Source organism: Streptomyces sp. ISL-66 (assembly GCF_018614135.1).
Classification (GTDB): domain Bacteria; phylum Actinomycetota; class Actinomycetes; order Streptomycetales; family Streptomycetaceae; genus Streptomyces.
Genome location: NZ_JAGGOW010000052.1, coordinates 1 through 40,521 on the forward strand (window position 1 = coordinate 1; position 40,521 = coordinate 40,521).

General features: G+C 71.0%; 36 protein-coding genes, 2 tRNA genes and 1 riboswitch. Of the genes, 16 read left to right on the forward strand and 22 right to left on the reverse strand.

The features are described from left to right. Positions 1 to 206 precede the first annotated feature (206 nt). The 4 genes from J7E97_RS11255 to J7E97_RS11270 form a co-directional block, all read right to left on the reverse strand. Entirely contained in the window at positions 207 to 1,715 is a 1,509-nt protein-coding gene (locus J7E97_RS11255; protein ID WP_215025249.1) for a glycoside hydrolase family 3 protein, read from the reverse strand. Positions 1,716 to 1,721: 6 nt separating this feature from the next. Further along, positions 1,722 to 2,558, reverse strand: a complete 837-nt coding sequence (locus J7E97_RS11260) for a carbohydrate ABC transporter permease (protein ID WP_215025339.1) — start codon at positions 2,556 to 2,558, stop codon at positions 1,722 to 1,724. 47 nt (positions 2,559 to 2,605) lie between these two features. Further along, complete coding sequence (locus J7E97_RS11265; protein ID WP_215025252.1) at positions 2,606 to 3,628, reverse strand: carbohydrate ABC transporter permease; 1,023 nt, start codon at positions 3,626 to 3,628, stop codon at positions 2,606 to 2,608. A gap of 182 nt (positions 3,629 to 3,810) precedes the next feature. Then, the gene (locus J7E97_RS11270) at positions 3,811 to 5,097 is read right to left on the reverse strand and encodes an extracellular solute-binding protein (RefSeq protein WP_215025255.1); all 1,287 of its coding nucleotides are present in this window, start codon (positions 5,095 to 5,097) and stop codon (positions 3,811 to 3,813) included. 295 nt (positions 5,098 to 5,392) lie between these two features. Here J7E97_RS11270 and J7E97_RS11275 point away from each other — a divergent pair, with 295 nt between their 5' ends. The 6 genes from J7E97_RS11275 (at position 5,393) to J7E97_RS11300 (ending at position 13,394) form a co-directional block, all read left to right on the forward strand. Then, entirely contained in the window at positions 5,393 to 6,157 is a 765-nt protein-coding gene (locus tag J7E97_RS11275; RefSeq protein ID WP_215025258.1) for a GntR family transcriptional regulator, read from the forward strand. A gap of 230 nt (positions 6,158 to 6,387) precedes the next feature. Continuing rightward, positions 6,388 to 8,550 carry a carbon starvation CstA family protein gene (locus tag J7E97_RS11280; protein WP_215025261.1) on the forward strand — a complete coding sequence of 721 codons (2,163 nt, stop codon included), beginning with the start codon at positions 6,388 to 6,390 and terminating at the stop codon, positions 8,548 to 8,550. After that, positions 8,547 to 8,744 (forward strand): YbdD/YjiX family protein, encoded by a 198-nt coding sequence (locus J7E97_RS11285; RefSeq protein ID WP_215025265.1) that lies wholly within the window; start codon positions 8,547 to 8,549, stop codon positions 8,742 to 8,744. The genes J7E97_RS11280 and J7E97_RS11285 overlap by 4 nt, the downstream gene beginning before the upstream one ends. Positions 8,745 to 9,143: 399 nt before the next feature. Then, on the forward strand, positions 9,144 to 9,641 hold the full coding sequence (locus tag J7E97_RS11290; protein WP_215025268.1) for a GNAT family N-acetyltransferase: 498 nt from the start codon (positions 9,144 to 9,146) through the stop codon (positions 9,639 to 9,641). Positions 9,642 to 9,697: 56 nt separating this feature from the next. Next, a riboswitch (cobalamin riboswitch) is annotated at positions 9,698 to 9,810 on the forward strand. A 141-nt stretch (positions 9,811 to 9,951) separates the two neighbouring features. Then, positions 9,952 to 12,363: a ribonucleoside-diphosphate reductase subunit alpha gene (locus J7E97_RS11295; RefSeq protein WP_215025271.1), complete on the forward strand. Its 2,412-nt coding sequence runs from the start codon at positions 9,952 to 9,954 to the stop codon at positions 12,361 to 12,363. Continuing rightward, positions 12,363 to 13,394 (forward strand): ribonucleotide-diphosphate reductase subunit beta, encoded by a 1,032-nt coding sequence (locus J7E97_RS11300; protein ID WP_215025274.1) that lies wholly within the window; start codon positions 12,363 to 12,365, stop codon positions 13,392 to 13,394. The genes J7E97_RS11295 and J7E97_RS11300 overlap by 1 nt, the downstream gene beginning before the upstream one ends. A gap of 16 nt (positions 13,395 to 13,410) precedes the next feature. On the opposite strand, the gene J7E97_RS11305 is transcribed toward J7E97_RS11300, so the two are convergent. Next, positions 13,411 to 13,638 carry a hypothetical protein gene (locus tag J7E97_RS11305; protein WP_215025277.1) on the reverse strand — a complete coding sequence of 76 codons (228 nt, stop codon included), beginning with the start codon at positions 13,636 to 13,638 and terminating at the stop codon, positions 13,411 to 13,413. An 81-nt stretch (positions 13,639 to 13,719) separates the two neighbouring features. Here J7E97_RS11305 and J7E97_RS11310 point away from each other — a divergent pair, with 81 nt between their 5' ends. Together J7E97_RS11310 and J7E97_RS11315 are read left to right on the forward strand one after the other, a co-directional pair. Then, a complete protein-coding gene (locus J7E97_RS11310; RefSeq protein WP_215025279.1) occupies positions 13,720 to 14,688 on the forward strand; it encodes a helix-turn-helix domain-containing protein in 969 nt (322 codons plus the stop codon). Positions 14,689 to 14,793: 105 nt separating this feature from the next. Then, entirely contained in the window at positions 14,794 to 16,257 is a 1,464-nt protein-coding gene (locus J7E97_RS11315) for a hypothetical protein (protein ID WP_215025282.1), read from the forward strand. A 76-nt stretch (positions 16,258 to 16,333) separates the two neighbouring features. On the opposite strand, the gene def is transcribed toward J7E97_RS11315, so the two are convergent. The 8 genes from def to J7E97_RS11355 form a co-directional block, all read right to left on the reverse strand. Then, complete coding sequence (def, locus tag J7E97_RS11320; RefSeq protein ID WP_215025284.1) at positions 16,334 to 16,969, reverse strand: peptide deformylase; 636 nt, start codon at positions 16,967 to 16,969, stop codon at positions 16,334 to 16,336. A 101-nt stretch (positions 16,970 to 17,070) separates the two neighbouring features. Continuing rightward, positions 17,071 to 18,066, reverse strand: coding sequence for a hypothetical protein (locus J7E97_RS11325; protein ID WP_215025287.1), 996 nt, complete (start codon positions 18,064 to 18,066; stop codon positions 17,071 to 17,073). A gap of 126 nt (positions 18,067 to 18,192) precedes the next feature. Further along, a complete protein-coding gene (locus J7E97_RS11330; RefSeq protein ID WP_215025341.1) occupies positions 18,193 to 19,410 on the reverse strand; it encodes an HD-GYP domain-containing protein in 1,218 nt (405 codons plus the stop codon). A gap of 38 nt (positions 19,411 to 19,448) precedes the next feature. Then, on the reverse strand, positions 19,449 to 21,092 hold the full coding sequence (locus J7E97_RS11335; protein ID WP_251054274.1) for an HD-GYP domain-containing protein: 1,644 nt from the start codon (positions 21,090 to 21,092) through the stop codon (positions 19,449 to 19,451). A gap of 195 nt (positions 21,093 to 21,287) precedes the next feature. After that, positions 21,288 to 21,617 carry a mycothiol system anti-sigma-R factor gene (gene rsrA, locus J7E97_RS11340; RefSeq protein WP_215025292.1) on the reverse strand — a complete coding sequence of 110 codons (330 nt, stop codon included), beginning with the start codon at positions 21,615 to 21,617 and terminating at the stop codon, positions 21,288 to 21,290. After that, the gene (locus tag J7E97_RS11345) at positions 21,617 to 22,258 is read right to left on the reverse strand and encodes a sigma-70 family RNA polymerase sigma factor (protein WP_215025343.1); all 642 of its coding nucleotides are present in this window, start codon (positions 22,256 to 22,258) and stop codon (positions 21,617 to 21,619) included. Before J7E97_RS11345 ends, rsrA begins: the two co-directional genes overlap by 1 nt. A 266-nt stretch (positions 22,259 to 22,524) precedes the next feature. After that, a complete protein-coding gene (locus J7E97_RS11350; RefSeq protein WP_215025295.1) occupies positions 22,525 to 23,184 on the reverse strand; it encodes an alpha/beta family hydrolase in 660 nt (219 codons plus the stop codon). 170 nt (positions 23,185 to 23,354) lie between these two features. Next, complete coding sequence (locus tag J7E97_RS11355) at positions 23,355 to 24,170, reverse strand: SOS response-associated peptidase (RefSeq protein ID WP_215025298.1); 816 nt, start codon at positions 24,168 to 24,170, stop codon at positions 23,355 to 23,357. Positions 24,171 to 24,223: 53 nt separating this feature from the next. On the opposite strand from J7E97_RS11355, the gene J7E97_RS11360 reads away from it, so the two are divergent. From J7E97_RS11360 to J7E97_RS11375, 4 genes are all read left to right on the forward strand, one after another. Then, the gene (locus J7E97_RS11360; protein WP_215025302.1) at positions 24,224 to 24,937 is read left to right on the forward strand and encodes a M50 family metallopeptidase; all 714 of its coding nucleotides are present in this window, start codon (positions 24,224 to 24,226) and stop codon (positions 24,935 to 24,937) included. A gap of 78 nt (positions 24,938 to 25,015) precedes the next feature. Beyond that, complete coding sequence (gene aroA / locus J7E97_RS11365; protein WP_215025305.1) at positions 25,016 to 26,377, forward strand: 3-phosphoshikimate 1-carboxyvinyltransferase; 1,362 nt, start codon at positions 25,016 to 25,018, stop codon at positions 26,375 to 26,377. A gap of 8 nt (positions 26,378 to 26,385) precedes the next feature. Continuing rightward, positions 26,386 to 27,396 carry a ribosome small subunit-dependent GTPase A gene (gene rsgA / locus J7E97_RS11370; protein WP_215025308.1) on the forward strand — a complete coding sequence of 337 codons (1,011 nt, stop codon included), beginning with the start codon at positions 26,386 to 26,388 and terminating at the stop codon, positions 27,394 to 27,396. Positions 27,397 to 27,516: 120 nt separating this feature from the next. Further along, entirely contained in the window at positions 27,517 to 27,840 is a 324-nt protein-coding gene (locus J7E97_RS11375) for a multidrug efflux SMR transporter (RefSeq protein ID WP_215025311.1), read from the forward strand. Here the strand turns inward: J7E97_RS11375 and J7E97_RS11380 are convergent. Further along, entirely contained in the window at positions 27,806 to 28,420 is a 615-nt protein-coding gene (locus J7E97_RS11380; protein ID WP_215025313.1) for a TetR/AcrR family transcriptional regulator, read from the reverse strand. The genes J7E97_RS11375 and J7E97_RS11380 overlap by 35 nt on opposite strands. Positions 28,421 to 28,602: 182 nt before the next feature. Between J7E97_RS11380 and hisN the strand changes: the two genes are divergently transcribed. Next, on the forward strand, positions 28,603 to 29,415 hold the full coding sequence (gene hisN / locus J7E97_RS11385) for a histidinol-phosphatase (protein ID WP_215025316.1): 813 nt from the start codon (positions 28,603 to 28,605) through the stop codon (positions 29,413 to 29,415). Positions 29,416 to 29,579: 164 nt separating this feature from the next. After that, on the forward strand, positions 29,580 to 29,981 hold the full coding sequence (locus J7E97_RS11390) for a cyclic nucleotide-binding/CBS domain-containing protein (RefSeq protein WP_215025345.1): 402 nt from the start codon (positions 29,580 to 29,582) through the stop codon (positions 29,979 to 29,981). A 130-nt stretch (positions 29,982 to 30,111) separates the two neighbouring features. On the opposite strand, the gene J7E97_RS11395 is transcribed toward J7E97_RS11390, so the two are convergent. Continuing rightward, positions 30,112 to 31,581, reverse strand: coding sequence for a catalase (locus tag J7E97_RS11395; RefSeq protein WP_308346458.1), 1,470 nt, complete (start codon positions 31,579 to 31,581; stop codon positions 30,112 to 30,114). A gap of 131 nt (positions 31,582 to 31,712) precedes the next feature. On the opposite strand from J7E97_RS11395, the gene J7E97_RS11400 reads away from it, so the two are divergent. Beyond that, complete coding sequence (locus J7E97_RS11400; RefSeq protein ID WP_215025322.1) at positions 31,713 to 32,132, forward strand: Fur family transcriptional regulator; 420 nt, start codon at positions 31,713 to 31,715, stop codon at positions 32,130 to 32,132. A 138-nt stretch (positions 32,133 to 32,270) separates the two neighbouring features. Here J7E97_RS11400 and J7E97_RS11405 read toward each other — a convergent pair. The 4 genes from J7E97_RS11405 to J7E97_RS11420 all read right to left on the reverse strand — a co-directional run bounded on the left by J7E97_RS11405 (position 32,271) and on the right by J7E97_RS11420 (position 37,584). After that, a tRNA-Met gene (locus J7E97_RS11405) sits at positions 32,271 to 32,344 on the reverse strand. Between the two features lie 57 nt (positions 32,345 to 32,401). After that, on the reverse strand, positions 32,402 to 34,330 hold the full coding sequence (locus J7E97_RS11410; protein ID WP_215025324.1) for a tetratricopeptide repeat protein: 1,929 nt from the start codon (positions 34,328 to 34,330) through the stop codon (positions 32,402 to 32,404). A gap of 214 nt (positions 34,331 to 34,544) precedes the next feature. Beyond that, positions 34,545 to 34,618: transfer RNA gene (locus tag J7E97_RS11415), tRNA-Met, on the reverse strand. Positions 34,619 to 34,680: 62 nt separating this feature from the next. Continuing rightward, on the reverse strand, positions 34,681 to 37,584 hold the full coding sequence (locus tag J7E97_RS11420) for a UPF0182 family protein (protein ID WP_374224131.1): 2,904 nt from the start codon (positions 37,582 to 37,584) through the stop codon (positions 34,681 to 34,683). 126 nt (positions 37,585 to 37,710) lie between these two features. On the opposite strand from J7E97_RS11420, the gene J7E97_RS11425 reads away from it, so the two are divergent. Further along, positions 37,711 to 38,283, forward strand: coding sequence for a PPA1309 family protein (locus J7E97_RS11425; RefSeq protein ID WP_215025327.1), 573 nt, complete (start codon positions 37,711 to 37,713; stop codon positions 38,281 to 38,283). A gap of 103 nt (positions 38,284 to 38,386) precedes the next feature. Here the strand turns inward: J7E97_RS11425 and J7E97_RS11430 are convergent, their stop codons facing one another. From J7E97_RS11430 to J7E97_RS11440, 3 genes are all read right to left on the reverse strand, one after another. After that, positions 38,387 to 39,478: a PDZ domain-containing protein gene (locus tag J7E97_RS11430; protein WP_215025329.1), complete on the reverse strand. Its 1,092-nt coding sequence runs from the start codon at positions 39,476 to 39,478 to the stop codon at positions 38,387 to 38,389. A 65-nt stretch (positions 39,479 to 39,543) separates the two neighbouring features. Further along, the gene (locus J7E97_RS11435) at positions 39,544 to 39,741 is read right to left on the reverse strand and encodes a hypothetical protein (RefSeq protein ID WP_215025333.1); all 198 of its coding nucleotides are present in this window, start codon (positions 39,739 to 39,741) and stop codon (positions 39,544 to 39,546) included. A 118-nt stretch (positions 39,742 to 39,859) separates the two neighbouring features. Then, positions 39,860 to 40,321, reverse strand: a complete 462-nt coding sequence (locus tag J7E97_RS11440) for a molybdenum cofactor biosynthesis protein MoaE (RefSeq protein ID WP_215025336.1) — start codon at positions 40,319 to 40,321, stop codon at positions 39,860 to 39,862. Positions 40,322 to 40,521: the final 200 nt, after the last annotated feature.

Here is a 40,521-nt window from a genome sequence, read left to right on the forward strand (position 1 = left end):
CCTGTGCCGGCTGCGTTTCGGTGGAGTCCTCCACACCTGGGGGTTCGCGCTCTACCTCGCCACCAGCGGTCGCTACGAGGACAACATCCTGCCCAGCGGCCTGCCCTCCGGCTCACCCGAAGAGGCCCTCGACTGCGCATGCACCCTCTACCTCGGCGAACCCCTCACCTGACCAACACCCCTCCACGAACTTCCGCGGAGCAGCACTAGACGCCCGCGATGATCTCCGCGGCGGCCCGCCCGCAGACCCGGGCGGCGCCGTGCGTCGCGATGTGCAGCGCGCCGCACGGCTCCGCCCGCGGCAGGCCCATCTCGACGACGATCGTCTGCGGCCGCGCCGCGACGAGCACGTCCAGGGCCTCGGTCATCCACGGGTGCCGGTGCGCGTCGCGGACCACCGCGACGACGGTGCGGTTCCCCGCCGCCGCCAGGATGTCGGCGGCCACCGGGCCCTGCGCGTACACGCCCGCCTCGGTGCCCGGGATCAGCGCGGCCAGTTCCCCGGCCACTCCCCACGGGGTCTCGTCCCCGACCGCCACGTTCGCGACGGGCGCGAGCGTGGCGACGTAGGGGGCGTTGACCGGGGCGGCGGCGCCCGGCGAGCCGGTCACCGTCACCGCGCGGCGGGCCGCGGCCAGGCCGATCCCGGGCGCGCTGTTCCCCTCCGACCGCGCGCCCCGGCGGACCTGGCCGGTCCATCCGGCCAGCGCGCGCACCCGCGCGGCGGCCTCGGCGAGCCGCTCCTCCGGGAGCGATCCGTCGCGTACGGCCGCGACCAGCGCGTCGCGCAGGCGAAGCACCGTCTGTTCGTCGGCGAGTCCGCCGCCGACGCAGATCGCGTCGGCCCCGGCCGCGATGGCCAGTACCGAGCCGCGCTCGATGCCGTACGTCCCGGCGATGGCGTTCATCTCCATGCCGTCGGTGACGATGAGGCCCTCGTAGCCGAGCTCCTTGCGCAGCAGACCGGTGAGGATCTGCGGGCTGAGGGTGGCCGGGCGGGTCGGGTCCAGGGCGGGCACCAGGATGTGCGCGCTCATGACGGCCTTGGTGCCGGCCTCGATGGCCGCCCGGAACGGTACGAGTTCGCGCGCGGCCAGGGTGTCGAGGTCCACGTCGATGCGCGGCAGTGCGTGGTGCGAGTCCACGTTGGTGTCGCCGTGGCCCGGGAAGTGCTTGGTGCAGGCGGCGACGCCGGCGGCCTGGAGGCCCTCGACGTACGCGGCGGTGTGCCGGGCGGCGAGGCGGGTGTCGGCGCCGAAGGACCGTACGCCGATGACCGGGTTGTCCGGGTTGGAGTTGACGTCCGCGGACGGGGCCCAGTTGAGGTTGACCCCGCAGTCGGCGAGGCGGCGGCCGAGCTCGCGGGCGACGTCGCGGGTCAGGTCGGTGTCGTCCACGGCGCCCAGCGCCAGGTTGCCGGGGAAGGACGAGCCGCCCCGGACCTCCAGGCGGGTGACGTCGCCGCCCTCCTCGTCGATGGCGACGAGCACGTCGTCCCGCTCGGCGCGCAGCCGCGCGGTCAGCGCGGCGAGCTGCTCGGGCGAGGCGATGTTGCGGCCGAAGAGGCCGACGGAGGTGAGGCCTTCGGACACCCGGCGGAGCAGCCAGGCGGGGGCGGTGGTGCCCTCGAAGCCGGGCTGGAGGACCGCGAGGGCGTCCTGGGTCAGGCCGCCGTTCGGATCGGGCACCGTCGTGTGCTGCGCAAGGACAGTCATGGGCCGTTATCCCTTCACGGCGCCGGCGGTCATTCCGCCGACGGCCTTGCGCTGGAGGAAGACGAAGATGAGCAGGACCGGGACCGCGAAGAGCGAGGACGCGGCCATGGTGGCGCCCCAGTCGTTGCCGAAGGCCGTCTGGAACTGGGTCAGCCAGAGCGGCAGGGTCTGGGCGGTCTTGTCCTTGTTCAGGATCAGGACCATCGCGAACTCGTTCCAGGCGGTGATGAAGCCGAAGAGCGAGGTGGACATCAGGCCGGGGGCCAGCAGCGGGAAGATCACCTTGCGGAAGGCCTGGCCGCGGGTGCAGCCGTCGATCTGGGCGGCCTCCTCCAGGGACACCGGGACGGCGGCGATGAAGCCGCGCAGGGTCCAGATGGTGAAGGGCAGGACCATCACGAAGTAGATCGCGGTCAGCACGGCGAGGTTGTTCAGCATCTCGGCGTCCCGGACGATCATGTACATCGCGATGACCATGACCTCCCAGGGAGCCATCTGGGCCATCATCACGCCGAGTACGAGGCCCTTGCGGCCCTTGAACTTCATGCGGGCGATGGCGAAGCTCGCGGCGAGGGCGACGGCCAGGGCGAGCGCGACGGCGCCGACGGTGACGACGAGGCTGTTCGTGACGTAGGTCCAGAACAGGTCGACGCCGGTGGCCTTGGTGAAGTTGTCCATCGTCGGGGTGAAGACGAAGACGGGGTCCTTGGAGAGGATCTCGCTGGACGGCTTGAGCGCCGAGGAGAACATCCAGTAGACGGGGAAGACGAAGAGGACGGCCAGCAGCAGGGCGCCGATGTTCTTGGCGACCGCCGCGGGGCGGACGGGCCGGCGGTTGCGCAGCTGCCGGGGCTTCGCGGACGACGCGGGCTTCGGGGCGGTGGCGGTGCTCACTGCTCCTCCTCCTGCTTCAGGATCAGACGGAAGTAGAAGGACATGACGAACACGAGCATCACGATCGTCAGCACGGAGATCGCCGCGGCCAGGCCGTAGTGGAACTGGCTCTGGCCCTCGACGTACGCGTAGATCGTCAGGGTCTCGGAGCTGCGGTCGGGGCCGCCCTTGTTCATCGCGTAGACCTGGGTGAAGGCCTTGAAGATCCAGATGACTTCGAGGAACGTCGTGACCAGGAAGAACGACTTGAGGTTCGGGAAGACGACCTGCCAGAAGGTCTGCCAGCCGTTGGCGCCGTCCATGCGGGCGGCCTCGTACAGCTCGCCGCTGACGGTGGTCAGGGCCGCGTACATGTTGAGGGCGACGAAGGGGATGGAGCCCCAGGCCAGCAGCACCGTGATGATCACCATGGTGGACAGGCCGGTCTCGAACCAGTTGTGCTGGTCGTAGCCGCTGAAGCCGAGCGTGCGCATCAGCCAGTTCATGACGCCGAACTGCTCGTCGAACAGCCACTGGAAGACGGTCACGGAGGCGACGATCGGCATGGCCCAGGCCATCACGAGCGCCATCGACAGGACCAGGCGCATCCACTTGCCGAGCCGGTTGAGCAGGAGCCCGATGAGGCTGCCGATCACCATGATCAGGAAGACGTTGACCGCGGTGAAGACGAAGCTGCGGACCACCACGGTCCAGAACTGCGAATCGCCCAGCAGCTGGGTGTAGTTGCCCACGCCGTTGAACGGCGCCTTCCGCTGGATGAACTCGATCTTGTCGACCTTCTGGAACGACAGGATGATGTTCTTGATCAGCGGGTACAGCAGCAGGGTCACCATGCTGAGCACGGCGGGCCCGACCAGGAGGTAGGGCAACCACCCCGAAGGGAGCGACTTCCTGCCCCCGCGAGGAGACGTGGACGCTGCCTGGGCTCCGGAGGGCGGCGGTGTCGCGGCCGGCCCGGCGGACTTCTGTGGTGCGTCCTGTGGAGCGGAGGTCGCCGCTCCCTGGGAGTGCACGGTCATGTCTTGGCTTCCTCGCGGTTGACTGTGGCGACTCGCACCCGCTTCCCCGCTCGGAGCAGGCGGCGCTTGCGTCTCAATGCGCGACCGGGGGCGCGGCGGGCGCTCCGGCGCCCGCCGCACCCCCTGTGCGTTCACTGCTGGTACTGCCGGTACCTACCCGGTACCACCGGTGCTTCGGGGTGTCACTTGCTGATGCGGCTCGCGATTTCCTTGTCCGCGTCAGCGCCCGCCTTGGCGGCGTCCTCGCCCTTCAGGACCTTCGTCATGAATTCCTTGACCGGGTTCGGCTCGGTCTCCACGTTCGCCCAGCCCGGGGTGACCGGGGTGATCTTGCCGTTGAGGCCCGCCTTGGCCATCGCCTCGGCGAAGGAGCCCGCCGGCGGGGCGAAGTTCGCGCCCACCTGGTTCGGGAGCAGCGCGCCCTTGGTCTCGGCCGCGTACTTGGTCATCTGGTCCTTGCCTGCGGCGAGGGCCAGCCACTCCTTGGCGAGGTCCTTGTTCTTGGAGCGCTCGGCGATCGCCAGGTTCGAGCCGCCGAGGAAGACGGTGCCCGGCTTGTCGGCGGTCTTGCCCGGGATCGGGAAGTAACCGAAGTCGGCTTCCTTGCCCGCGTCCTTCAGCGCCTTCTCGGCACCGCCGGCCTCCCAGCCGAGACCGATCCAGGACGCGACGCCGCCCTTGGGAACGATGTCGGTGGACTGCTGCGGGGTGGCCTCGTCCTTGTCCTTCGGAGCGGTCGAGAAGGCCTGGAGCTTCTTGTAGAACTCCATCGCGGAAGCGGCCTGGGGGGTACCGAGACCACCCTTCCACTTGTCGCCGTCCTTGGTGGCGAGGTCGCCGCCCTCGTCCCAGATGAAGCCCGCGAGGACGTACCAGCTCTGGCCGGGCAGGTAGATCGGCTGCGAGGCCGGGTCGGCCGCCTTCAGCTTCTCCAGACCGGCGACCCACTCGTCGCGGGTCTTCGGCGCCGTGACGCCCGCCTTCTCGAAGGCCTTCTTGTCGTAGACGACGACGCGGTTGGCCGCGTACCACGGAGCGGAGTAGAGCTTGCCGTCGATCTCGGCCGAGGCCAGCATGCTCTTCTGCCAGGCGTCCGCGCCGAGCTTGGACTTGTCCTTGGTCAGGTCGGCGAGGCCACCGGTGACCGCGTAACCGGCGGTCTGGGTGTTGCCGAGCTCCAGGACGTCCGGGGGGGTGTTCTCGGAGAGCGCCGTGGTGACCTTCTCCTGGATGCCCTTCCACGGCTGGATCTCGACCTTGACCGTGACACCGGGGTGCTTGGCCGAGAACTCCGCGTTGACCGCGTCGATCCAGGTCTTCGGCGCGGAGCCGTCCATCACCCAGACGGTGATCTCCTTGGCGCCACCCGCGTCGGTCTTCGCCTTGTCGTCGCCGTCGTTGCCGCCACACGCCGCGACTCCGACCATCATGCCCGCGACACTGACCGCCGCGATGAGCTTGCGCTTCACGCCACCCTCCTCAGGGATGCTGCCTGCAACTTCCCTCGCCCGCCGCGGTGACTCAAAAGCGTCAAGTACTGCCCGTGGGGCCGGGATCTGATCCATATTGGTGTAGACCAGTAACGGGAGCTTGGCCTAGACCTTTAGGGGTGTCAAGGGTCTAATGAGCGGGTGCTCGGTCCGTTACCGGACCGACACCTGGGGGAGGGAGGAGGCCTGTCCTCCCTCCCGTGTCACGATGTGACCGCACATATCGGAGGAGCCGGTGACGGCAACGAAACTGGAGTCGGGAAGGCGGGCGGCGATGGCCACCGAAGGGGCGACCACGGAGCCGGATGGCGGGGCGGTCACTCGCACGGCGCGCGTGCCCAAGTACTACCGACTCAAGCGGCACTTGCTCGACATGACCGAAACGCTGCCCCCGGGCACGCCCGTACCGCCCGAGCGCACGCTCGCGGCCGAATTCGACACCTCCAGGACCACGGTCCGCCAGGCACTCCAAGAGCTCGTCGTCGAGGGGCGCCTCGAGCGGATCCAGGGCAAGGGCACCTTCGTCGCCAAGCCGAAGGTCTCCCAGCCGCTCCAACTCTCCTCGTACACCGAGGACATGCGGGCGCAGGGCCTGGAGCCCACCTCCCAGCTCCTGGACATCGGCTACGTGACGGCCGACGACACCCTGGCCGGCCTGCTGAAGATCACCACCGGGGGGCGGGTGCTGCGCATCGAGCGGCTCCGCCTGGCGAGCGGCGAGCCGATGGCCATCGAGACCACCCATCTTTCGGCCAAGCGCTTCCCCGCGCTGCGCCGCTCGCTGGTCAAGTACACCTCCCTCTACACCGCCCTCGCCGAGGTGTACGACGTGCGCCTCGCCGAGGCCGAGGAGACCATCGAGACCTCGCTGGCCACCCCCCGGGAGGCCGGGCTGCTCGGCACCGACGTCGGACTGCCGATGCTGATGCTTTCCCGCCATTCGCTGGACGCCGACGGGGAGCCCGTCGAGTGGGTGCGTTCCGTCTACCGGGGCGATCGTTACAAGTTCGTCGCCCGCCTCCAGCGCCCCGCCGTCTGATTTCGTAGTTGACTCTCGTTCCGCTATACGGACGGGGGCTTACATCCGCTGAGCGGTCCCCCGTAGATTCCCTGCGCTCGCGCAGATGATCAACGAGGGGACGAGGGATCATGCCGGAACCGGAAGCGGAAGCCACGGAACAAGAACGGAACGCGGCGAGTCCGGGCACCACGCCGGGCTCGCCTTCTCCCTCAGGGGGCACGTCGGGCGCGCCCGGCACGCTGGGGGGCATGTCTCCCCGGTCCGTGGCCCTCTGGGTGCTCGTCGGGCTCGTCGGCGCCATCGGCTGGGGCGTGGTGGCCCTCTCGCGCGGTGAGGAGATCTCGGCCGCCTGGCTGCTCGCCGCCGCGCTGGGCTCGTACGCGATCGGGTACCGCTTCTACGCGCGCTTCATCGCGACCCGCGTACTGAAGGTGGACAAGACCCGCGCCACCCCCGCCGAACGCCTCGACAACGGCGTCGACTTCCACCCGACCGACCGACGGGTGCTTTTCGGCCACCACTTCGCCGCCGTCGCGGGCGCCGGCCCGCTGGTGGGCCCCGTACTCGCCTCGCAGATGGGCTACCTGCCCGGCACGATCTGGATCGTCGCGGGCGTGATCTTCGCGGGCGCGGTCCAGGACATGGTCACGCTCTTCTTCTCCACCCGGCGCAACGGCCGTTCGCTCGGCCAGATGGCCCGCGACGAGATCGGCCCGGTCGGCGGCGCCGCCGCGTTGGTCGCCGTGTTCGCCATCATGATCATCCTGCTGGCCGTACTGGCCCTGGTCATCGTCAACGCGCTGGCGCACTCCCCCTGGGGCGTCTTCTCCATCGGCATGACCATCCCGATCGCCCTCTTCATGGGCTTCTACCTGCGCGTCCTGCGTCCGGGCCGGGTCACCGAGGTCTCCGTCGTCGGGGTCGCGCTGCTGCTGCTCGCCATCGTCGCGGGCGGCTGGGTCGCGGAGTCCTCACTGGCCGGCACCTTCACCCTGGAGAAGGAGACGCTGGTCATCTGGATGATCGCGTACGGCTTCGTGGCCTCCGTGCTGCCGGTGTGGATGCTGCTCGCCCCGCGCGACTACCTCTCCACCTTCATGAAGGTCGGCACCATCGGCCTGCTGGCCGTGGGCGTGGTCGTCGCGATGCCGGTGCTGAAGATGCCCTCCGTCACCGACTTCGCCTCGCGCGGCGACGGCCCGGTCTTCGCCGGATCGATGTTCCCGTTCGTCTTCATCACCATCGCCTGCGGGGCCCTGTCCGGCTTCCACTCGCTGGTCTCCTCCGGCACCACCCCGAAGATGATCCAGAAGGAGACCCAGGTCAAGGTCATCGGCTACGGCGCGATGCTGACCGAGTCCTTCGTCGCCGTCATGGCGATCATCACGGCCTGCATCATCGACCCGGGTCTGTACTTCGCCATCAACTCCCCCGCCGGAGTCGTCGGCGCCACCGTGGAGACCGCCTCCCAGGCGGTGACGAACTTCGGCTTCGCCATCTCCCCCGACGCCCTCGCGCAGGCCGCGAAGGACGTGGACGAGGCCAGCCTGCTGTCCCGTACGGGCGGCGCGCCGACCTTCGCACTCGGAATGTCGGAGATCTTCTCGTCCGTGATCGGCGGCGCCTCGATGAAGGCGTTCTGGTACCACTTCGCGATCATGTTCGAGGCCCTGTTCATCCTGACCACCGTCGACGCGGGCACCCGCGTGGGCCGCTTCATGCTCCAGGACACCCTGGGCAACGTGCACAAGTCCTTCAAGAACATCAGCTGGAAGCCCGGCGTCTGGCTCGCCAGCGCGGTCGTCGTCGGCGGCTGGGGCTACTTCCTGTGGGTCGGCGTCAAGGACCCGCTGGGCGGCATCAACCAGCTCTTCCCGCTGTTCGGCATCGCGAACCAGCTGCTCGCGGCGGTCGCCCTGGCCGTCTGCACCACGCTGCTGATCAAGTCGGGCCGCCTCAAGTGGGCCTGGGTGACGGGCGTTCCGCTGGTCTGGGACGTGGCCGTCACGCTCACCGCCAGCTATCAGAAGATCTTCTCGGACAACCCGAAGATCGGCTTCTTCGCTCAGCGGGACCTCTACCAGGACGGCATCGACGCCGGCAAGGTCCTCAAGCCCGCCAAGAACATGGACGAGATGCACACCGTGGTCACCAACGCCACGGTCGACGGGGTCCTGTCGGTGTTCTTCGCACTGCTGATCGTCATCGTGCTGCTGGACGCGGCCCGGACCTGCGTCAAGTCCATCCGCAAGCCGGAGTCGGTCACCCTGGCCGAGGTCCCCTGGACCGAGTCCAAGCTCATCGCCCCGGCCGGGCTGATCCCGACCGCCGAGGAGCGGGCCGAGCTCGCCGCGGCCGGCCTCGACTCGGGCGGTGGCCGCGCCAAGGAGCCCGTGGGGGAACCCGCGTGACGGGCCTGCGGCGCGTACTGGGCCGGGCCCGGTTCTTCGTACGGGAGTTCTCGGGCGAGGCGGCGTACGACCGCCACGTCGCCCACGCCCGGACGCACGACCCGGACGCGCCGGTCCCCACCCGCCGGGCCTTCGAGCGCGCCCGCATGGACGCCCGCGAGGCCGACCCGCGCGAGGGGTTCCGCTGCTGCTGAGCGGTACGCGAAGGGCCCCGCCGCATCCGGCGGGGCCCTTCGCCCGTCCTGCGACTCAGCGCACCCAGTGGCCCGGCCGGCTCGATCCGTCTGAATCTTGAGCCCCTGGCCGGTATGCACCCAGAGTTCGGGCCGGTGCTGCATACAGATGCGCGTCAGCCACTGGACGATGCGCCCGTGGTCGCCGTCCGGCACGACCTTGCTCCTCAGCACCCCGTCGATGAACTCGAGCCGCAGTCCCTCTGTCTCACGGGCCGCTATGCGCGCCACGACTTCGAAGTCTTCGGTCAGCATGTGGGGACGGTCGATCATCGCGGTCATGCGGAGCTCGCCTCCTTCGACGGTTCTGGTTCCGACGATAGGGGCGGGCACCGACAAACGTCCCGCACACTCGACCGCATGGACATCGTCATCAGGGCGGCCGCGGTCGCCGAATACGAAGAGCTGGGCGGGATCACCGCGCGGGCCTACCTCGACGACGGGCTGCTGGACTTCTCCGAGGACGACCCGTACCTGAGCCGGCTGCGCGACGTCGCCGGCCGGGCCCCCGACGGGGAGGTCCTCGTCGCGGAGCACGACGGCACGCTGCTCGGCTGCGTGACCTTCGCCCCTCCCGGCAGCCCGCTGTGCGACATCGCCGGACCCGGCGAGGCGGAGTTCCGGATGCTGGCCGTCTCCCCCGCGGCGCGCGGCCGCGGCGCCGGCGAGGCGCTGGTGCGCGCCTGCATGACCCGCGCCCGGGAACTGGAGGGCGTGGACCACCTGGTGCTCTCGACCACGGACAAGATGCTGGGAGCCCACCGGATCTACCACCGGCTGGGCTTCGTCCGGACGCCGGAGCGGGACTGGTATCCGATCCCCGGCCTCCCCCTGCTCACCTACCGCATCGAGGTGTGACGGTGCGCCGACTCCGGTGAAGGACACAACATGTGGGGGCTACCGCATACGGTCGCCCCCACATGTATGCTCAGGGCTGCTGTCGCCGCAGGGAAATCCGGTGTGAATCCGGAACTGTCCCGCAACGGTATGAAAAGTCCGAGGACCTGCCGACAGTGCGCCCGGGTCGACCGAACCGGGTGCCGATACGTCCGGGCCTCGAGGTTGGGCCGGTGGACGCCGTGCGGTGTACGCGTTCCTGCCACGCCCCGCATGCGCCTCCCCGTGCCCGCCCGCCGAAGACCGGGCCGAGCGAGGGAGAGCTCCCGCCGTGACCATCGCGCCTTCCGCACCGCGCGCCGAGTCCGTTTCTGGCGACAACACCGAGGGCCCGGGGGCCGCGCTGTTGCGTACCCTCACCGAACTGACGGCGGACCTCCCCGACACCGACCCCGGCCGGGTCGCCGCCGCCGCCCTGCGCGGCCGCAGCGCCGGCGCCGACGAGGCGGAGCTCCGTACGCTCGCCACCGAGGCGGCCGCCGGCCTGATCTCCGAGGACCCGGCGTACTCCCGCCTCGCCGCCCGCCTGTTGACGCTGGCCGTGCGCGACGAGGCCGCCGGCCAGGGCGCCGGCTCGTTCTCGCAGTCCGTCGAGGTGGGCCACCGCGAGGGCCTGATCGCCGACCGCACCGCCGACTTCGTACGCCTCCACGCGAGGCGGCTCGACGCGCTGGTCGAGCACGCGCTCACCGAGGGCGCCGACGACCGCTTCGGCTTCTTCGGCCTGCGCACCCTGCACAGCCGCTACCTGCTGCGCCACCCGATCACCCGCCAGGTCATCGAGACCCCGCAGTTCTTCATGCTGCGCGTGGCCGCCGGCCTGGCCGAGAACGAGAGCGTGCAGGCGGTCGAGGAAGTGGCCTCGCTGTACCGGCTGATGAGCCGCCTCGACTACCTGCCGTCCTCCCCCACGCTCTTCAACTCCGGTACCCGCCACCCGCAGATGTCCTCCTGCTACCTGCTGGACTCCCCGCTGGACGAGCTCGACTCGATCTACGACCGCTACCACCAGGTCGCCCGCCTCTCCAAGCACGCCGGCGGCATCGGTCTCTCGTACTCCCGCATCCGCGCCCGCGGCTCCCTGATCCGCGGCACGAACGGCCACTCCAACGGCATCGTGCCGTTCCTGAAGACGCTGGACGCCTCCGTCGCCGCCGTCAACCAGGGCGGCCGGCGCAAGGGCGCGGCCGCCGTCTACCTGGAGACCTGGCACGCGGACATCGAGGAGTTCCTGGAGCTCCGCGACAACACCGGCGAGGACCAGCGCCGTACGCACAACCTGAACCTCGCCCACTGGGTGCCGGACGAGTTCATGCGCCGCGTGAACGCCGACGCCGACTGGTCGCTGTTCTCCCCGGCCGAGGTCCCCGAGCTCGTGGACCTGTGGGGCGAGGAGTTCGACGCCGCGTACCGAAAGGCCGAGGCCGCGGGCCTGGCCCGCAAGACCATGCCCGCCCGCGATCTGTACGGCCGGATGATGCGCACCCTCGCGCAGACCGGCCAGGGCTGGATGACCTTCAAGGACGCCTCCAACCGCACGGCGAACCAGACCGCCGAGCCGGGCACCGTCGTCCACTCCTCGAACCTGTGCACCGAGATCATCGAGGTCACCAACGACGGCGAGACGGCCGTCTGCAACCTCGGTTCGGTCAACCTCGGCGCCTTCGTGCTGCCAGGAGCGCGCGGGCTGGAGGATGCCATCGACTGGGAGCGGCTGGACGAGACCGTTCGCACGGCCGTGACCTTCCTCGACCGCGTCGTGGACATCAACTTCTACCCGACCGAGCAGGCCGGCCGCTCCAACGCCCGCTGGCGCCCGGTGGGTCTGGGCGCGATGGGCCTCCAGGACGTCTTCTTCCAGCTGAAGCTCCCCTTCGACTCCCCCGAGGCGAGGGCGCTGTCCACGAAGCTCTCCGAGCGCATCATGCTCGCGGCGTACGAGGCCTCGTGCGACCTGGCCGAGCGCGGCGGCCCGCTCCCCGCCTGGGAGCAGACCCGTACCGCCCGCGGCGTCCTGCACCCCGACCACTACGACGTGGAGCTGAACTGGCCGGAGCGCTGGGACGCGCTGCGCGCCCGCGTCGCGAAGTCCGGCATGCGCAACTCGCTGCTCCTCGCGATCGCCCCGACGGCGACCATCGCCTCCATCGCGGGCGTGTACGAGTGCATCGAGCCGCAGGTCTCCAACCTCTTCAAGCGCGAGACGCTGAGCGGGGAGTTCCTCCAGGTCAACGGCTACCTGGTGCGGGAGCTCAAGCGGCTCGGCGTCTGGGACGCGCAGACCCGCGAGGCGCTGCGCGAGGCCAGCGGCTCCGTCCAGGGCTTCGGCTGGATCCCGGCAGAGGTCCGCGAGCTGTACCGCACGGCGTGGGAGATCCCGCAGCGCGCCCTGATCGACATGGCCGCGGCCCGTACGCCGTTCCTCGACCAGTCGCAGTCGCTGAACCTGTTCCTGGAGACGCCGACCATCGGGAAGCTGTCCTCGATGTACGCCTACGCCTGGAAGCAGGGCCTGAAGACCACGTACTACCTGCGCTCGCGCCCGGCGACGAAGATCGCCCGTGCCGCGCAGGCCGCCACCCCCGCGGCGCTCCCGCAGGCCGACGCCGCAGCCGACGCGGCGGCCGCGGAAGCGCTCGCCTGCTCCCTTGAAAACCCCGAGTCCTGCGAGGCCTGCCAGTGATGAGCTCCAACGACGTGAAGTCCTCAGCGAGCAAGAACCTCCTCGACCCGGGGTTCGAGCTGACCCTCCGTCCCATGCGCTACCCGGACTTCTACGAGCGCTACCGGGACGCGATCAAGAACACCTGGACCGTCGAGGAGGTAGACCTCCACTCGGACGTCGCCGACCTGGCCAAGCTCACGCCCGGCGAGCAGCACATGATCGGCCGTCTGGTCGCGTTCTTCGCGACGGGCGACTCGATCGTCTCGAACAACCTGGTGCTGACGCTCTACAAGCACATCAACTCCCCGGAGGCGCGCCTGTACCTGTCGCGCCAGCTGTTCGAGGAGGCCGTGCACGTCCAGTTCTACTTGACGCTGCTCGACACCTACCTGCCCGACCCGGACGACCGCGCGGCCGCCTTCGACGCGGTCGAGGAGATCCCCTCGATCCGCGAGAAGGCCCAGTTCTGCTTCAAGTGGATCAACGAGGTCGAGAAGCTGGACCGGCTGGAGACGCAGGCCGACCGCCGCCGCTTCCTGCTGAACCTGATCTGCTTCGCGGCGTGCATCGAGGGCCTGTTCTTCTACGGTGCCTTCGCGTACGTCTACTGGTTCCGCTCGCGCGGCCTGCTGCACGGCCTGGCCACGGGAACCAACTGGGTCTTCCGCGACGAGAGCGCCCACATGAGCTTCGCCTTCGAGGTCATCGACACGGTCCGCAAGGAGGAGCCGGAGCTCTTCGACGAGACGCTCCAGCAGCAGGTCGTCGACATGCTGAAGGAGGCCGTCGAGGCGGAGCTGCAGTTCGGCCACGACCTGTGCGGTGACGGCCTGCCGGGCATGAACACCGAGTCGATGCGCGCATACCTGGAGTGCGTCGCGGACCAGCGTCTGGCCCGCCTCGGTTTCGCCCCGGTGTACGGCTCGCAGAACCCGTTCTCCTTCATGGAGCTCCAGGGCGTCCAGGAGCTGACGAACTTCTTCGAGCGCCGCCCGTCGGCCTACCAGGTCGCGGTGGAGGGCACGGTCGACCTGGACGAGGACTTCTAGGTCCTTCCAAGCCCTGCTAGGCCCTGCTAGGCCCCCGGCCCACGCGCACGGTGACACCGGGCGTACGGCCGGGGGCCGGCTCACGCCGGTGCCGGTCCCGCACGGCCCGCGGGTCCTGCCCGGCCGCGCGGATCTGCCGTTCGAGGCGGCGCTCGCGACCGGCCCAGTAGAGGGAGGGGCCCAGGAGGAGGGCGGCGACGGCGAGGACGACGAGGTAGTCGAGGAAGTCGACGAAGGTGTTCATGACTCCACTCTCGCCAGGAAGACCAAGATCAGACAGTGGCAGGACTGTCACGGAAGAGCGAATTACTGCCACACTGGAGTCATGCTGAAAAACGTGGCCGTGGCCGTGGTGAACGGGGTCGCCCCCTTCGAGATGGGCATCTTCTGCGAGGTGTTCGGGATCGACCGCAGCGCGATGGGCCTGCCGACCTACGACTTCGCCGTCTGCGCGGTGGAGGACAACCCCCTCACCGTCGGCGACGGCCATTACAGCCTCACGCTCCCCCACGGGATCGAGCGGCTGGAGGAGGCGGACCTGATCTGCCTGCCCGCCGACCGCGAGGCCCCCTCCCGCGCCTACCCGGAGCCGCTGATGGAGGCCCTGCGCCGGGCCGAGGACCGTGGTGCGCGCCTGCTCAGCGTGTGCAGCGGCGCCTTCATGCTCGGCGCGGCCGGCCTGCTCGACGACCGGCGCTGCACCACGCACTGGATGCACGCCCCGACCCTGGCCCGCCGCTTCCCGCGGGCGCGGGTCGACCCGGACGTGCTGTACGTGGACGAGGGCTCGGTGATCACCTCGGCCGGTACCGCCTCCGGGATCGACGCGTGCCTGCACGTCGTACGGCAGGAGCAGGGCGCGGAGGTGGCCAACACCATCGCCCGGCGGATGGTCGTACCGCCTCACCGGGACGGCGGACAGGCCCAGTTCATCCAACGGCCGCTGCCGCGGACGGGGTGCGACACGGTGGGCGGGGTGATCGGCTGGATGGCCCGCCACCTGGACGAGGAGATCACGGTCGAACAGCTCGCGGAGCGGGCCCACATGTCCGCGCGGACCTTCGCCCGCCGCTTCCTCCAGGAGACGGGGACGACCCCGTACCAGTGGGTGCTGCGGCAGCGCGTACTGCTGGCCCAGGAGCTGCTGGAATCCACGGACGACACGGTCGACGCGATCGCCGGCCGCTGCGGCTTCGGCAACGCGGCCGCCCTGCGCCACCACTTCCTGCGGACCCTGGGAACCACTCCGAACTCCTTCCGGCGGACCTTCCGGGGGCCGCGGGCCGCGGCCTGACCTGACCTGACCTGCCCGGCCCGGCCCGGCAACGACAGGTGAGATCCGCCCGCGCGGTGTGATCACGACTTGGTAGCGTCCCCACCCATGGGGAGAAACGCCTGGGTGACCAGGTTCTTGGGTGGGGGCGCACTGGTGTGCGCGATATCGGGCATATGGATCCTGCTGTACCACGCGGGGATGGACGTGCGCCGGCCGGACGTGACGGTCCCGTGGGGGGCGGCCCTGGTGCTGGCCGCCGGCTGGGTGTGGGCCGGCTCCCGGCCGGTCCCGGTCCCGCCGCTGCGGACGGTGGATCCGGCGCCGGCGCCGCCGACGCGGCTGCCGATGAGGAGGTTCCGAGGGGTCCTGCCGTGGCTCCTGACCCTGTTGGTGGTCTGGCCCGCCCTCTCCGTGGTCACGGAGGTGTCCGGCCGGGCGGACGGTGACGACATGCGGCGGATCGCGGCCATCCAGAAGGCCGGCGCCGCGGTGGCCAAGGGCAGGGTCGTCGACGTCCAGTCGCTGGTGAGGAACGGCAACCTTTGGTACGACGGTGACGTGACGGTCGAGCTGCCCGTCCGTACCGGGGGCGCCAGTCACGGCACGGTGGAGGTGCTCAATGCCCACTTCGGGCAGAAGCAGAAGGATCTGGGCTACTCGTACGAGCTGGGCAACCTGGACAAGGCCCTGGCAGCCACCGCGCCGGTCCCGGTGCTGTACGCCCCGACCGCGCCCGAGCTCGGAGGCGTCATCGACATCAACGGCAACGTCGGCCGGTACGCCGCGGCGGACTCGCCGTACGCGTTCTCCTCGGCGCCCGGGCTGACCCAGTTCCTTCTGTGGGTGCCCGGCAGCCTCGTACTGCTGGTTCTCCTGTGCACCATCCCGTTCCTCCGGGCACTGCGCGCGGGCCGGACCCTGCGGTCCGACGCCCGCGACGGGGCCGCCCTGCCCGCCGTACGGGCCAAGATCACCTCGGCCCGGCGGGACGACCACACGGCGCTGGGCCGCCGGGACGGCACGGTCGCGGTGAAGTCGCGCCACCGGCTGCGGTTCGAGCTGGAGGACGGCTCCGAGCTGCTGATCGGCGCCGGCACCCTCGGCAACGGCCCCAAACCGCAGCAGCTGGCCCGCCTCGCGGCCCGGCTGGGCGACCGGCCCGGCTGGCTCTGCGGTGCCCGGAACTGGCGGCTGATCAGGCACCTCCAGCCGGTGGTCTTCGTCACCGACGAGGGAGAGGCGCTCTGGCTGACGATGGAACGCGAGGACTTCGAGCGGGTCATCGCCCCCGCCGGCCCCGTCGAGCTCGACCCGGAGCGTCGGGTGGCGCTCTGCCCCACCCCCAGCGCGGTGGTGGCCGGGGCACACTGGCCCTGGCTCGGCGGCATGCTGCTGTCCTACGCCCTGACGGTGCTCGTCCTGATCGGCCCGATGACCTCGGCCGCCTCGTTCTGGCTGACCATGCTCGCCACGACGGTGCTGTTGGCCTCCACCGTCTTGCTGTTCAGACGCCGGTCGCGGCTCGGCGGCCGGACGGGCCGCTGGGCGGTCCACGAGACCCGCGCCCCCGAAATCGGCCCGGCCTGAGACCGGTTACGCGCGAAGGCGCCCCGCTCCGGTCAGGTTCGTACCGGTGCGGGGCGCCTTTCGTATGCCGGGGCTGCTAGGCGTTCGGGACCGTCTCGTAACGCGCGGTGCCCTCTTCCATCTGCCGCAGCGCGTCCTTGCGGTCGCGCTTCGAGAGCCGGTCGATGTACAGGTAGCCGTACAGGTGGTCGGTCTCGTGCTGCAGGCAGCGCGCGAAGTAGCCGGTGCCGCGCACCTTGATCGGGTTGCCCTGCGCGTCCTGACCGGTGACCTCCGCGTAGTCCGGGCGGGCCAGCGAGGCGTAGGCGGTCGGGACCGACAGGCAGCCCTCGTTCGAGTCGTCCAGGACGCGCGCGGCGGCCGGCAGCTCGACGAACTTCGGGTTGATCACGACGCCCGTGTGGCGGTTGCCGTCGTCGTCCGGGCAGTCGTAGACGAAGACCTTGGCGTCGACGCCGATCTGGTTCGCGGCCAGGCCCACGCCCTCGGCGGCCTTCTGGCTGGCGAACATGTCATCGATCAGCTGTGCCAGCTCGTCGCCGAACTCGGTGACGTCCTTGCACTCCCGGTGCAGGACCGGGTTGCCGACCACCGTGATCGGGCGGGCCGTACCGCGCTCGCGGTGGGCGAGCTCGCGCGCCTCACAGTCCTCGGTGTCCACGACGTATCCGTCGTTCACGACCTCGACAACGTCGTTCTCCTGCTGCGCCATGTCCGCCGTACGCCTTCCGTAAGTCCCGGTCCCCGGTCCGCCAAGCACCGGTCCGCCAAGCACCAAGTCACTGATGTGCCGGTACAGCCTACGGCCCCCGGTCAGCAGACTTCTTCGAGATCCCGCCACTCCCGGGTATCCGGGCTGTCCGCGACCCATCCGTCGAGCAGTCCGCGCACCAGCCCGGCCGGCGCCGCGATCCCGCACTCGCGCTCGGGCACCCACAGGGACCCGGACCCCGTCGTACGGTGCCCCAGCGGGCCGGGGTGCCCGGGTTCGCTGTGGTCGTGCGGGTCCAGGTGCTCGCCGTCGCCCTCGCCGCTCGGCATCGCGCTCTCCGAGCAGGTGCGGCACAGCAGCCGCACCGACGAGGACCAGTCCTCGGCGGCGAAGCCCGCATCGGAGGCCAGCTGCTCCAGGGCGTTGCGGTCGGCCTCGGTGGCCGCTTCCAGCAGGACCACCCAGGTGGGCACCGGGGACGGCGCCCACAGCTCGATCTCGTCGAAGACGGGGTAGGAGGGCCCGGCCGCGGTGACGCGCTCGCCGTGCGGGACCCCGTCGTGCAGGACCACCTCGCCCCAGCGCCGCCCCGAGGAGGGCAGCGGGATCGACAGGACCTCCATGCGGGCCGGGTCCAGCCGGCGGCCCCAGACCACCTCGGCCTCGCCCTCGGGCGACAGCCGTACGGCCGCGCTGCCGAGCTCCATGCCCACCGGCTCCCCGCCGCCGCCCACGCCGTGCTGGTCCCCGGGCACCTTCAGCCCGTACGCCTGCCAGGCGCGGCGGGCCAGCGGCCAGTCCTGCAGGGCGGTCGCGGCGATGCCGACGTTCCACCAGTCCGGGGCGCCGGTCTCCCGGTCGAGCAGGGCCACCGCGCGCAGCCCGGCGGCCCGCGCCTGCTCCCAGTCATGGCGGAACTTGTGCAGCAGGGCCAGGTTGAACCAGGACTCGGACAGCCAGGGCTCCAGGTCCGCGGCTCTGGTCAGGAGCGCGCCCGCGTCCTCGTACCGACCGTCGCCGATCAGCGTGAACGCGCGGTCGGTGGCCTGCCGCCACGAAGCGGAGGGCCTGTGCCGTACCTTCCCGAAGATCCTCACGATTCCCGCCTGCCGGTCCGACGATGCAACGGTGCGGCCTTGCGGACGCTCACTGACACTCTTGCTGGGGACACCCTTACTGGCATCCAACCATGCCCACTCGGACGGCCGCTCATTACCCATGGGTTACCCAGGCGGGACGGGTACGACTCTGACACGTCCACCCCGGGCGAGCACCCTGGCCAGACACTCCACCACTTCCGGCTGGTAGTCGTGTCCGGTTCCCAGGCGGAGCCGCTCCAGGGCCGCCAGTGAGCCGCCCGGGTGACGCGCCGCGCCGAGGAGGTCGTCGTACGCGTTGACCGTGCGCACGATCCGGGCGGCGACGGGCTGCTCCCGGTACGGGTCGGCCTGCAGCTCCACCACCACCGCGACCTCGGCGGGGACCCCGGTCTGCCGGGCCACCTCCCCGCCCAGCCCGGCGATCCGGCGGGCCTCGGCGGCGGGCAGCTCGGCGGTGGCCCCGTCCGGGACCGGGTCGACGAGGGAGAGCTGCCCGATGTCGTGCATGAGGGCGGCGTACTCCAGCACCGTGAGCTCCCGCTCCGAGAGGCCGAGCTCCCGTCCGACGGCGCAGCTGAGGGCGGCGACCCGGCGGGAGTGGCCGGGCCGGGTGTAGCCGGCGATCTCGGTGGCGCGGGCCAGGGAGGTGATGGTCTGGCGGTAGGTGGTGCGGATCGCGGTGATCCGGTGGAAGGACATCTGGGTGAGCAGCAGCGGCACGCTGAAGACGGGCACCGCCCACAGGCCCGCGACGGCGACCCCGAGGGCCATGACCACCCCGGTGGCACAGATCGCCGAGCCGACGCCCAGCTGCGCGCGCAGCTCGTCGCGCAGCAGCGGGCCGAAGGGCCAGCCGGTACGGGCCCCGGAGAGGACGGCGGCGAGCACGGCGTCGCAGAGGGCGGTGAGGCCGAGCAGGAAGACCAGGAACAGCACGAGGTACGGACCCTGCCCGACCCGGTCCTCCAGCCGGCCGGAGTTGTAGAGCGGCTGGAAGCAGACGGCGGCGAAGGTGACGGTGAGCACCCGGCGGGCGAGGTGGTCGAGGGCGGGGCCGCGGCCCCGGGCGATGTGCGGGACGATCCCGACGAGCGCGGCCGCGACGACGACGGCGACGATCTGCAGGACCTCGTGGTGGGTGGGCTGCCCGGCGTTCTGCCCGAGCAGGGCGTACGCGAGCGCTCCGGCGGAACCGAGCGGCGCGGGCTGCTGCCGGGCGGCGTCGCCGCGGTCGCGGCGGGCGAGCTCGCCGACGGTGATCAGGGTGCCGAAGGAGAGGGCGATGCCCGGCTCGACGAGGCCGTTCCACAGGGTGTGCCCGAGCGCGGCCACGGTCAGCATCCCGGCGGCCCCCCGCACGACCCCGACGGCCCACGCCCTCACGCGGGCGCTCCCGCCGAGGGGGCGGAAGCAGGGCCCTCGGCTGCGCCGCCGCCGGCGCCCGCCGCACCCCTGTCCTGCTGGCCCCCGTCCCCGCCGGTCTGGGCGGGGAGCCCCGCGAGCACCGGGCCGGTCCGATCCCCGTCCGCGGCCGGGGACGGCGCCGCGTTGGCGGACGGCGCGGTGGGAGCGGACGGGGCTGCGGCGGGAGCGGTGGCCGCCGGCGCCGCGGCGGGAGCGGCGGCCGCCGCCGGGGCGCCCGGGCCCGTACCTCCCGAGGAGATCACCTGGAGGTCCTCGTCCGAGGTCACCACCGGGTGCCAGCCCTGCCGCCCGATCGCGTCGACCAGCGCCCGCACCATGTCCGGGTCGAACTGCGCACCCGCGCACCGTTCGAGTTCGGCCAGGGCGACCGTGACCGGCCGGGCCCTGCTGTACGACCTGGTCGACGTCATCGCGTCGAAGGCGTCGGCCACCGCCACCACCCGGGCCAGCACCGGGATCTGCTCCCCGGTCAGCCCGTACGGGTAGCCGGAGCCGTCCACCCGCTCGTGGTGGTGCAGGATCGCCGACCGGGCCTCGCCCAGGAAACCGATGCCGCGCACCATCTCGTGTCCGTACTCGGGGTGCAGTTCGATGATCCGGCGTTCCTCGGGACTCAGCGGTCCGTCCTTGCGCAGCAGCCGGGTGGGGACGCCCAGTTTGCCGACGTCGTGCAGGATCCCCGCGATGCGCACGACTTCGAGGCGTTCCTCGCCCATGCCCAGCTCGCGGGCGATCATCGCGGAGGCCTGTCCGACCCGCTCGCTGTGGCCCCGCGTGTAGCGGTCCTTGATGTCGACGGCCTGGACCAGCGCCCGGATGGTGGCCTGGTGGGCGGCGCGCTCGCGGTGGTACTGGGCGAAGACCCAGCAGGAGATGTACATCGGCAGCAGGACGAGCAGGGCGGCCGGAAGTCCGTACGGGCTGCGCCACATGACGGCCATCATCAGCCCGGCGAGACCGTGTACGCAGTGCGGGACGAGGGACCGGGTGAGCAGTCCGCGCCAGGCGGTCGCGGCGGGCCGGCGTTCCGCGGCGGCCAGGATGCCGCCGTCGAGGGCGGTGAGCACCAGGCAGAAGGCGACGGCCGCGGCGGCCGCGGGGAGCATCACGTAGGGGAAGTCGGCGATCCAGGCGGCGGCGCCGTCCGCCCCCGGCGGACCCGTCCCGCCGAAGGAGCCCGTACCGGGCGCCCCGGGCCCGCCGAGCGCCCCGGGTCCGCCCAGGAGCCCGTAGATCTGTCCGGCGGCCCAGGCGGCTATCGACTGCTGGGCCGCGTGCCACGTCCGGCGTACCCAGGCGGGCCGTTGGACGACGGTTCCGGCGAGCCCGCCGGGCAGCGCGACGAGCGCGGCCGCGGCGGGCGGGAGCAAGAACACCGCGGCCAGCACCACGGGGAAGAAGGAGCCGAGCCCCTCGGGCACCCGGCGGCCCGTGAACGGGGAGACCTTGACGAGTTCGCAGCCGAGGTAGAGCACGGAGAGCAGGCCGACGGAGGGCCAGGGGGTCCCGGAATCGGTGAGGGCCGGGAATGCGCACGCCAGCGCGGCGAGGACGGCGCACAGGACGCAGGCGCGCGCCGCCGGCAGAAGTACCCGCAAGGCGCTCTCCTCCCCCTGAGCCGTGCAAGCCAGGTCAGGTACCGAATCAAACCAGTACCGAAGGGGGAGAATAAGTGGGCCCGGGAGCGAGCTGGGCCACATTTCCGCATTGCACCATGCGGACGCCCCCGGATTACCACCTTCGAGTGAAGGAAGTGCCTCTTCCGGGGGCTCGGCCGGTGAACGCGGCTGATTTCAGCCCGCCGCGGACCCCGGCAGGGATTCGGCGCCGGCGGGTTCCACCGTGATGTCATGGTCCGGTACGGCCTGACCCGAACGGATCAGTTCGATCCGCCCCATGACCTTCGACCGCAGATCGGTCGGCACGTCGTCCGAACCGCAGCAGCGTTTCACCAGCTTCTTCACGGCCTGCTCGAGACCGTACTTCTCCAGACAGGGATTGCACTCGCCGAAGTGGGTCTCGAACTTCGTGCAGTCGCTGTCGGGCATCTCGTGGTCCAGGAACTCATAAAGGTGGTCCAGGACCTCAGAGCACTCCGTCTCGTGCGGATCTCCGCAGCTCATCAGCCCGAGCCTTTCAGGTCGTTCGACTCTCCCGCGCCGGCGGGGACGAGCCCGCGCTCGCGGGCATAGTCCTCCAGCATTCCGCGGAGTTGACGGCGGCCACGGTGCAGTCGCGACATGACCGTACCGATGGGTGTACCCATGATGTCCGCGATCTCCTTGTACGCAAAGCCCTCTACGTCGGCAAGGTAGACCGCGATGCGGAACTCCTCCGGAATGGCCTGAAGCGCTTCCTTCACATCCGAATCGGGCAAGTGATCGAGCGCCTGCGACTCGGCCGAACGCAGTCCGGTCGACATGTGCGACTCGGCGCGCGCCAGCTGCCAGTCCTCGATCTCCTCGGCCGCACTGCGCTGGGGTTCGCGCTGCTTCTTGCGGTAGGAGTTGATGAAGGTATTGGTCAGAATGCGGTACAGCCACGCCTTCAGGTTGGTGCCCTCGCGGAACTGGTGGAACGACGCGTATGCCTTCGCGTACGTCTCCTGGACCAGGTCCTCGGCGTCGGCCGGATTGCGCGTCATGCGCAGCGCGGCCGAGTACATCTGGTCGAGGTAGCCGAGGGCGTCCCTCTCGAAGCGCGCATTGCGCTGCGGGGTCGTCTCCTCCGCATGGCCTTCGTCGGTCCCAGCGACAGGACCCACCTCCTCCGACTGCGTGGCGACTCCGAAAGCGGACCCGCTCGAATCGGAGAATAGTCGACCATCCCGGTCCGCCGCCGCCCGGAGCTTTCCGCGCTTGGGGGCGGGCAGCACTGTCCAGTCCAGGTCAGCGGCCTGCGGACGGTTCTGGCTGATGACCTGGGTCATGCGCTCGCTCTCCTCCGACGTCTTCCCGTACGTACCGACATCCGGCACAACAGAAGGGCCGGGCGGCGCATTCCCGCAAGGGGGGCGGTTTGCGGCCGGACTCACACCGGGAGCCGCCCGAGCCACTCGGCCACCGCCCCGGTGATCACTTCCAGGGCCTCCTCCTGCGTCAGGTCCGCCTTCTTCGGGACGGCGAATCCGTGGTCCCCGTACGCCACTTCCACCAGCTCGTACGAGGCTCCGCGCGCGCCCCGCTCCGGGAACTCCTCCGGCCGCCCGAAGGGGTCGCGGCCGCCCTGAACCACGAGGGCGGGCCGGCCGGCCCCCAGTAGTTCCTCCGCCCGGGACTTCTCGGGGCGGCCCGGCGGGTGCAGCGGGAAGGCCAGCGCCAGCACCCCGGCCGCACCGAGCTCGGCGGCGGTCCGGCAGGCCACGCGGGCCCCGGCGCTGCGTCCCCCGGCGACGACCGGCCGTCCGGGTTGCGCGAGGGCGGGCCACAGGGCGCGCCAGCCCTCGTCCAGGACCTTGGGCGCGGCGGCGACCTTCTTCCCGGCGACCCGCCAGGGCTGCTCGACCAGGGCCACGGTGATCCCCAGGGCGGGCAGGGCCCCCGCGAGAGCCCGCAGGTCCCGGGCCTCGATCCCGCCGCCGGCGCCGTGGCCGAGGGCGAGCACCAGGCGGGCCTTGCCCGCGGGGGCCGGGTGCCAGGTGATGCGGGCCTCGCCCGCCGGGGTGTCGACGCTCTCGGTACGCGTGCTCATGCCCCGATCATGCCGGTCGGGGACGGCGCGGGCCGCCCGCGGCATGCGGCCCGCGGCCAACGGCCCCGCTGCACGCAGCACGCAGCACGCAGCACGCGGAACTCAGCAAGCGCGGAGTGGACCGAACGCGAGCGGCCGGGATCGCGGGCGGCCGCAAGCTCCGCGGTCGGTCAAAAGAGCGTGCTCTCCTCCGGCGCGGCCAGTTCCTCCAGCAGCTCGGGGCCGTTGTTGCGCACGTTGCTGACGGCCGTGGACACCGGATAGGCGCGCATCAGTCCGCCGGGCGGCGGCGCCAGCAGGGCCTCCAGTTCGTCCGGGTCGGTCCGCGCCGGGTCCAGCCAGGCGTCCCACCGGTCCGGGGTGAGCATCAGCGGCATCCGGGGGTGGATGTCGGCGAGCGAGCGCGGCCCCTCGGCGGGGCTGACGCCGAGGGGCCCGGTCTCGGCCTCCGCGGTGATCACCGAGCAGGTCGCCCACCAGGCCAGCGGATGGTCGTCGGGGAGGGTCCGGTCGCGCCAGAACTCGTATATCCCGGCCATGGCGAAGACGGAGCCGTCGCCGGGGAGGACGAAGTAGGGCTGCTTGCGGGCCCGCTTCTTCTTGCCCTCGACCTCCAGCTGCCGCTCGTCGTGGGCGGTGACCCACTCGTAGTAGCCGTCCGCGGGGATGATGCAGCGGCGCAGTGCGAAAGGACGGCGGAAGGACGGCTTCTCCGCGATCGTCTCGGACCGGGCGTTGATCATCCGGGCCGCGCCCTGCGGGTTCTGGGCCCAGGACGGCACCAGTCCCCATTTCAGGACCCGCAGCTGGCGAACCGGACGCGGGCTCGGAGCGTCCTTCAGGGGGCGGTCGAGGACCACGTGGACCTCTTTGGTCGGGGCCACGTTCCAGTCGGCGGCCAGGGCCTCCTCCGGCTCCCACCGCTCCACCCCGAAGACCTCCACCAGATCCTCGGGCCGACGACTCGCTGCATACCTTCCGCACATGGCTGCCACACTGCCATGGCATCCGACCACGACCGCAAGGAGTCCGCCACCTCATGGACAGCAGCACCACGGCCGGCCTGTGGGACCGGCTCACGGGCATACAGGCGGCGCCCGACCTGTGGCTGGTGATCGCTACGGGCCTGGCGGCGCTGGCCACCGTGGGACCCCGACCGGTGTGGCGCCTGTCGCGCAACGCGATCACCATCGCGCACGAGGGCGGCCACGGGCTGCTGGCCCTGCTGACCGGCCGGCGCCTGGACGGGATACGGCTGCACTCGGACACCAGCGGGGTCACCGTCAGCCGGGGCAAGCCCACCGGCGTCGGGATGGTCCTGACCGCCGTCGCCGGGTACACGGCGCCCTCGCTGCTCGGCCTCGGCGGAGCGGCCCTGCTCTCCGCGCACCGGATCACGCTGCTGCTGTGGGCGGCGACCGCCCTGCTCCTGGCGATGCTGGTGATGATCCGCAACGCGTACGGACTGCTGACGGTGGTGCTGACGGGCGCCGCCTTCGTCCTGGTCTCCTGGCTGACACCGGCCGACGTACAGGCGGTCTTCGCCTACGCGGTGGTGTGGTTCCTGCTGCTGGGCGGGGTCCGGCCGGTCTTCGAGCTGGGGGCGAAGCGCCGGCACGGCGGAGCTCCGGACTCGGACGCGGACCAGCTGGGACGGCTCACCCACCTGCACCCGGTGGTGTGGCTGCTGCTCTTCCACGTGGTCGCGCTGTGCTCGCTCGTCGGCGGCGGACGCTGGCTGCTGGCGCTCTGAGCGCCCCGGGTCCGTCCGGCCGCCGAGACGAGCCCGCGATCAAGATCTGCGGTCGTGGGAAGCCACTAAAGTGGGGGCATGACCGAGACTCCCGCGCCCCACGCCCTCTGGCCCGCCCCGATCGCCGACGGCACCGTCCACGCCACCGTCACGGTGCCGGGGTCCAAGTCGGTCACCAACCGCGCCCTCGTGCTCGCCTCGCTCGCCGCGGAGCCGGGCTGGGTGCGCCGCCCGCTGCGCTCCCGCGACTCCCAGCTGATGTCCGACGCACTGCGCGCGCTGGGCGTGGGCATCGAGGAGACGGTCTCCTCCAGCTCCAGCTCCGCCCGCGAGGGCGACACCGGCGAGGCCTGGCGGATCATCCCGGCCGCCCTGCACGGCCCGGCCACGGTCGACGTCGGCAACGCGGGCACGGTCATGCGCTTCCTGCCGCCCGTCGCCACCCTCGCCTCCGGTGACATCCGCTTCGACGGCGATCCGCGCTCCTACGAGCGCCCCCTCGGCCAGGTCATCACCGCGCTGCGCACGCTCGGCGCCCGCATCGACGACGACGGCCGCGGCGCGCTGCCGCTGACCGTCCAGGGCGGCGGGGCCCTGGAGGGCGGCACGGTCGAGATCGACGCGAGCAACTCCTCGCAGTTCGTCTCCGCGCTGCTGCTCTCCGCCCCGCGCTTCAACCAGGGCGTCGAGGTGCGGCACGTGGGCGACAAGCTGCCTTCCATGCCGCACATCCGGATGACGGTGGAGATGCTGCGCGCGGCGGGCGCCCAGGTCGACACCCCCGAGGCCGGCGGCGAGAAGGACGTCTGGCGGGTCGCCCCCGGCGCCCTGCTCGGCCGCGACCTGGTCGTCGAGCCCGACCTCTCCAACGCCCAGCCCTTCCTGGCGGCGGCCCTGATCACGGGCGGCACAGTCACCATCCGGGACTGGCCGCGCCGCACGACGCAGCCCGGTGACGCGCTGCGCCGGATCTTCACCGAGATGGGCGGCTCCTGCGAGCTGACCGACGCGGGCTTGGTCTTCACGGGCTCCGGCAAGATCCACGGCATCGACGTGGACCTGGGCGAGGTCGGCGAGCTGACCCCGGGCATCGCGGCGGTCGCGGCGCTGGCCGACTCGGAGTCGGTGCTGCGCGGCGTACGGCACCTGCGCCTGCACGAGACGGACCGGCTGGCGGCGCTCACCAAGGAGATCAACGGGCTGGGCGGCGACGTCACGGAGACCGAGGACGGTCTGCGGATCCGGCCGCGCCCGCTGCACGGCGGCACCTTCCACACGTACGACGACCACCGGATGGCCACCGCCGGCGCCGTGATCGGCCTGGCCGTGGACGGCGTGCTCATCGAGAACGTGGCGACGACCGCGAAGACGCTTCCCGACTTCCCGAAGATGTGGACGGACATGCTCTCGAAATCGGTGTCGACAGGCGTGGGAGCGTAGGGCCCGCCATGCGCAGGTACGGCAAGAACACCGACGAGGACGACATCCGCCAGCGGCCCAACCCCAAGGGCAACCGGCCGCGGACGACCATCCGGCCCAAGCACGAGGACGCGGCCGAGGGCTTCGTCCTGACCGTCGACCGGGGACGGCTCACCTGCCTGGTCGAGGACCGCCCGGTGCACGCCATGAAGGCCCGCGAGCTGGGCCGCAAGGCGGCGGTGGTCGGCGACCGGGTCTGGATCGTCGGTGACCTCACCGGCAAGAAGGACACCCTGGCCCGCATCGTGCGGATCGAGGAGCGCAAGTCCGTCCTGCGGCGCACGGCCGACGACGACGACCCGTACGAGCGCGTCGTCGTCGCCAACGCCGACCAGCTGGCCATCGTGACCGCGCTGGCCGACCCGGAACCGCGGCCCCGGATGATCGACCGCTGCCTGGTGGCCGCGTACGACGCCGGGCTGGAACCGCTGCTGGTGCTGACGAAGTCCGACCTGACCTCGGCCGACAAGATCTTGGAGATCTACTCGACCTTCGGCCTGAACTACGTGGTCACCAACCGCGACGAACTGGCGACGGGCGACGCCGCCGACAAGGTGCGCGAGCACCTCAACGGCCGGATCACCGCCTTCGTCGGCCATTCGGGCGTCGGCAAGACCACCCTGGTGAACTCGCTGGTCGCCGAGGGCCGCCAGCGCGCCACCGGAGTGGTCAACGCGGTGACCGGCCGGGGCCGGCACACCACCACCTCGGCGCTCGCGCTGCCGCTGCCGGGCGGGGACGGCTGGGTCATCGACACCCCGGGCGTGCGCTCCTTCGGCCTGCACCACGTGGACCCGTCCCGGGTGATCCTCGCCTTCCCCGAGCTGGTGCCGGGGACGGAGGGGTGCCCGCGCGCGTGCAGCCACGACGAGCCGGACTGCGCGCTCGACAAGTGGGTGGAGGACGGCCACGCGGATCCCGCGCGGCTCTACTCGCTGCGCCGGTTGCTCCAGACGCGGGAGCGGCGCGAGGGCGACTGACCGGCGCCCGATCCTATGAAGGGGTTTGCCGCGCGCCGTGTCTGGTAAATGCATAATCGCACCAAGTGGCGCGACGGCTGAGGCCAAGAGCGCGTCACGTGACGCGGGGAGGCACACGCCATGGCGTGGCTGTTGGTCGTGGCCGCCGGAATCCTGGAAACGGGCTTCGCGGTCTGCCTCAAGCTGTCGCACGGCTTCACCCGGCTGTGGCCGACCGTCGCCTTCGCGTGCTTCGCGCTCGGCAGCTTCGGTCTGCTGACGCTGGCCCTGAAGAAGCTGGACGTGGGCCCGGCCTACGCGGTGTGGACGGGCATCGGAGCCGCCGGAACCGCGATCTACGGGATGATCTTCCTCGGGGACCTGGTCTCCACCCTCAAACTCGTCTCGATCTCGCTGGTCATCCTCGGCGTCATCGGTCTTCAGCTTTCGGGTTCGGCGCATTGAACAGCCGCAGCAGTTCGGCGGGGCCGGGCCGTCCCGGCGCTTCGGCGGGCGCGAGCAGATAGGACATCGCGAGGCGCACGGCGAGTTCGCAGCGCTGCGCCCACTCCCCCTGCTCCTGCGCCCGGCCCCGCTCCCGCGCCCGGTCCTCGCCCGGGGCGAAGGCGGCGCTCGCCCGCTCGCGCACGGAGCGGACCAGTTCGCCGGGCCCGAGGGCCGGCAGGCCGGGCCGGACGCCCCGTCCGGCCGGGACGGGCAAGTTCCCGTTCCAGCACCCCGTCAGCAGGGCCCGTACGAGGGGACGCGCCTGCGAGGCCCGTACGGTCCACTCCGCGACCGCGACCAGGCGCTCGGCGCGGCCGCCCGGAGACGTGAGCGCCCGCTCCACCCCGTCGAGGTACCAGGCGGCATCGCGCCGGACCAGGGCGTGGCCCAGTCCCGTCTTGCCTGCGAACTCGTTGTAGAGGGTCTGGCGGGACACCCCGGCGGACGCCGCGACGTCGACCATCCGCACGGCCGGCCAAGGGCGCGCCGAGAGCGCCGCTCCCGCCGCTTCCAGCAAGGATTCCCGGGCCGTCGGCACCACTGCCTCCCCCTTTGACGTCTCCGTCAGAGTTGACGGACCGACAGGTCCTGTCAAGGGTTCCCGTCCCCCGCGCCCCGCGCACTCGGGATGTTGCGGTGAACTGCCGCGGCGGGCTCCCGCGCCGGCCGCCGCCGTGGACGCGGCTCGCCGGGCTCCGGCCGTCTCGGTACTGTTCGGCCATGCCCGAGTATGACGATGACCTGCGCCTTGCCCTCGAACTCGCCGACGCGGCGGACGCCGCCACGATGGAGCGGTTCCGCGCCCTCGACCTGAAGGTCGAGACGAAGCCCGACATGACCCCGGTGAGCGAGGCCGACACCGCCACCGAGGAGATCATCCGGGCCGGGATCACGGCCGCACGGCCTCGCGACGCGATCCTGGGCGAGGAGTACGGCCTCAAGGGCGACGGCCCGCGCCGCTGGGTCGTGGACCCGATCGACGGTACGAAGAACTACGTGCGGGGCGTTCCCGTCTGGGCGACGCTGATCTCCCTGATGGAGGCCGATCCGGCGGACCCCGCCGGGGAGTTCCGCCCGGTCGTCGGCGTGGTGTCCGCGCCGGCCCTCGGCCGCCGCTGGTGGGCGGCGCGCGGCCGGGGCGCGTACGCGGGCGGCGCGCTCGGCGGGACCACCCGGCTCGGCGTCTCCAAGGTCGCCACGCTCGGCGACGCCTCCTTCGCCTACTCCTCGCTGAGCGGCTGGGAGGAGCAGGGGCGGCTGCCCGGCTTCCTGGACCTGACCCGCGCGTGCTGGCGCACCCGGGGCTACGGCGACTTCTGGCCGTACATGATGGTCGCCGAGGGCTCGCTCGACCTGTGCGCCGAGCCGGAGCTGAACTTGTGGGACATGGCGGCCCTCGCGGTGGTGGTCGAGGAGGCCGGCGGCCGTTTCACCTCCCTGGACGGGGCCGACGGCGTGCACGGCGGGAACGCGGCGGCTTCGAACGGGCTGCTGCACGAGGAGATGCTCGGCCTGCTGCGCCCCCGCGCCTGACCGCGCGCCGCGGCGCGCTCCCTTACGCGCCTCCTTGCTGACCCAGCGCGGCCATGGGAATCTGAGACCCCTCCGCTTGTGCGCTTGTGAAGGCCTTCTCTAAGTGCGGGCTTCCACGGTGCACCCACCCAAGCGGAGGGACTCACCAGGAGGTGGCTCTCTTCATGCTCGTCCGCGACGCCATGAGCACCGTGATCCTCACCCTCGGCCCCACTCACACCCTCCGTCAGGCGGCCTGCCTGATGTCCGGACGGCGCGTCGGCGCGGCGGTCGTCCTCGATCCCGAGCACAGCGGCATCGGCATTCTGACCGAGCGCGACATCCTCAACTCACTCGGCGCGGGCCACGATCCCGACCGGGAGTCCGTGGGCGCGCACACCACCAACAACGTCGTCTTCTGCACCCCGGACGCCACCGTGCAGGAAGCCGCCGAGGCGATGGCCCACGGCGGCTTCCGGCATCTGATCGTGCTGGAGAACGGCGGCCCCGTGGGCATCGTCTCCGTGCGCGACGTCATCCGCTGCTGGGTTCCGAGCCGGCGCCGCACGGCCGAGCTGGCGAGCTGAACGCCAGGAGGGCCGGACCCCCTGACGGGGATCCGGCCCTCCTGTTTCGGCGAGCGACCATCTAGGGAGATGCCCCTACGCCGAGCAACCACATCCGCGAGAGCGGCGGCGGCTCGGCCGCAAGGGGTGGTCAGCCGCGAAGGGCCTGGACCGCGGCCTCCAGACGCTTGCCGAAGTCACCGTCCGCCTGACGGAAGTTGTTGATCGCGCGCTCGACGATGTCGTCGCGCGAGACCTTGGCGATGAAGCCGGACAGGTTCTCGATCAGGCGGGACTTCTCGTCCTCGGAGTACAGGCGGTAGAGGTTGCCCGCCTGGACGAAGTCGTTGTCCTCGGAGTGCACGGGGGCCGCGTGGTTGCCGGTGCCGCCGGTCAGCGCCACGGGCTGCCACAGCGGGCGGTCCGTCTGGTGCGGGCCGCCGAAGCTGTTCGGCTCGTAGTTCTTCGTACCCTTGTGGCGGCCGTCATACAGGGCGCCGTCACGGGAGTTGGTGCGCGCCTCGGTGGCGTGCGGACGGTTCACCGGCAGGTGATCGGCGTTGATGCCGACGCGGTAGCGGTGGGCGTCGCCGTAGCCGAAGAGACGGCCCTGGAGCATCTTGTCCGGGGACGGACCGATGCCGGGAACGAAGTGCGCCGGCGAGAAGATCGACTGCTCGACCTCGGCGAAGACGTTCTCCGGGTTGCGGTTGAGCTCCAGCTTGCCGATCTCGATCGGCGGGTAGTCCTCGTGCGGCCACACCTTGGTGAGGTCGAACGGGTTGAAGCGGTACTCGGCCGCCTCGGCCGCCGGCATGATCTGGACCTGCACGGTCCAGGACGGGAAGTCGCCGCGCTCGATCGACTCGCGCAGGTCGCGCTGGTGGGAGTCGGGGTCCTCACCGGCGAGCTGGTTGGCCTCGGCCTGGGTGAGGTTCTTGATGCCCTGGTCGGTCTTGAAGTGGTACTTGACCCAGAAGACCTCGCCGGCCTCGTTGTTCCACTGGAACGTGTGCGAGCCGTAGCCGTTCATGTGGCGGTAGGACGCCGGGATGCCGCGGTCACCGAACAGCCAGGTCACCTGGTGGGTGGACTCGGGCGACAGACCCCAGAAGTCCCAGACGTTGTCCGCCTCCTGCGAGCCCGTGTACGGGTCGCGCTTCTGGGTGTGGATGAAGTCCGGGAACTTGATGGCGTCCTTGATGAAGAACACCGGGGTGTTGTTGCCGACGAGGTCGTAGTTGCCCTCTTCGGTGTAGAACTTCAGCGCCCAGCCGCGGGGGTCGCGCACCGCGTCGGCGCTGCCGAGGTTGCCCGCGACCGTGGAGAAGCGCAGGAAGGTCTCGGTCTCCTTGCCGACCTCGGACAGGAACTTCGCACGGGTCCACTGCGAGACGTCACGCGTGAGCGTGAAGGTGCCGTAGGCGCCGGCGCCACGGGCGTGCACGACGCGCTCCGGGATGCGCTCGCGGTTGAAGTGCGCGAGCTTCTCGAGCAGGAGCTGGTCCTGGACCAGAACGGGTCCGCCGATGCCGGCGGTCTCACTGTTCTGGTTGTCGGCGACCGGAGCTCCGGCCTCCGTGGTGAGCGGTCCCTGCGTCACGTGCGCCTCCTGCGTAATTTGCTGCAAAGTCCTGTCCTGTGCACTACCACAGCCGATCCTACAATGGACATTGTCTAAGTCAAGTAAGTATCCAAGTCGACACGGGTTCGGGAGTTACACCGAATCCCCTCGCTGTTAGGCTGGCGTCCATGAGTGACCTGCTGGAACGACTTCGCGGACGCGGATGGCGCATGACCGCACAGCGGCGCGTCGTGGCCGAGGTGCTCGACGGTGACCACGTTCACCTGACGGCCGACGAGGTGCACGCGCGTGCCGTGGCGAAGCTGCCGGAGATCTCGCGCGCCACCGTCTACAACACCCTGGGCGAGCTCGTCACGCTCGGTGAGGTCCTGGAGGTCTCCACGGACCACCGGCGCGCCAAGCGGTACGACCCGAACGCCCACCGCCCCCACCAGCACCTGGTGTGCGCCCAGTGCGGCGCGATCCGGGACGTCCACCCGGCGGGCAACCCGCTGGCCGACCTGCCGGACACGGAGCGTTTCGGCTTCGTCGTGTCGGCGGTCGAGGTGACCTACCGCGGGGTGTGCCCGAACTGCGCGGGCGCCTGACGGGCGACGCGGAGCCCACCGACCTGATCGAAGAGGGGCCCGGGAGCGATGCTCCCGGGCCCCTCTTCGTTTGCGCCTTTGCCGGTCGAAAACGACCGAAGGCCCGGATCCAGAGGATCCGGGCCTTCGAGCCTTCAGTAGCGGGGACAGGATTTGAACCTGCGACCTCTGGGTTATGAGCCCAGCGAGCTACCGAGCTGCTCCACCCCGCGTCGGTAAACCTGACTGTACGCGAGCCACCCGAGCAGATGCAAATCGGTTAAGCGGTCCTATGCGGACAGTTCCTCGGCCAGCGCCTCGCGCAGCCGGCGGGCCCGCTCCGAGACTTCCGCCGGGCCCAGTTCCATGGCCCGCACGCACCACTTCTGCCCCTCCGCCAGGTCCCCCTGCCGGGCCGCGAGCAGGCCGAGGCGCAGCGCCGCCCGGCCGTGCCCGGCCACCGCCGCCCGGGTCCACCACAGCGCCGCCTCCGGCTCGTTCCCCTCGCGCGCCAGCAGCAGCCCCAGGTTGAACGCCCCGTTGCGGGAGCCGGCTTCCGCCGCCTCCCGGTACCAGCGCGCGGCGACCGAGAGCTCGCCCCGGGCGGCGGCCAGCATGCCGACCCGGACCTGCGCCCGCCGGTGTCCGAGCTCCGCCGCCCGCTCGTACCACTCCTCGCTCTCGGTCCGCTCGACCCCGCCCACCGGCTCGCCCAGCGCCACCGGCTCCGGCGGCGGGGCCAGCGACTCCAGCAGCGAGGCCAGCCGGAAGGCGGCCTCCGCGCTGCCGCCGCCGGCCGCGCAGCGCAGGTGCCGCTCCGCGGCCCGCTCCTCGCCGTCCCGGACCAGGGCGATGCCGACCTGCAGCGCCGCGTCCGTGTGTCCCGCCGACGCGGCCCGCTCGTACCACTTCAGCGCCGTGCGGTCCTCGTCCCGGCTCGCGAACAGGATGCCGAGGTTGAAGGCCGCGTCCACGCTCCCCGCTTCCGCCGCCTTGGAGAACCACGGCTCCGCGCCCGCCGCGTCCCCGACCTGGAGCAGCAGGATGGCCAGCGCGTTGGCCGCCTCGCGGTGTCCCGCGTACGCCGCGCGCCGGTACCACTGCTCGGCCTGGGCGGTCCGCTCCTGCGCGACGCACAGCAGCGCGAGGTTGTAGGCGCCGTTCTGGTCGCCCGCGTCCATCGCGGCCCGGTACCACTTCTCCGCCGTCTGGGTCTCGCCGCGCGCGGCGTGCAGCGCCCCGAGCGCGTTCGCCGCGTTGCCGTCGCCGTCCTGGGCGGCGCGCAGCCACCAGGTGGCCGCGTTCTCCTCGTCGCCGGCGTCGCGCAGCAGGAAGCCGAGCGCGCACGCCGCTCGCGGCTCGCCCTGCTTGGCGGAGGTCAGGTACCAGCGCCCGGCCTCCTTCAGCTCCCCGCGCGCCTCCAGCAGCGCGCCCAAGTGCAGCCCGGCGCGCCGGTGGCCACGCGCGGCGGCCTGCCGGTACCACTGCTCGGCCTCGACCGGATCGCCCTTCCTCAGGTGCCGGGCCAGCCGGTACGCGGCCTCGCGGTGCCCCTGCTCCGCCGCGGCCCGGAACCACCGCTCGACGCCCTTGTCCCCGCGGTGCTCCAACAGGTCCGCGAGCCCGTACGCGCCCAGCGCGTGGCCGGATTCCGCCGCCTGCCGCATCCAGTACTCGGCGGCGGGCTCGTCGCCCCGCTCCCGGTAGTGGCGGCCCAGGGCGTGCGCGGCCGGAGCCGATCCGGCCACGGCGGCGACGCGCCACCAGCCGGCGGCGTCTTCGGGGTAGCCGCGCTGGTGCAGGAGTACACCGAGGTTGTTGGCGGCGGCGCGGTCGCCCTCCGCGGTCGCCCCGCGCAGGTAGGGCTCGGCTCCGGCCAGGTCGCCGCGGCGCAGCAGGAGCGCCCCGAGCACGCTCATCGCGCCCGGGTCGCCCTTGTCGGCGGCCACCCGGTGGCGGGCCTCCAGTTCGGCATCGCTGGCCGAATCGGTCAGCGCGAAGGCCTCGTCGTCGAATACGTCGTCGTCCGGGGCGGTCCGCGCGGCCGACACGATCGCCGGGGGCGTCGAGGGCGCGGCGCTCCGCGCGGTCTGCGGGGTCATCGCGTTCCGCGCGTCAACAGCCTGAGCCGCCCCATCGGCCTGCGCACCCGATTCGGCCTCCGCCCTCACAAACCGCCCTGTCTCCAGCAGAGTTGACCTGTCCCCCATAAATCCCATCGTCGCATCACCTGCTACCCGCGTACACCTGGTATGTCGCAGCCCGTGAGGTCACTACAGCGTTTTGTCGACATGCCCACAGAGTGACAAGTCAAACACGACCGCACCCCAACTCACCCATCTCAGCGACCCCGTGTCCCCCACGTATCCGCCACACATCTCCCCCGGGCATGACGAAGGCCCGGATCCATCGGATCCGGGCCTTCGTCTTCAGTAGCGGGGACAGGATTTGAACCTGCGACCTCTGGGTTATGAGCCCAGCGAGCTACCGAGCTGCTCCACCCCGCGTCGGTGAAACCACAGTATCACGACGCGGGACGGACCATTTACCACTGACCTCAGGGGCCGCGCTAGGAACCGGCCGCGGGTTCCTTCAGCTTCGCCTCGGCCTCGATCGCCCGCTTCAGCGCCGCTTGCAGGTCGCCCTGCGCCTTGCCGTACGCCGCCCAGTCGCCGGCCTTCAGCGCCTTGTCGGCCTCGTCCACGGCCTTCTGCGCGTCGGCGAGCGCCGCCTTGACCGTCGGGTCCTGGCTGCCCGGGGGCGTGGTCGTGCCGTCGCCCGGCGGGGTCGTCGGGTTGGTGGGTGGCGTGGTCGCGGATTCGGCCCCGAACACCACGTTCAGCGCCTTCTCCAGCGTGTCCTCGAAGGCCGTCTGGTCCCCGTAGGTCACCAGGACCTTCTTCAGCAGCGGGTACTTGAGGCCGCCGCCGCGCACGTAGACCGGCTCGACGTAGAGCATTCCCTTGTCGAGCGGGACCGTGAGCAGATTGCCGTACTCCACCTGGGAGTCGCCCCGGCTCAGGATGTTGATCTCCTGGGCGATCTCCGGCTTGGAGTTGAACCTCGCCTGCACCAGCTTGGGGCCGTCCACCGGGTTCTGGGTGGGCAGCTTCAGCACCTGGATCTTGCCGTAGTCGGCGGTGGTGGGATCGGCGTTGACCGCCATGAAGGCGCTCAGGTTGTCCCGGCCGTTCGGCGTGAGCGTGGTGGTGAGCGAGAAGGCCTGGTTCGGATCCTTCTGGCCCGGCATCTTCATGGAGAGGTAGTACGGCGGAACGGCCGTACCCGCCTTGGTGGTCGGGTCGTCCGGCACCGCCCAGACCTCGCTGCCGCTGAGGAAAGTCTGCGGGTCGGTGACGTGGTAGCGGGTCATCAGCTCGCGCTGGACCTTGAAGAGGTCCTGCGGGTAGCGCAGGTGCTCCAACAGGGCCGGCGAGATCTCCTGCTTGGACTTGACCGTCCCGGGGAACGCCTTCATCCAGGTCTTGAGGACCGGGTCCTTGCTGTCCCACTGGTAGAGCTTCACGGTGCCGTCGTAGGCGTCGACCGTGGCCTTCACCGAGTTGCGGATGTAGTTGACCTGGTTCTCCTGGGCGACGACCGCGCGCTGGGAGTTGGTCAGCGAGTCCGCCGTGCTGTCCCCGAGCCGGGTGCGCGACGCGTAGGGGTAGCCGTTGGTGGTGGTGTAGGCGTCCACGATCCACTGGACGCGGCCGTCGATCACCGCGGGGTACACGGCTCCGTCGATCGTCAGCCACGGGGCGACCGCCTCGACCCGCTCCTTGGGCGTGCGGTGGTAGAGGATCTTCGAACCGTCGCCGATGGCGCCGGAGTAGAGGATCTGGGGCTCGCTGAAGGCCAGGGCGTACGCGGCGCGGTTGACCGGGTTGCCCAGGCTCACCCCGCTGTCGCCCTTGTAGGTGGTCTCCTTCTCGCCCGCGTCGTCGGCGTAGTCGAGCTCCTTCTGCGGCCCCCCGACGATGGAGTACTGCTTGGTCTCCTCGCCGTAGTAGATCCGCTGCTCGTACGTCCCGAGGTCGCCCTTGGCCGGCAGGCCCGACTCGGTGAAGACGGGCTGGCCGCCCGGAGCGACCTCGGTCCCCTTGGCCGCGACCACTCCGTACCCGTGGGTGTAACGGAAGTGGTCGTTGATCCAGTTGTTCTTCGGGATGCCCGCGAGGTTGAGCTCGCGGAGCCCGATGACCGTGTCCTGGCCCTTGTACCGGTCGACCGCCAGCGTCGCCGGGAAACCGTAGTAGCCCTTGTTCTGCTGGAGCTGCTGGAAGGCCGGGGAGACGATGTTCGGGTCGAGGAGACGGATGCTGGCCGTGGTGTTGGCCTCCTGGCGGAGCACCTTCTTGTCGGCCTTGGGGTCGGGCAGGCCGGCGTAGTCCGTGACGGAGGCGTCGGCGACCCCGTAGGCGTCGCGCGTCGCCTTGATGTTCTTCTCGACGTACGGGGATTCCTTGGCCTGCTCGTTCGGCTGGACCTGGAACTTCTGCACGATCGCCGGGTACAGCCCGCCGATCAGGATCGCCGAGAGGACCATCAGGCCGAAGCCGATGACCGGCAGTTGCCAGGTCCGGCGCCACAGCGTCGCGAAGAACAGCGCCGCGCAGATCGCGGCGATGGCCACCAGGATCGTCTTGGCCGGCAGGTAGGCGTTGGCATCGACGTAGCGCAGGCCGGTCCAGTTGTCCGCGGCCTTGAAGTCGCTGGACTTCACGGCGAGGCCGTACCGGTCCAGCCAGTACGCGACCGCCTTGAGCGTGACGAAGAGGCCGAGCAGCACCGACAGGTGGCCGGTCGCCGCCCCGGTGGCCCGCGCACCCGGGCTCGTGACGCGCAGCCCCCCGTAGAGGTAGTGCACGACGGCCGCGGCGATCACCGAGAGCACGACGGCGGCGAAGCCGAAGCCGAGCAGGAAGCGGTACCAGGGCAGGTCGAAGGTGTAGAAGGACACGTCCAGGTGGAACTGGGGGTCCTTCTGCCCGAAGGACACCCCGTTCACGTACATCAGCCAGGTCTTCCACTGACCGGCCGCCGAGGCGCCCGCGATCAGTCCGACGAGCGCCGAGATGCCCAGGAGCAGCCACTTGCGGTACGGAGCGACGCTCATCCGGTAGCGGTCGAGGCTCTGCTGTTCCATCGACATCGCGCTGAGCGGGGGCCGCAGCCGGTGGGCCAGCCAGATGTTCAGCCCGACGGCGCCGGCCATGAGCAGGCCGAAGACGGCGAAGAGCCCGATCTTGGTCCACAGGGTGGTCGTGAAGACGGTGGAGTAATCGACGGAGCGGAACCAGAGCCAGTCCGTCCAGAAGCCCGCGAACATGATGAACGCCATGGCGAGGACGGCCAGGACGCCCAAAGTCATCAGAAGAGTCCGGGCGCGCCGGGACGGGCGGCCGACTCTCATCCGTGGCCCGGAGGGGCCTCCGCCTCGGTCCGGCATCTGGAAAGCCAAGGTGCGCACCTCGAAAGTCGCTGTTTGTAAGTGATGCTGAGATTTTTCAAAGCATGGGCCCCCGATCGTAGGGCCCACCCATGCAACTTACTGAGGCTTTAGTCAGTTCCCGGTATCCGGTGGAAAGGAGGCAGGATGTTTCCCATGTCCAACCTTTCGCCGTCCCCCGGCACCCCGATGGCCGCCACCCCGCTGACCCGCGCCGTCCTGGAGATCGACGAGTACGCCTCCACCCTCGGCTGGGACAAGCCCGCCCGGCTCTTCGCCCTGGTCGATACGGCCAGGCTGCGCAAGGAGGCGCCGGGAGTCGCCCGCCAGCTCGGCCTCGACCAGGACGACACGGGCAAGAACCAGCTCACCCCGATCGAGCAGGAGGAGGTGCCGGCCGGCACCCCGCTCGACAAGTTCCTCGGCACCATCGCCTGGCCGCCGTCGATCCTCGGCTGCGCGCTGACCGTGGAGCGGCTGATGCTGCCGCCGTCGGCGGAGGCCTCCGTACCGGAGGGGCTGACCGACAAGCAGCTGGCGGAGTGGGTCGCCGCCCACCGGGACCGGCAGGAGGTCCGGCTGACCGTGGGCGTCCTGCGCGACGGATCGCGGGAGTCGGCCGTACGGCTGCGGGAGAAGGACTCGGCGAACGAGGTACTGACCGGCGCGACCCTGGTGCCGGGGCTCGCCGAGGCGCTCGCCGCCACCTTCCTCGACTGACCCGGCCGACCCCGTAGACCCCGGCCGGCTCAGTCGGCCGGGCCCGGCGGCACGGGCGCGGAAACCGGCCCGGACACGGGCGCGGACACGGGCGCGGACACGGTCAGGGCTTGGCGCCGCACTGCGGCAGCCCGGCCGTGTCGCCCTTGCCGATCTTCTCCAGCGCCTTGACCGCGTCGTCGATGGTGGAGACCTTCACCAGCGTCAGCCCGTCGGGCACGTCGGCCGCGGCTGAGGCGCAGTTCTCGGCGGGGGTCAGGAAGTACTGGGCGCCCGCCTGGCGGGCGCCGATCGTCTTCATCTGGATGCCGCCGATCGGGCCGACCTTGCCCGCCTCGTCGATGGTGCCGGTGCCGGCGATGAACTTGCCGCCGGTCAGGTCCTGCGGGGTGAGCTTGTCGACGATGCCGAGGGAGAACATCAGGCCGGCGCTCGGGCCGCCGACGTCGGCGAGCTTGATGTCGATCGTGAACGGGAAGGTGTGGTCGGTGCCCGCCCGGATGCCGACGACGGCGTGACCGTCGCCTTCCGCCTTGCCCGCGACGACCGTGACCTTCGTGGTGCCGGTGGGCTCGCGGTGCGCCTTCTCGGCCTCGGCGGCCTGCGCCGCGGGCACGATGGTGAATTCGACCGGCTCGCCGGGCTTGTGCTTGGTGACCAGCTTGGCCACGTCCTCGGGGGCGGTGACGGCGGCGCCGTCCACGGCCTTGATCACGTCACCCGCGTGCAGCTTGCCCTCGGAGGGGCTGCCCTTGACCACCGAGGCGACGATCACCCGGGCCTCGACCGGGATGCCGAGCTGCTTGAGCGCGGCCACCTTGGCGCTCTCCTGCGACTGGCTGAACTCCTCGGCGTTCTCCTGCGTGGACTCCTGGTCCGTCTTGCCGTCCGGGTACAAGTTCTCGTGCGGTACGACGATGTTGTCGCCGGCCGCCCAGCCGTACACCGCTTCCAGCAGATTCATGTCGTAGTCCGCGCCCGTGACGCGGACCGTCGTCATGTTCAGGTGCCCGCTGGTGGGGTACGTCTTGTGCCCCGAGATGTTCAGGACCGGCTCGCCGTGCGAGTCCCCGAGCGTGTTCACGGTCGGCCCCGGACTCATCTCGGAGTACGGGACCTTCATGAACACCCCTGCGCAGAGCAGGGCGAAGAGCATCAGGGTGGAAGCGAGCATCGTCGCAGTGCGGCGTGGCATGGATCGACAGTACGGGACGGCCCTCGCGGGCGACCTCCGGGGCCGGTCGGTACGGGGCCGGCGCCTCAGACGGCGTCGGAAGCGGCGTGCGCCTCCGCCGTTGCCCGGGACCGTTCGTCCTTGCCCATGGCTTCACGGAACCTCGCGTAGCCCGCGAGCTCGGATATGTCCCCCGCCGTGCGGTCGCGCGCTGCCCAGCTGCCCCATATCGCCGCTCCTATCGCGGCGAACAGCGGAATCAGCAACCACGCCAGTGACGCCATGGGCGTGCCTCCCTATCCCGAAGTACCTGTTGTGTGTGGCTTCAACGCTGGTGCCCGGGAGGGGGTTACGCAAATCGAGGGCGTGTTGCGCGTCCGAACGGGTGCGGCCGGGCCGCGGTCAGCAGGCGCCGACCCACTCCTCCGTGCCGTCGGAGAAGGTCTGGTGCTTCCAGATCGGCACCTCGTGCTTGAGGTCGTCGATCAGCATCCGGCAGGCTTCGAAGGCCTCGCCGCGGTGCGGGCAGGACACGGCGACGACGACCGCGAGGTCGCCGACGGCCAGGTCGCCGACGCGGTGGACGGCGGCCAGGGCGCGGACCGGGTACTTCGCCACGACGCGCTCGGCGACGCGGCGCATCTCCGCCTCCGCCGAGGGGTGGCAGGAGTAGCCGAGCTGGTCGACGTCCGCCCCGCTGTCGTGGTTGCGCACCGTGCCGACGAAGAGCGTCGTACCGCCCGTCGAGTCATCGCCGACGGCCTGGAAGACCTCGTCGATGGAAAGCGGGGTGTCACGGATCTCGAGCAGCCGGATGGGGTCCGAAGCGGCCTGCTCGCCGGGGTGGTCGAAGTGCGGTGCCATGAAGCAATCGTGCACCACCGCTCTCACATCGCGGAATAGCCCATTCGACCGGCTGTGCGACCCCGGGACATGGAGCCTCCTACAGGATCCGCGGGCCGGGACCGCCCGGAGCCGCCGGCCGGGCCGGAAAGCCGGGCCGGAACACCGGGCCCGGCCGCCCGGGCCCGCGCGCGGCACGCGACCGTCCCGCCGGGTCGCGC

Bases quoted from the DNA above. Each gene is read 5' to 3' on its own strand.
- aroA (WP_215025305.1), top strand. From the start codon at position 25,016: ATGACCGAGACTCCCGCGCCCCACGCCCTCTGGCCCGCCCCGATCGCC.
- J7E97_RS11430 (WP_215025329.1), bottom strand. From the start codon at position 39,478: ATGCCACGCCGCACTGCGACGATGCTCGCTTCCACCCTGATGCTCTTC.
- J7E97_RS11330 (WP_215025341.1), bottom strand. From the start codon at position 19,410: ATGCTGACCGTGGCCGCGCTCGGGCACACCCTGTGGAACGGCCTCGTC.
- J7E97_RS11265 (WP_215025252.1), bottom strand. From the start codon at position 3,628: ATGACCGTGCACTCCCAGGGAGCGGCGACCTCCGCTCCACAGGACGCA.
- hisN (WP_215025316.1), top strand. From the start codon at position 28,603: ATGCCCGAGTATGACGATGACCTGCGCCTTGCCCTCGAACTCGCCGAC.
- J7E97_RS11300 (WP_215025274.1), top strand. From the start codon at position 12,363: ATGAGCTCCAACGACGTGAAGTCCTCAGCGAGCAAGAACCTCCTCGAC.
- def (WP_215025284.1), bottom strand. From the start codon at position 16,969: ATGGCGCAGCAGGAGAACGACGTTGTCGAGGTCGTGAACGACGGATAC.
- rsgA (WP_215025308.1), top strand. From the start codon at position 26,386: ATGCGCAGGTACGGCAAGAACACCGACGAGGACGACATCCGCCAGCGG.
- J7E97_RS11310 (WP_215025279.1), top strand. From the start codon at position 13,720: ATGCTGAAAAACGTGGCCGTGGCCGTGGTGAACGGGGTCGCCCCCTTC.
- J7E97_RS11305 (WP_215025277.1), bottom strand. From the start codon at position 13,638: ATGAACACCTTCGTCGACTTCCTCGACTACCTCGTCGTCCTCGCCGTC.
- J7E97_RS11425 (WP_215025327.1), top strand. From the start codon at position 37,711: ATGTTTCCCATGTCCAACCTTTCGCCGTCCCCCGGCACCCCGATGGCC.
- J7E97_RS11390 (WP_215025345.1), top strand. From the start codon at position 29,580: ATGCTCGTCCGCGACGCCATGAGCACCGTGATCCTCACCCTCGGCCCC.
- J7E97_RS11275 (WP_215025258.1), top strand. From the start codon at position 5,393: ATGGCCACCGAAGGGGCGACCACGGAGCCGGATGGCGGGGCGGTCACT.
- J7E97_RS11290 (WP_215025268.1), top strand. From the start codon at position 9,144: ATGGACATCGTCATCAGGGCGGCCGCGGTCGCCGAATACGAAGAGCTG.
- J7E97_RS11435 (WP_215025333.1), bottom strand. From the start codon at position 39,741: ATGGCGTCACTGGCGTGGTTGCTGATTCCGCTGTTCGCCGCGATAGGA.
- J7E97_RS11375 (WP_215025311.1), top strand. From the start codon at position 27,517: ATGGCGTGGCTGTTGGTCGTGGCCGCCGGAATCCTGGAAACGGGCTTC.
- J7E97_RS11400 (WP_215025322.1), top strand. From the start codon at position 31,713: ATGAGTGACCTGCTGGAACGACTTCGCGGACGCGGATGGCGCATGACC.
- rsrA (WP_215025292.1), bottom strand. From the start codon at position 21,617: ATGAGCTGCGGAGATCCGCACGAGACGGAGTGCTCTGAGGTCCTGGAC.
- J7E97_RS11355 (WP_215025298.1), bottom strand. From the start codon at position 24,170: ATGTGCGGAAGGTATGCAGCGAGTCGTCGGCCCGAGGATCTGGTGGAG.
- J7E97_RS11255 (WP_215025249.1), bottom strand. From the start codon at position 1,715: ATGACTGTCCTTGCGCAGCACACGACGGTGCCCGATCCGAACGGCGGC.
- J7E97_RS11440 (WP_215025336.1), bottom strand. From the start codon at position 40,321: ATGGCACCGCACTTCGACCACCCCGGCGAGCAGGCCGCTTCGGACCCC.
- J7E97_RS11360 (WP_215025302.1), top strand. From the start codon at position 24,224: ATGGACAGCAGCACCACGGCCGGCCTGTGGGACCGGCTCACGGGCATA.
- J7E97_RS11410 (WP_215025324.1), bottom strand. From the start codon at position 34,330: ATGGGATTTATGGGGGACAGGTCAACTCTGCTGGAGACAGGGCGGTTT.
- J7E97_RS11350 (WP_215025295.1), bottom strand. From the start codon at position 23,184: ATGAGCACGCGTACCGAGAGCGTCGACACCCCGGCGGGCGAGGCCCGC.
- J7E97_RS11280 (WP_215025261.1), top strand. From the start codon at position 6,388: ATGTCTCCCCGGTCCGTGGCCCTCTGGGTGCTCGTCGGGCTCGTCGGC.